The sequence below is a fragment of the Actinomadura montaniterrae genome, from assembly GCF_008923365.1.
Taxonomy (GTDB): domain Bacteria; phylum Actinomycetota; class Actinomycetes; order Streptosporangiales; family Streptosporangiaceae; genus Spirillospora; species Spirillospora montaniterrae.
Map to the genome: position 1 here is coordinate 1 of NZ_WBMR01000056.1, position 48139 is coordinate 48139.

Below are 48139 nucleotides of genomic sequence, written 5' to 3' on the forward strand. Positions count from 1 at the left end.
GGGCGACGCGGTGGCCGCGCGCCGGTCCGCCGCCGACTTCCACGAACGCGTCACGGAACTCGCGGCCAACCAGCTCCTCGACGAGCTGGAGGGCGTCCTGCGCAGCCGCATGCGCTGGCTGCTCGGACAGCACGACGACCTGCTGCGCGTGGCCGAGGAGCACGAGCGGCTGTACGAGGCGGTCGCTCGGCGCGACGTCGCCGGGGTCGAGGAGCTCGCGCTGCGCCACCTGGAGATCGGACGCCGCGGCGACGCCGCCGACCCGCCGGGCTGAACTCCGGGCGTCCCGGGGGAGCCGATGTCAGACGAGGACGTCGCCGTCGCGCGCCACGACCCGGCCGCCCGCGATCACGAGCTTCCGCTCGGGGCAGCGGACCAGCGCGTCGGGGACGTTCTCCGCGTCGACGAGCACCGGGTCGGCGGGGGCGCCGGGGACCAGATCGTGCAGGTCGCGGCCAGCATGTCGCCGGTGCCGAACGGCGACCACAGGTCGCGGATGCCGTCGGTGCCGAGCCCGAGCCCGATGCCGCGGCCGGCCATCTCCCGCCACGGCAGCGGTGCCGTCCCCGGTGGCGCGACCGTCGCCCACGAGATCCCGGCCTCCTCGAACCGCTCCAGCAGCTCGCGTTGGCGCGGGACGGGCAGCTCCCCGAGCGCGAACCCGTGCAAGATCGTCACCCGGCCCTGCAGCCCCGCGCGCACCGTGCGGTCGGCGATCAGCTCGAACTGGAACGCGCCCAGCTCGCCGTGGTCGTGCAGGTGGATGTCCAGCCCGACGCCGCGGCGCTCCGCGATGCCGAACAGGCCGTCGAGCTGCGCGACGGGGTCGCGGTCGATGCCGGCCGGGTCGATGCCGCCGATGCTCGCCGCGCCGGCGGCGGCCGCCTCGTCCAGCAGGTCGAGCACGCCGGGGCGGCGGACCACGCCGTCCTGCGGGAACGCCACGATCTCCACGTCGACGGCGCCGCCGAGCCGGTCCGCGGCCTCGCGCACGACCTCGATGCCGCGCAGCCCGACCCCGAGATCGACGTCCACGTGCGTGCGCCGCCGTCGATGCGTTCACCGTCGGCGTCCGTGCCGGAGGCGGGGCGCACCTCGCGGATCCGGGCGCCGTCGACGACCACGTCCGCGGCCGGACCGCCCCAGGGGCGCACGTTCGTCACGATCGCTACAGCCATACCGATTGGTATACCATTTTCGGCGCGGGGTGAGACCCCGCCGCCGTCACCCCTCCCGCGGCTCGCCGGCGATCCAGTCCCACCCGGCGATCGTGGTGCGCATCAGGCGGGCGGCCGCCGACAGGCGGCTGCCGGCGCCCCAGTACAGGCTGAGCGTGCGGCGGCAGTCGGGGCTGTCGACGGCGATCCAGGCGACGGGGGCCATGGACGCCGAGCGCCGGGCGAGGCCCGGGACGAGGCCGACGCCGAACCCCGCGATGATCAGCTCGGCGATGGAGCCCACCTCGTCCCCCTCGCAGACGATCTTCGGGGTGAGGTCGCGGGCGGCGAACAGCCGGTCGAGGAGCCGGCGCTGCCAGTGCCCCTTGTGCGCGGCGATGAACGGCTGCCCGGCCAGCTCGTCGACGGTCACCGAGGCGCGGCCCGCGAGCGGATGGTCCAGCGGCGTGGCCAGCCACACCTCCTCGTCCAGCAGCCGGACCGATTCCAGCCCGTCGGCGTGGATCGGCTGCGAGGCGGCGCAGAGGTCGACGTCCTGGGCGAGGAGGGCCCGGGACATGTCCGCGGCGGGCATCTGGTGCAGCTCGACCTCGACGTCGGGATGCGCCCGCTTGTACGCGGCGAGCGGCGCGGTGAAGGTCAGGAAGGTCTCCGACGCCAGCCGGACGGTGCCGAAGCCCTCGCCGGCGGCCTCGGCGACCGCCCGCCGGCCCGCGTCGAGCTCGCCGAGCGCGCGCTCGACGTGCCCGCGGAACAGCTTCCCGGTGTCGTTCAGCCGGAGCCGCCCGGCCCGGTCGAACAGCGGTGCGCCGAGCTCCCCCTCCAGCCGCGCGATGGTGCGGCTCAGCGACGGCTGCGCGACGCGCAGCTCCTCGGCAGCGCGGCTGAGGTGCTCCAGGCGCGCGACCACGAGGAACTGCCGGAGCATGTGGAGATCCATGGCCGCCTCGTCATGCTTCGCGAATCATAACGTCATAGCAATATTGATCTTAGACAGGATAACTCTTCAGTCATAGCGTCGCGGTGTCCGCGCATCGAGAGAGTGAGGAGGCGCGCCATGGTCACCGCGGCCGACGAGTCCCGTCCGGCACCGCCCGCCCCGGCCGGGTCCGCGCACCGGACGAGGCCCGCCGCGTGGGTCCTCCGGGCCGTCGTCAGCGCGCACGTCGTCGCGATCTTCGGGCAGCCGGTGTTCGCCGGGGTGCTCCTGAGCGGCGACTACGACGGGCTGCGGCTGCACGAGGCGGGCGCCGACGTCACCACGTCGCTCGGCTACGTCCAGCTGATCGCGGCGATCGCGGTCTGGGTCCGGCTGCGGCGGGCCGGGCCGTTCCTGGCCACGCTGGGCCTGGTGGCGGCCGAGACCGTCCAGTATTTCGCCGGGATGGACGGCGCGCTGTGGCTGCACCTCCCGCTCGGCGTGGCGACCATCGCCGCGCTCGTCGTGCAGTTCGTCGACGTGTGGCGCCACCCCCTCGAACGGCGTCCGAAGCCGATCGCGGCCGGACCGAAGCGGGAGGAGACCGGCGATGAGTGACCACGACGGCGACCAGCCCGGACAGCCCGGACAGCCCGGACACGAGCGGTTCGGCCCTGCCCGCGGCCTGGCCAGGCGGCATGTCCTGAGCATCGGCGGCGCGCTCGGGCTGGTGGCGTTCAGCGGCCTGACGACGGCGCGCGCGCTGGCCCGCCGCCCGCCGCGCACCGGCGCCGAACTGCGCAGCAAGGTGCCGCTGCCGCCTCCGTTCCAGGTCCCGCTGCCGATCCCTCCCGTGCTGAAGCCGGTCAGCACCACCGGGGGCATCGACCGGTACGAGATAACGCAGCGCGAGACGGCCGTGGAGATCCTGCCCGGGATCCGGACGCCGCTGTGGACGTACGAGGGCACCTTCCCCGGGCCGACGATCGAGTCGCGCCGCGGCCGTCCCGTGACGATCCGGCACCGCAACGAGCTGCCCGTGCCGACCGTCGTCCACCTGCACGGCGGACGGACCCCGGCCTCGTCCGACGGCTATCCGACCGACCTCGTCCTGCCCGAGGGCTGGCCGGGCACCGCCCGAGGGCACCACGGCATGCACGGGATGGGCGGCATGCGCGACCCGCGCGCGGTGGAGAGCCGGATTACGCGGGACTACACGTTCCCGCTGGACCAGCGGCCGACCCTGCTCTGGTACCACGACCACCGGATGGACTTCACCGCCCCCGCGATCTGGCGCGGCCTCGCCGGGCTGCACATCGTCCGCGACGACGCCGAGGAGGTGCTCGGCCTCCCCTCGGGGCACCGCGAGCTGCCGCTCATGATCGCCGACCGCGCGTTCGGCGACGACGGCGCACTCGCCTACCCGGCGCTCGACCCCGCACTGCGCGAACGGCCGGGCGTCGAGGAGCCGTACCTCGCGGGCGTCCTCGGCGACGTGGTCCTCGTCAACGGCGCGCCGTGGCCCGTACACGAGGTCGACGCCGCCCGGTACCGGCTGCGCGTCCTGAACGCCTCGAACGCCCGGCACTACGAACTCGAAGCGGTCACCGACGACGGGCGCCGGCTCGACCTCGTCCAGGTGGGCGCCGACCAGGGGCTGCTCGCCGCGCCCGTCGTCCACCGGACGCTGCCGATCGCGCCGGCCGAACGCTACGACCTGGTCGTCGACTTCTCCGGCGTCCCGGTCGGCGGCCGCGTCAGGATCGCGAACCGGCTGGGCTCAGGCCGCACGCGCGACGTCATGGCGTTCCGGGTCGCGCGCAAGGCCCGGGACGGGAGCCGCGTCCCGCGCGTCCTGTCCACCGACGTGCCGTCCTGGCGCCGGTCCGACGCCGTCCGGGTCCGGGACTTCTCGTTCCGCGCCGGGCGCATGGGCGGCGGCCACGGCTGGCTGATCGGCGGGCGGCCGTTCGATCCGGCGCGCACCGACGCCACCGTCCGGCTCGGCGACGTCGAGGTGTGGCGGCTGGTCGCCGACGTCCACCACCCCGTCCACCTGCATCTGGTCGGCTTCCGGGTGCTGTCGCGCGGCGGCGGGCGGCCACTGGCCCGCGACGCCGGCCTCAAGGACACCGTCGCGCTCCGGCCCGGCGAGGCGGTCGAGATCATCACCCGTTTCGACGGCTACCGCGGCCGCTACCTCTTCCACTGCCACAACGCCGAGCACGAGGACATGGGCATGATGGCGAACTTCGAGGTCGTCTGACGCCTTTACCCATCGCCGCGGCGGCGTTTGGCGTCGACGTTGCCGGTCAGCGTGCCGAGGAGGCCGGGCAGTTCCGCGACCGTCGCGGCGGGGAGGCCGGTCACGGTCTCCTCCGCCAGGGCGCACCACATCCGCTTCACTCGCTCGGCCAGCGCCCGGCCGTCCTCGGTGAGCTCGACGACGGTGGCGCGCTGGTCGCCGGGGGCGGGCGCGCGGCGGATGTGGCCGGCGGCTTCGAGCTTGCGGGCCATGAGCGTGACGCTGGGCCGCTCGACGCCGAGCGCCTCGCTGAGCTTGGCCTGGATCATCGGGCCGGTCCGGGCGAGTTCGAGCAGCAGCGCCTCCTGGCCGGGGTGCAGGCCGAGGGGGGCCAGCAGCTCGGCGGTCCGGGCCCGGTGGCGCAGGCTCAGCAGGCGGATCGCCTGGTTGAGGGCGTCGGCTCGGTCGAAGTCCACGGGCGCTCCTTGACAGGTTGGTTAGGCGGATAACTATTATCCGCATAACGTTATTCGCATAACTAATTCTAGCCAGGGAGCCGGCATGACCCCCAAGAGCACGACCGCGAAGAACACGGCCGCGAAGAACACGGCCGCCCACGGCAGCCCGGCCGACGCCCCGCACCCCGGCCGCAGCGGGCCCGCATGGCTGGTCCTCGCCGTGGCGTGCGCCGGCCAGTTCATGGTGATCCTCGACTCGTCCATCGTGAACGTCGCGCTGCCCTCGCTCGACCGGGACCTCGGTTTCCCGCCCGCCGGGCTCGCCTGGGTGGTGAACGGCTACCTGCTCGCCTTCGCCGGGTTCCTGCTGCTCGGCGGGCGCGCCGCCGACCTGTTCGGCCACCGCCGGACGCTGACCGTCGGGCTCGTCCTGTTCTCCGCGTCGAGCCTGGCCGGCGGGCTCGCGACCGTCCCCGCCGTCCTCGTCGCCGCCCGCGTCGCGCAGGGGATGGGCGCCGCCCTGCTGGCCCCCGCGACGCTCGCCGTGATCAACACCGGCTTCGCCGCGGGCCGCGAGCGCGCCCGCGCGTTCGGCGCGTGGTCCGCCGCCGGCGGCGTCGGCGGGACGGCCGGCGCCGTCGCGGGCGGCGCCCTCACCACCGGCCTGTCCTGGCGCTGGGTCTTCCTGATCAACGTGCCGATCGGCGCGGTGCTCGTCGCCGCCGCGCTGACGGCGCTGCCCCGCACCCGCACCGGCCGCCGGGAACCGCTCGACCTCGCCGGCGCCGTCACCGGGACGGCGGGCCTCGCCGCGCTCGTCTACGGGGTCATGCACGGCACCGACCACGGCTGGACGTCCGCGCCCGTCATCGGCCCGGCCGTCGCGGGCCTGCTCCTGCTCGGCGCCTTCGTCCTCGTGGAGGCGCGGTTCGCCGAGCGGCCGATGATGCCTCTGCGGCTGCTGCGCGTCCGGGGGGTCGCCGCAGGCAACGGCATGCTGCTGCTCTTCGGCGGGATCGCCATCGCGATGTGGTACTTCACCTCGCTGTTCCTGCAGAACGTCCTCGGCTACGGCGCGTTCCGGGCCGGGCTCGGGCAGACCCCCGCGGCCGTGACGTTCGTGCTGGTCGCGCGATGGGCCGCCGGACTGCTGCCGCGCCTCGGCGTCCGGCCGCTGATCCTCGCCAGCTCCGCCTGCTTCCTGGCCGGCTTCGGCTGGCTCTCCCAGGCGGACGCCGGCAGCACCTACCTCACCGGCATCCTCGGGCCCACACTCCTCATCGCGGCCGGCATCGGGCTGACCTTCCCCACCCTCATGGCCGCGACCACCGCCGGCGTCCCCGAGGACGACGCGGGCGCCATCGGCGGCCTCGCCCAGACCGCGAGCCAGGTGGGCGGCTCCATCGGCCTGGCCGTGCTCACCACCGCCGGCGCCTACGACCGGGTCTTCCTCATCGCGGCCGGCCTCGCCCTGGCCATCGCCCTGAGCAGCCCGCTCCTCCCGCACCGCGGGCGCGGCTGACCGCCGGACGCGACCGCCCGCCGGACGGTCAGAAGTGGGTGCCGCCGTCGATGCGGACCTCGGTGCCGGTGATGAAGGCGCCGTCCTCCGACGCGAGCATCGCGACGACGCCCGCCACCGCCTCCGGCCCGGCGAACCCCTTCCCGAGCGCGGGGGAGAGCTTCGCGAACAGGCTCAGGTCGGCGTCCTCGGGCAGCCCCGGGCCCTGGCTCTGCCGGCTCTCCCCCGACCCGTCCGTCATCCCCGACGAGATCGAACCGGGCTGGACGGCCGTGAACCGGATCCCCTGCCTGCCGTACTCGGCGGCGAGGGCGTGCGTCATCGACTGGATGCCGCCCTTGCTCGCCGCGTATGCCGCCATATACGGGTGGGCGAACATCGCCGACGTCGAACTGAAGTTGACCACGGCCGGGGCCGCGCCCTCCAGCAGCGCCGGGATCGCCTCGCGGATCATCAGGAAGGTGCCGGTCAGGTTCACCGTGATCACCCTGGTGAAGTCGGCCAGCGACGTCTGGTCGGTGTGCGAGGAGCGCAGGATGCCGGCCGCGTTGACCAGCACGTCGAGGCCGCCGAGGGCCGCGACGGCGGACGCCACGGCGGCGCGCACGGACGCCTCGTCCGCCACGTCCACGATCACCGTGCTCAGGCGATCGGCGAGCGCGCCCGCCTTCGCCGCGGTGTCCTTGAGGCCCGCCTCGCTCACGTCGGCGGCGACCACGTCGCCGCCCTCCGCGAGCATGCGCAGCACCGTGGCCTGACCGATGCCCGAGCCGCCGCCGGTGACGAGTGCCCGGCGTCCGTTGTAGCGGTCCATGTCGTCTCCTCTGCCAGGTGAGAACCCCTTTATGTCCACGGTACGTCAAAGTGGCACATTTTGTCAGTTTGGCTCTGCGTGCCGAACTGTCGTCGCCGGACGTAGGCTGCCTCCATGACCACGAAGCAGGACCGGACGTCCCGCTCGCCCTCGCTGACCGAGCGCCGCAAGGCCGCGACGCAACTCGACATCGCCCGCGCCGCCGCCGAACTGTTCGCCGACAAGGGGCCCGACGGCACGACCGCCGAGGAGATCGCCGGCCGCGCCGGCGTCGCGCTGCGCACCTTCTACCGCTACTTCCGCAACAAGCAGGACGCGGTCGGCCCCCTCCTGTCGTCCGGCGGCGACCGCTGGCGCGCGCTGCTCGCCGAGACCGCCCCCGGCCCCGGCGCCGGCCTGGCCCGGGCGATCGAGTCCGCGGCGGTCGCGTCCCTGTCCCCCCAGGACGACGTCGGCGCCGAGGGCCTGCGCTGGACCCGCGGCCTGCTGCGCGCCGCCGAGAACGACCCCGCCCTGCGGGCCGTCTGGTGCCAGGTCAACCACGACTCCGAGGAGCGGCTCCTCCCCGTCCTGGCCCGCCTGGCCGGACCGGACGCCGACCCCCTCGAACTCCGCCTGGTCGCCGCCGCCGCGACCAGCGCGATCCGCGTCTCGCTGGAGGCCTGGGCCGCGTCGGACGCCGATACCGCCGAGTCCCCGGCCCGGCTGGTGGTGCGCTGCCTGCGCGAACTGACCGCCGGCCTGCCCCTGCTGGCCCGCTAGGAGGTGAGGCGGCGGCGGATGTCGGCGCGCAGCTCGCCCTTGGCCACCTTGCCGCCAGACGAGCGCGGCAGGGAGTCGAGCACGATGAGCCGCTCGGGATGCCATTCGCGGGAGACGCCGCGCTCGGCCAGGTGGCCGGTGAGCGCCTCCAGGTCGAGCGCGGCGCCCGGGCGCAGCTCGGCGTAGACGCACACGCGCTCGCCGAACACCTCGTCCGGCATCGCGACGGCCGCGGCCAGCGCGACCGCGGGATGGGTGCTCACCTCCGCCTCGACGGCGGCGGCGCTGATGTTCTTCCCGCCCCGGATGATCAGGTCGCTCTGCCGGCCGACCACGCGCAGGCGGCCGGCGCCGTCGATCTCGACGATGTCGGCCATCAGCATCCAGCCGTCGGGCGTGAACAGCGCCCGGTCGGCGTCCGGGTCCTCGTAGTAGCCGGGGGAGGTGGCGGGGCCCTTGCAGCCGGGCTGCCCGGGCCGGCCGCTGTCCGTGATGTCGGATCCGTCGGCGGGGTCGAACAGCCGCACCCGCATCTCCGGGACGACGCGTCCGGCGGTGCGCAGCCGCACCTCGCGCGGGTCGTCCAGGGACGTGCGGCTGAGCGCGCCGGTCTCGTTCGAGCCGTAGAACTGCAGCACCGTCGCGCCCGTGGCCTCCTCGAACCGCGCCGCGCGCTCGTAGGGGACGGCCTCTCCGCCGGTGAACATGCAGCGCAGCGACCCGAGGTCGCGCTCCTTCTCCTCCTGCGCGTTCAGCAGCATGATGAACTGCGTCGTCACGCAGTGCAGGACGGTGACCCGGTGCCGCTCGATCAGGTCGAGCGCGGCGTGCGCGTCGAACCGCTCCATCAGCACGGTCGGGATCCCGAGGACCGCCGGCGAGAAGTGCGCCGTCCACAGCCCGAACCCGAACGGCGCGGGGACGGCGCCCATGAACACGTCCTCCGCCGTCAGCCTCCCCGCCCGCCGCGCCAGCTCGGCGAAGTAGAACCAGCGGTTCTGGGTGTGCGACACGCATTTCGGCAGCCCGGTCGTGCCCGAGGTCGAGTTGATGACGGCCAGGTCGTCGGGGCCGAGGGCGCGGCCGGTCAGGTCGCCTTCGCGCGGGTCGTCCGGGAGGCCGAGCCGGTCCACGACCACGTGGCGGGAGAGGCCGGCGCCGTCGGCGCGCAGCTCCGCCACCAGGCCGGCGGACGGCGCGCCGCGATGTTCGCCGAGCGTCACCAGGGTCCGCGCGCCGGTCCGTTCCAGCAGGTGCCGCAGCTCGCGGCGGCCCGCCCGCGCGCCGACGCCGACCAGCACCAGCCCCGCCTTCTCCGCCGCCACCGCGGTCACGTGCCAGGCCGGCCCGTCCGGCAGCAGCGCCGCCACCCGCGCGCCCGGCGCCAGGCCCAGCCCCGCGAGATGCCCGGCCAGCCGCGTCGAATGCTCGTCGTAGCGCGACCACGACAGCGTCCCGTCGGCGGTGACGTAGGCGGCGCCGTCCGGACGCCGCGCCGCGTTCCGCCGGACGTACCCGGCGACGGTCTCCGACCCCCACCAGCCGGCGGCCCGGTACGCCTCGATGGTCTCCCGGTCGAAGGGACTGGTCACGGATGCCTCCTCGGACGTCGGCGAGCTGCTCCGAAAGATGCCACAACGTCCGGAAGGCCTACCGGCCGGGCAGGGCGGTGAACGAGGCGCGGCGCCCGGCGGTCAGCGTCCGGTCGCGCCGTCGATCAGTTCGCGGAGGACGTCCGCGTGGCCCGCGTGGCGGCCGGTCTCCTCGATCATGTGGGCGAGCGCCCAGCGGACGCTGGGGGCGGGACGTCCCCGCCGCGGCCGGGGGACGGGCGCGGCGAGGTCGGCGCACCCGTCGAGCACCTCGTTCGCGCGCCGGACCGCCTCCCGGTAGCGGGCCACGACGTCGGCCACCCCGTCCTCCGGCGCGGCCCGGAACGTCGCCTGCCAGTCGGCGACCTCGTCCCCGAGGAACATCGAGCGCTCGACGAACGTCAGGTGGTTGAGCAGCCCGAGCAGGTTCGTGCCGGACGGCACGGCGGCCGTCCGGACCTGCGGTTCGGGGGCGCCGTCGACCTTCGCGGCGATCGACGTCCGGAGGTAGTCGAGGAACCCGCGCAGGGTCTCGGCCTCACCGCCTCCGGTCCGGGGCGGCGGCGTGTCGCGGCGCTTGGTGCTGGGCACGGCGGGCTCCTTGCTGTGGTGCGGCGGCTGGCCGGTGACCTCGCCAGTCTCACCGGCATGCCCGGATCGGGCACGAAATCTTGCCGTTCCAGCAAGATGAGACTTCGCGATCTCGCGTTAATGCCGTGCAAGGCGGATTATCAACCAGTTCTCAGATCGGCTGCCGGTTGCCTTCAGGAACGGCCGCCACGGTCGTCCCATGCGCAACCCAAAGGCGCGGCGGTTCACCCTCATGCTCCTCGGCCTGACGCTGCCGCTCACGATGCTCCTCGGGGCGGCGGCGTGGAAGCTCAGCGGGCCGGACGCGAGCGAGCCCGGGCGCGCGCCGGTGGCCGCGCCCAGCAATGCCGCCGACCTCGCGCCGGAGCCGAGCCCGTCCCCGACGGCGAGCGCGTCGCCCACGCCCCGTCCGGTCGACCGCGGCGAACTGGCCAAGGCCATCGAGAAGGCCGTCAAGGGCGACGCGCGCGTGTCGGTGTCGGTGAGCGACCTGACGGACGGCACCTCTTACACCTACGGGGCGTCGCGGCGGTTCGTGACGGCGAGCATCGTCAAGGTGGACATCCTCGCGGCCCTGCTGCTGCAGGCGCAGGATCGGGGGCGGGCGCTCACGGCGTCCGAGAAGAGCCTGGCCACCCGCATGATCGAGAACAGCGACAACGCCGCCGCGAACGCGCTGTGGTCCGCCATCGGCGGCGCGGCCGGGCTGGCGAAGGCCGACCGCCGGCTCGGCCTGAAGGAGACGACGGCGACGAGCGTCAGCTGGGGGCTGACCAGCACCAGCGCCCGCGACCAGGTCCGGCTGCTGAACGCTCTCGTCTCCGGCGGCGGGCCGCTCAGCAAGCGCAGCCGCCGGTACATCCTCGGACTGATGAGCCAGGTGGACACCACGCAGGACTGGGGCGTCAGCGCGGGCGCCGCCGCCGGGGACGCCGTCGCGCTGAAGAACGGCTGGCTGCCCCGCTCCACCGACGGGGGCCTGTGGGTCATCAACAGCATCGGCCGGATCAAGGGCGACCACGACTACTCGATCGCGGTCCTCTCCGACCGGAACCCGTCCATGGACGCGGGCGTCGCCCTGGTCGAGACGGTGACGGAGGCCGTCCTGGACGGGCTGTCCTAAGCACCGCCCGGCATCGCCCGCGCGCCGGTGAGGATGATGTCGACGAGCGTCTCGGCGTAGGCGGGGAACGTCCGGCGGAGACGGGCCCGGCTGCTCTCCGGCGTCGACTCCCAGTGCGTGGACATCGCGCCGACGAGCAGGTCCGGGAGCGTCGACGACCGGACGGCCGGCGCCAGCTCGCCGCGGGCGATCGCGCGCCGGGTGATCTCGCGGGCGGCCTCGGTGCGGGGCCGGTTGATCATTTCCTCGTACAGCGCCGCGAGCGCGGGCCGGGCGCGCGAGTCGAGGGAGATCCGCCGGCCGGCCAGGGCGCGGTCGGTGTGCCGGTACCAGTGCACCCATTGCCGCGCGTAGTCCAGGAGGTCGGCGCGGACCGAGCCGCAGTCCCGGGCGGTCGGGAAGTCCAGGTTGTGCAGCGCCGAGACGAGCAGTTCCTCGCCGCCGGACCAGCGCCGGTAGATGGCCGGCTTGCCGACGCCGGCCTCCCTCGCGACCGCGTCGAACGTGAAGCCGCCCCAGCCCGCGCGGGCGTAGACGCGGACCGCCGCCTCGAAGACCCGGGGCTCGATCAGCGGGTCCCGCTTGCGTCCCGCCGTCGAACCGGACGTTCGGGCCTCGGGCATGGCGGGGATCCTTCGCGGCGGTCGGCGGGCGACCCATTCTAGATCCGGCCCTTTACGTACGGGAATCGTACGTAATAGGCTCCGGGCACCGCGAGCGTCGAGAGTGGGTCCCATGCCGCCGGCAGACACCGAGTCGCGCCCGACCGTCCCCGAACTGCTCAGGCGCGGCGCGCGCGAGTTCGGCCGCGAGCGGTACCTGGTGACGCCCACCGACCATCTGACCTACGCCGAAGCCGACCGCCGCTCCGCGCTCGCCGCGCGGTGGCTGCTCCGCCACGGCGTCGGCAAGGGGACGCGCGTCGGCCTGTTCTTCACCAGCGACACCGAATGGGCCGTCTGGTGGCTCGCCGCGAGCCGCGCCGGCGCCGTCGTCGTCCCGCTGAGCACCCTGTACGCCCCGGCCGAGATCGCCAAGGTGCTGCGGCTCGCCGACGTCGCCGTGCTCATCGCCCCCGCCCGCGTCCTCACGATCGACGTCGCCGGGCGGTTCGAGGCCGCGCTTCCCGGCCTGGCGGACCAGCGGGCCGGGGACCTGTGCCTGCCCGCCGCGCCCTACCTGCGCCGCATCGTCCTCACCGGCCCGTCCGACCGCTCCTGGGCCACGGTCTGGGACGCCGCGAGCACCGCCCTCGCCCCCGCCGGACTCCTGGCCGCCGTCGAGGACGAGGTCACCCCCGCCGACCTGGCCATCATGGTCCACACCTCGGGGTCGACCGCCGACCCCAAGGGCGTCCTGCACACGCACGGCACCCTCGTCCGGCAGACCTCCACCTGGCCCGCGGCGATCCGGGCACTGACCGGCGCCTCCGGCGTCCCGCGGATCCTGTGCGCGATGCCGTTCTTCTGGATCGGCGGCGTCCTCGCCACGACGGGCGCGCTCCACGAACCGGTGACGGTGCTCGTCCTGCCGCGTCCGGAGGCCGGCGCGGCGCTCGACCTGATCGAGCGGGAAGGCGGGCACGGCGTCGTCGGCTGGCCGGCGTTCACCCAGCAGCTGCGCGACCACCCGTCCTTCGCCGAGCGCGACCTCGTCGGCGCGCCCATGCTCCGGGACGGCCCGCTCGACCTCGCCATGCACGGCGTCCCGGACGGATACCCCGTCCACCGCAGCATGACCGAGACGGCCGGCGGCTTCGCGTTCACCGACATCGCGATCGTCGACGGCGAGGGCCGGCCCGTCCCCGACGGCGACGTCGGCGAGCTGCTGATCCGCGGCGCCGGGACGATGGCGGGCTACAACAAGCGCGAGCGGTCCGAGGTGTTCGACCAGGACGGCTGGTACCACACCGGTGACCGCGTCTACCGCCGCACAGGCGACCCGCGGCTCTTCTATGTGGGACGCACCAGCGAACTCATCAAGGCGGCCGGGGCGAACGTGTCCCCGCGCGAGGTCGAGTCGGTGATCGAAGCGTTCGACGAGGTCACCCAGTGCGTGGTCATCGGAACCGACCACCCCACGCGCGGCGAGGAGGTCTGCGCGGTCATCGTCCCCGCAGCCCAGGACGTCGACGTCGAGGCCCTCGCCGCGCGGGCACGCCGGCACTTGTCCGCCTACAAGGTCCCGACCCGCTGGGTCATCACGCCGAGCGAGCGGATACCGACGCTTCCGAGCGGAAAGTTCGACCGCAGGAAGCTCCGCACCCTGGTCACGGACGGGATGGAGAGAACATGACGCAGCACGTCGCGGTGGTCATCGGAGCCGGCGGCATGGGGCAGGCCATCGCCCGGCGCGTCGGCCCGTCCGCGCACCTCCTGGTGGCCGACCACAGCCAGGAGGTCCTGGACGCGGCCACCGCGCAGCTCACCGACGAGGGCCACCAGGTCACCGCCCAGCGGGTGGACGTGTCCGCGCGCAAGCCGGTCGCCGCGCTGGCCGAGCAGGCCGCCTCCCTGGGCCCGGTGCAGTCGGTCGTGCACACCGCCGGGCTGTCGCCCGTGCAGGCGCCGGTGCCGGCGATCCTGGCCGTCGACCTGCTCGGCGTCGCGCTCGTCCTGGAGGAGTTCGGCGAGGTCGTCGCGCCCGGCGGCGCCGGCCTCGTGATCGCCAGCATGGCGGGCCACTTCCATCCCGGCCTCCCCCGCGAGCAGGAGCGGCAACTGGCCGCCACCCCGGCCGACGAGCTGCTCTCCCTCCCGATCTGCGACGCGTCCGCCTTCGCCGACAGCGGGACCGCCTACGCCTTCGCCAAGTACGCCAACCGGCTGCGCGTCCAGGCCGCCAGCACCGCCTGGGGCGCCCGCGGCGCCCGGATCAACTCCATCAGCCCCGGCGTCATCGCCACCCCCATGGGCCGCGCCGAACTCGGCAGCGAGCACGGCGACGGCATGAGGATGATGATCGACGCCTCCAACGCCAAGCGGACCGGCACCCCCGCCGACATCGCCGCCGCCGCCGAGTTCCTGCTCGGCCCCGCCGCGTCCTTCATCTCCGGCACCGACCTGCTCGTCGACGGCGGCGCGGTCGCCGCCGTAACGTCCCTGACCCCCTGAACCCGCCGGACCCGGTACGTCGGCTGGAGGTTAGGGGGTGAAGAAGTCGATGAGGGCTCGGGCTATGTCGGTGGGGGCGTTCTCGGTGGGGATGTGGTCCGCGTGCGGGATGCGGACGAGCGTGGTCCGGGGGATCTCCGCGGCGAACTTCTCGGCGTACTCCACCTTCTCGAAGCCGTCGTCCTCGCCCCAGATCAGCAGTTTGGGCGTTGTCGACCGGCGGAGCGCGGGGACGAGGTCGAGGGTGTGGCGGCTGTCAGCCGCGCCCGCCATGGCCAGCCAGGAGCGGCGGACCCGCGGATCGTTCCACGGATCCACGTAGTCGGCGATCAGCTGCTCGGTGGCGGCATCGGCCAGCGCGCCCGCCACGGCCTCCCGGCGGGCGGCGAGCAGCTCGTCGGCGGTGGTCGCCGCGGCGACCTCCGGGTCCCGGAACCGGGCGACGTGGGGCGCCGGCCAGGAGTCGTAGAGGACCGAGTTGACCAGGGCCAGCCGGGGGATCTCCAGCCGCCCGTGGACGAGGAGACGCTGGGCGATGGCGCCGCCGATGTCATGCCCGGCCACGGCGACCGGCCCGGAGAGCCCCAGCGCGGACGCGAACCGGACCACCCAGTCCGCGAGGGCCGGGACCGTGGCCGTTTCCAGGGTGAGCTCGCCGCCCGAGCGCCCCAGCCCGGGAAGATCGACCGCAACGGGCCTTAGGCCTGCCTCCGCGAGGCGGCCCAGCACCGGGAGCCAAACCCGGCTCCAATACGTGCCGTGCAGCAGGAGCACGACCGGGCCGTCCTGCCCGGCGGTCAGGTAGCTGGCCGTTTCGCCGTCGACCTGGATCGCGCTCCTCCGCACGTCCGTTCCAGTGGTTTCGCTCATGGGACCACTGTGACCGGAGCCCGCTTCCCGAGCCGAGAGTCCAAAAAGACACCTGTGGGTATGTTCTTGCCACGAGTCGTCATCGGGTGGTGGCCCTGCTCAACCCGCCGCAGTCACCGTTCGAGCTCGCCTGTGCCGCGGAGGTCTTCGGCACCGTCCGGCAGGACGTGCCGGCCCGCTACACCTTCCGGGTCTGCGCCGAGCACCCCGGCCCGCTGCCGACCACGGCCGGCTACGCGATGCTCGTGGACGCGGGGCTGGCGGCCCTGGAGGAAGCGGACACCGTGATCATTCCCGGCTGGCAGCCGGCCGGCGCCCCGGCGCCGCCGGCCGTCACCGAAGCGCTGCGCGCCGCCCACCGGCGCGGGGCCCGGATCGTCGCGATCTGCACGGGCGCGTTCGTCCTCGCTCAGGCCGGGCTGCTCGACGGCCGGCGCGCCACCACCCACTGGCGCCACACCGGCCTGCTCGCCTCCGGCTTCCCGGAAGTGCAGGTGGACCCGGACGTGCTCTACGTGGACCACGGCGACGTGGCGACCAGCGCGGGCACGGGCGCGGGCATCGACCTGTGCCTGCACCTCGTCCGCTCCGACCACGGCGCGGCGTACGCCGCGCAGATCGCCCGGAACATGGTCCTGCCGCCGCACCGGGAAGGCAGCCAGCTCCAGTACGCGACACTGCCCGAACCAGCCCGGGCGGACGAGTCGCTGGCGCCGCTCCTGGAGTGGGCCGCGTCCCGGCTCGGCACCCGGCTGACCGTCGCCCGGCTCGCCGAGCACGCCGGGCTGTCGAGCCGGACGCTCGCCCGGCGGTTCACCGAGCAGCTCGGCACCAGCCCGGGACAGTGGCTGCTCGGCCGGCGCCTCGACGCGGCCCGGGTCCTGCTGGAACGGACCGACCTTCCGGTGGAGAGCATCGCGACCCGGGTCGGGCTCGCGTCGGCGGTCAACCTGCGGCGCCGCTTCCGCGCGCACCTCGGCACCACGCCCGGCACCTACCGGCGCACCTTCGGCGAACCGCCGCGCGAACCGGCGCGCGAACCGCCGCGCGAACCGCGACCAGCGGGTCGATAGCGCGTCGGCGCGTGGCTCACGCGCCGGCGCGGCAGAGTTCCCGCTCGGCGATGGAGAGGGTCTGCCGCCGCAGCGAGGGCTGCAGAGAATTGGTGTTCATGAGCAGCGTGACCCGGCGGTGGCCGAATTGCATCGCGCTGGAGGTGTACCCGTCGATGTCCCCGAGGGAGCCGTAGGCGGTTCCGCACGGAGCCGAGGCGATCGTCAGGCCGAGGCCGTAACCGATGCCGGGCAAGCCGACGGCGGCGAAGAACGCATCGGCTCCTGGCGTGGGCCGCTTCATCTCGGTGAGCAGGTGGCGGGAGAAGAGGCCGCCGCCGAGCAGCGCCCCGAGGAACCGGTCGACGTCGGCGCCCGTCGACACCATCCCCGCCGCCGCCCCGGCCGCGCCGGCACTCGTCCGGGTGGTCACGTCGATCGCGGGACCGGAACGGGGCGGCAGCGGAGCGGCGAAAACGTAACCGCGCGCCTGCCGGGGCGCGACCGCGGTCGCGGTGGGGAAGGTCGTGCCGGTCAGGCGGAGGGGGCGGATCAGACGCGTCCGCACCTCGTCCTGGATCGGGCGGCCCGTGACCCGGTGAACGATCTCGCCGAGGACGATGTAGTTGGTGCTCGAGTAGCGGAAGCCCGTCCCGGGCGCGAAGTACGGCGCATGCGCCGTGCCCAGGGCGATGAGCTGCGCCGGGGTGTAGGGGGCGCCGGGGTCGAAGCGGGGATCGTCCGAGTAGTCGAAGAGCCCGCTGGCGTGGTCGAGCAGTTCCCGCACGGTGATCTTCCCGGCGTTCGGGACCTGCTCGGGCAGCAGCCCCGCGATCGGCTGGTCGAGGGCGAGCTTGTGCTCCGTGACCAGCTGCAGTACCACCGCGGCCACGAACGTCTTGGTGATGGACGCGATCCTGAACCGGTCGTCGGGCCGCAGCGCCCGGCCCGCCGGGATGTCCGCGAGGCCCGCGGCCGTTCGCCGCGCCGCCCGCCCGTCGCGGCTCGTGACCGCGACCACGCCGGGTACGCCGTCGGCGTCGACGAGGTTCCGGATCTCCGCCCGCAACGGGGCGTCCCGGGACGGCGCGCTCATCGCGCGCGCCGGCGACGTGGAGGCGACCCCGACCAGCGCGGCGGCGACGAGGGCGGCACAACGCTTCAACCACATGCGCGTTCTCCTTCACGACCAGGCATGACCGCCAGAATCGGCGACCGCCCGGCCGGCCGTCTTGGAGGAATGTTCCGCGAGCGCCGCGGTCCCGCCGCATACGCAGACGGACATTTGTACAAGCCACCGGCCTCCCCCTGCGGCGACAGTGGGCGCATGCCCCATACCGGTTCAGGGATTTACTGGGAAGAGCACGGCGACGGCCCACGCACGCTCGTGATGCTGCCGGGGTTCGGCGCGACGGCCGAGCTGATGACCGGCATCGTGCGGCACCTGAGCGGATTCCGCGTCCTGGTCTTCGACCTGCCCGGACATGGCCGCTCCGTGCGCGCGCCGGCGGACGGGAGGCTGCCCGCGCTGGCCGCGACCCTGCACGACGCGATCAACGACGCGATCAACGACGCGGGGGTCGGCGCCTACGATCTGGCCGGCTGCTCGCTCGGCGGTGCGATCGCGCTGCGCCTCGCCCTCGACCACCCGGACGAGGTGCGCGCGCTGGTCGGCATCGTTCCGTGGAACGCCGCGGGGACGACCGCCGAGGACGAGGTGATGGCCGGTTTCGACGCCGTGTACGGCGACGCCGAGGCCCTCGCGCAGGGAGTGGCGGCGATCTCCGTGGACCCGTCGAAGACGTCCCGTCTGGCCGGCAGCATGCTGACCGTCACGGAGCGGATGTGGCACGGCTGGCTCGCCGGAGGCGCCCTGACGAGCCAGGCCGACGAGCTGCCCGGCTTGCGCGTGCCGACCTGCTACATAGTCGGCGGCAAGGACGTCGTCGTCGACCAGGCCAAGCAGCTCGACGACATCCGGCGCATCCCCGGGGGCCGGGCGGTCCTGCTGAGCGATCTCGGCCACCTGTGCGGTCTCGAAAGGCCCGGCATCGTGGCGGACGAGATCACCGCCTTCCTAGACTCCGTTCCGGCGGCCGGGGCATAGGGCGACCCAGCTCGCCCTATGCCCCGGTGTCCGCGAGCGGAGGTCAGCTCGTGGGGCCGGTCCAGCCGACCGGGACGTGGGCGATGCGGACGCGCTGCGGGTGGTCGCCCACGGGCACGGAGACGACCTTCTGCCCGGTGCCGAAGTCGATCGCGGTGACCCGGTCGGCGCCGCTCTCGGAGATGACGCAGTCGCGGCCGTCGCCGCTGACGGTGGCCCAGTAGGGCTTGGACGCGGTGACGAGCGGGCCTTCCTGGAGCGTGGCGCGGTCGACGACGGTGGCGTAGTCGTCCATGGTCCCGGCGACGCACAGCTTGGTGCCGGCGGGGTTCACGGACAGCCCGTGGTGCCGGGAGTCGTTGACGAAGGTGGTGCGGTCGTCGCTGGTCGCGGGGTTCTTCGGCAGCGTCTTGATGCGGGTGATCTTGTCGGTGGCGACGTCGTACTCGATGAACCCGTTGAAGAACGAGACCTGGAAGTACAGCTTGGAGAAGTCGGGGCTGAACACCGCGGGCCGGACGGCGTTGGACAGGTCCTTGCGGCCGAAGGCGTCCAGCCGCGAGCGCATGTCGATGGTCTTGACGACCTTGTAGGTGGAGGCGTCGGCGATGGTGATGTGCCGGTCGCCCTTGGTCCAGTCCAGGGACGGGTCGTCGAGGTTGGTGCTGACGTTCCCGATGGACATGTTCCAGATGTACTTGCCGCCGTTGGTCCAGATGTTCTCGTGCGGGGTGTCGCCGGTGGCGAACGAGCCGAGCTGCTTTCCGGTGGTGATGTCGAGCACGGAGACGGTGCCGGACAGCGACGACGACACCGCGACCTTGGTCCCGTCGGGCGAGACGGCCATGTGGTCGGAGCGGTAGCCGGGGACGGCGAACCGCCACTTGACCTTGTCGGTGGCCAGGTCGATGGAGACGACGTCGCCGAAGCTGGGCCGGGAGGCGACCAGGGCGGTGCCGTCGGGCGTGGAGTACAGATCGTCGACGAGCTGGTCGTGCCCCTCGCCGGGGCCCTGCTGGACGGCCAGGTAGACCGCGAGGTTGACCGGGTTGAGGTAGATCGCGGCGAGCCGCTGGGTCTTGTCGGGGACGACGTTGATGCGGCCGATCTTGGCGAAGGCGCCGCTGGACTCGATGACGTCGGCGGTGCCGTCCCAGTTGTTGCCGACGAACATCACCTCGCGGAGGGCGGGCGCCGCGTGCGCGGTGCCCGCGGTGGCGAGGGCGGGCGCGACGGCCCCGGCGGCCAGGACGGCCGCGGCGGCGATGGTCCGCAGCCGCCGGAACCCGCGGGCGGGGGCGGTCGCGGGGGTGGTCGGGGCAGGGGTGGGTGCAGCGTGCATGTCGTTTCTCCAGGGGGGTGGGATGCCCGGAACGGGCGGGAAACGGTGGAGCCGCTGGGTGGCGCCTTTCGGGCATGACCGGCCGGGTGGTCCGCCCGCCGCGCGCGCCCCTCAGTCTGAATACGGCCGTATTCAGACTTTCGTTACTGGATAGTAGGCAGGGCTGGGCGGGCGGTGCAAGACCCGTGCGGGAGGATTGTGCGCACCACCAGGTAGGGGGTGCAGTGGCGGGCAGGATCACCCCGGCGGAGGGCCGGTACGGCGGCAAGGACGCGGCCGAGCGGCGGGCGGAGCGGCGCGGGCGGTTCCGCGAGGCGGGCCTGGAGTGGTTCGGCGCCGGCCCCGGATTCCGGGCGACCCGGCTCGGCGACCTGTGCAAGGCGGCCGGACTGTCGACCCGCCAGTTCTACGAGGAGTACCGCACGCTGGAAGACCTGCTGGCCGATCTCCACCTGTACGTCAACGAGGTCGCCGAGAAGGCCGTCCTCGACGTGCTGCCCGACGTCCAGGACCTCCCCGCGACGGAGCGGATCACCGCGTACGTGCACGCCTACGTCAGGGGCGCCACCGGCGACATGCGCCATGCCCGCATCGCCTATGTCGAGATCGTCGGCGTCAGCCCCCGGATGGACCGCCAGCGCCTCGAACGCCGCGCGGTCTGGATCGACCTGGTGAGCCGGATGGCGGACGAGGCCGCCGAGCGCGGCGAGCTGCCCCCGGGGAACTACCGCATCGCCGCCGCGGCCCTCATCGGCGCCGTGAACGGCCTCATGCACGACTGGGTCGTCGGGTGGGTCGACGCGACGCTGGAGGAGATCGCCGACGAGCTCCTGCAGTTCGTCCTCGGCCGATACAAGATCACCATGTGAGCCCGTCCCGCAGCGGCTCGCGCCCCGGCCGGCGGAAGGCCCCGCCTCCCGGGTCGCGGGCAGGGCGGGGCCGCCGTGAACGGTGTTTCTCGGCTGCGGTCAGGTTCCGTTGGCCGGCTGGCGGTAGGTGCGGCCGTCGATGGTCGTGGTGAGCGTTCCGGTCGCTTGGAAGATGTTGGTGAGGACGTCGATGGTGAGGTGGAATCCGCCGGGGCCGGTCTTCTTGGTGCCGTGGTCCTGGCCGGTCTGGACGAGGTCGGAGTACCAGTCGAGCTTGTTGAGGGTGGGGCTGGGGTTGGTGGTCGTGACGCTCTCGGTGCCGTTGAGGATGTGCGCGCCGTCGTCGGAGTAGTTCCGGTAGGCGACGGAGACGGTGCTGATCGCGGTCTGGTCGGCGTTGCCGGTGATGGTCACCGCCGCGGAACCGGACCGCTTGCCGACCAGGGTGTAGTGCCCCTGCGGCGGGTACGGGCGCGCCGGGGTGGCGCTGCCCGGCACGTACGGCGTTCCCCACGGGACGGTGTCGGAGGCGACGGCGACGTGCCGGGGCTTGAGCGGCTTGCGGCTCGTGAGGTGGGCGATCATCATCCGCGCGGTGCGTCCGCCGGGTTCGGTCGAGGTCTCGCAGGGCAGCGGGTTGGCGCCGCCGCAGGCGGGCGGGACGGCGAGGGCCTGCCAGTAGACGATGCTGGTCCCGTCGGGCGACCAGCGGGGGTCGGCCCTGCCGTTCCAGTTCGGGTCGTTGATCGCGCCGGGTCCGCCGTCGCCGGCGGCGTTGATCTGCTGCCCCTGGTAGGCGCCGCGGTCGCCGTACCGGTCGATGAGGTAGGGCTGGAAGAAGCGCCGGTCCCCGTTGTTGCGGGTGGACGACACGGCGCTGGTGGTGATCATGTCCGTGACGGGCGGGATCGCGCGCATCGCGGCGAGGAACATCTGCCGGTCCGAGCCGCGGGTGTCCATGGCGACGGTCCATCCGTCGTCGGGTGAGATGGCGATCGGGTCGGTGTACTCGGGGTTGCTGGTGAGGCGGCGGACCTTGCCGGTCCGCAGGTTCGCGGCGAAGACGTCGATGTTGGACGACTCGTCGGGGTAGCCGATGTAGGAGACCTCGTCGCCGGTGCCGGAGAAGCCGCGCAGTTCACCGACCGACACGGTCTGCGGGTTGATCTTCAGCCGGCCGGGGTGGCGCTGTTCGACGGCGACGGGCTGCTTGCTCGGGGCGGGGTCGAACAGGCGGGTCACCTTGACCAGGTCGTAGCGGGGGGCCAGCGGTGTCCCGGTCTTGGGCGCGGGGTCGAACTTCAGCCGCGCGAAGTAGCCGTACTGGTTCAGCCTGCCGTTCGTGACGGTCGCGGAGTTGAACCCCAGGTGCACGTTGTCGGGATGCAGCCGCAGCTCGCGGATGCTGCCGCCCGCGCCGGACCCGTCGGCGGTGACGTTCCAGCGGATCGGATAGATGTGGACGCGGGCCGGAGTACAGGCGGAACTGGTGAGCTGGTACGGGCCGCAGTCGATGATGTTGGTGCCGGCCAGCGCGCGCCTGCCGTCCTTGAACGCCTGCGGATAGTCCATCGCCGAGCCGCGGCCGACCGCGTTGGCGTCGGGGACTCCGCAGGTGACGCACTTCCAGGCGTCGCCGTTCGGGAAGGTGCTCCCGTCCGTCTTGACGATGATGAGCTGCTCGCCGGTGTAGACGGCGGCCGGGTCGGGCGCGGCGGGCGCGCCGGTGAAGCCGACCGTGGCGAGGACGTGGTGCCCGTCGGGCAGGAAGTCTCCCGACTGCATGCTGGTCGCCTTGCCGATGCATCCGGTGCCGTGCGGGTTGACCGCCGGAGTGCACGAGCCCGCCGAGGTGGACGGCGCGACCGGCGGGAGCGGCAGCTCAGCGACCTTGATCGGCTCCGGCTTGGGCGCCGGTGGAACGGCCTGGCCTGGAGCGGCGCCGGCGGCGCGCCCGCCGGGAGCCGCCGTCGCCGGCGCCACCGCGCCGCCGATCGCCATCGCGGCGGCGGCGAGAACGGCCACGAGCGCTCGCGACCAGGTGCCGTGTCGAACGGTTCTTATGGAGTGTCGAACGGTTCTCATGGAGTACGGCCTCCAAGGGGGTGGGCGGTCGCGCGTCGCGCGACCATCGAATTCCATTCGCTTAAAACAAGAACTCCATTCTCACGAGGGATGGGTGCGCCCAGAGCCGCGGCCAGGCCGTGCCCCGGGAAGGCGGGAGGGTCAGCCGGAGGTCATGCCTCCGTGGCGGAAGAGGGCGAGGACGGGTCGGACGGCGCGGCCGGACCGTCGAGCAGGAGGCGCAGGGCGTGCTCCAGCGCCTTGCCGATGTCGAGTCGCGGGTTCAGCAGCCACTGCACCTGCAGCCCGTACAGCACGGCATGGAAGATCATCGCCGCGGTCTCGGGGTCGGGGGCGCCTTCCGGCGGCCCGGCCGGCACCCGCTCGCCCATCATCCGGGCGGTGCGGGCACGCGCCCGCTCGTAGCGGTCGACGAAGTACTCGTGGGCGGGATGATCGGACCGCGAGGCCGCGACCGCCAGTTCCGCCCACAGGCGCATCAGCTCGGGCTCCCGCTGATGGTCGCGGAGAAGGCCGTCGAAGAACGGTGCGGCCGCCTTGGCCTCCGACACCCGTTCCGAACCCCGCTCCCATTCCTCGGCATCGCGCTGCGCGAGCACGGCGGCGAGCAATTCGTCCTTGGTGCGGAAGTGATGCAGCAGCCCGGCGTGGGTGATGCCCGCCCGCTGGGCGATGTCGCGGAGCGAGGACTGCGCGAAGCCCCGCTCAGCGAAGCCGTCACGCGCCGCACGGACGATGTCGGCGCGCCGAGCGGCCGTCTTCGCATACGGTCCGCGCGCCTTGGCTGGACTCATCCGGCACTCCCGCCGCGGTCTCACCGGAAGGCGAGATCCGAATCGGTGATCGTCAGGGTCGCGCGGCCGGCCGTCGCACCGGCCGCAAATCCCGACCAGATGGTAACTATTCGCTCGCGCGAACGTCCAGCCCCCGCCGGGCGCCGGCTCCCGCCTGCGTTCAGCCGATCGTCAGCCGGTAGGAGCCGTGCGCGCAGCCGGTGACCCTCCAGCCGCCTTCGACCCGGCGCGCGCCGATCCCGTCGATGCCGGTCGCGGTCGGGGTGGGGCGTTCGTTGCCCGGCACCCAGACGTCCAGGGTGCAGCCGCCCGCGGACGACCTTCCGGTGAGCTGGAAACCCCGTGGCCGCGAGGACGGTCCACCGGGAAGCGATCGCAGCGAGGTGATGACGCCCGGGGCGGCGTGCGGGAAGGCGCGCGAGAGCTCCTGGACGGCGGCCGCGTCGCGGGGCAGGAAGCGTCCCGTCGCGCAGTCGACGTTGTTGAGTCCGTTACCGGTGGGTCCGGTGCCGTTCTGCGGGTCGCCGCACGCCTGCTTCCAGCCCCAGAACGCGCCGCCGATCGCGGCGTCGTCCTCCTGGCGGGCGTAGCGGTGCAGCCGGTCGGCCACCGAACCGTCGTCGCCCCAGAACCCCCATTCGCCGCTCCAGACCGGCATGTCGCCGGCGGCGCGGCGGGCGAGGACGAAGCCGTGCTCGACGGACGTCATGACGGGAAGGCCGAGCGAGGCGTCCATGGTGATCGACTCGGCGTACAGGTGCGGCGCGAAGACGACGTCGGGGTCGGCGGCGAAGGAGCCGCGCGGGACCGCGTCGAAGCCGGTGCCGGACCAGAAGATGCTCGGTTCGACGAACAGCGGGTGCGGGCGGCTCTCGGCGGCGCGGACCGCGCGCAGGACGCGGTCGTAGAAGCGGCCGAGCAGCAGCGTCGAGGTCAGCGGCGCCTGCTCGCCGAAGCCGGGTTCGTTGAGCGGGTCGAATCCGGCGACCGCGGGATCGGCGCCGAAACGCGCGGCGAGCATGGCCCACACCTTGACCAGGCGGCCCTGGACGCCGTCGCGGTCGTAGTAGAAGTTGGTGAACGCGCGGTCCCCGGCGGGCGAGATGTCGCGCCCGGTGAACTGGCAGCGGGGCGCGCCGTCGGCCTTCGTCGCCCACGCCGGCGCGCCGTCGTAACCGTCCATCCTGGACGTGCCCGGCGGGCAGGACGTCCCGCGCGGGGTGGGCGCGCTGCTCCAGCCGTCCTGGTGCATGTCGATGACCGTGTACAGGCCGTGCTTCTTCGCCCAGGCCACGGCCTGGTCGATCTGCCGCAGGTACCCCTCGTCGTACCGGGCGGGACGCGGTTCGATCCGCGACCACGACACCCCCAGGCGCACGACGTTCAGCCCGAGCGCGGCCATCTGGACGAAGTCGTCCTCGCTCAGCGGCAGCGTCGCCGGGACGCCCGGGCGCGGCGCGTAGAAGTCGACGAGCTGATTGACGTTCACCCCGCGAAGCAGGACCTGCCGTCCCTCCCCGTCGACGATCCGCGGCCGCTTCCCCCGCACGACCCGCAACGCCGACAGCTCCGTCCCGGACGCGGCGGCCACGGCCCTGCGGGGCGCGGGCGGCGGCTCGGGACGCGTGGCGGCCACCGCTCCCGCCGCCCCGGCCACCACGACCGCGGTGACCAGGGCCGTGGCGCGGGCCGTCCGCGCCGCGGGCCACCGGAACGCGCCTCGGGCGGCGAGGAGGGCGAGCAGCCCCGGCACCCAGCCGACGGCGACCCCCAACGACGCGCCCTCGCCGAGACGGACCCACAACGCGGCGGGCGTCTGCAGCGGAGCGCCCGGCCCGTCCACGACCACCAGCCCGGCGACCTGGACGGCCCCGAGGACGACGCCCGCCCACATCGCGGCCAGCCATCCGCCGAGGAAGGCCCCGGCGGCCGTCCGGGACCGGCGCGCGAAGGTCCGCTGCGTGCGGGCCAGCGCGAGGAGCAGGACCAGCAGGCCGAGGAGGAGCCCGGCCGGCCCCCCTTGCGGGGAGGCCGACGGCAGCCCGTGCGGCAGGTCCCGTGACCAGTGCGAGGACACCCACGGCCCGGCCAGCGCGACCACCGCGACACCGATGACCGCGATCGGCCAGTGCGCGCGGTGCGCGGGCTCGCCGTCCGGGCGCTCCCCCACCCGTACGGGAAGCGTCGCCGCGGCGGGGACCAGTCCGTACAGGGCCGCTTTGGGGACGGTGAAGCTCGTCGCCCACAACAGGTCGGCGACATTCAGCTCGGGCACGGTCGCCGCCAGCGCCATGACGGCCTTCGCGACCACGGCGGCCAGCACGAACCCCGCCCACACCGTCGCGAACCGCGCCCGCCGCCCGAGATGCCCGAAAGACTTCGCGGCGAGCGCCGTGCCCGCCAGCAGCAATGGCACGTAGACGGCCAGGGGCGCCACCTGCCATCGCGCGGCCGGCGTCACGCGCCCGGGCATCCCCAGCAGCGCGAAGAACCCGACCGGATCGATCAGCGCGCCGGCGACGAGCAGGACCAGGACCACGCCCACGACCGTCGGCACGAGCCGGCGCGAACCCATGCGATCTCCTTCACCGGGGACCGCCAAAATATATGAACAAGTCTCACATTTTCTAGCCTGTCCAACCGCGGAAGGTCGCGCGGGCCTGGTCGGGCCGGCGCCTACTCGCGCGTCGCGTGCATCTCCTGGAACAGCTCGAACTCGCCCTCGGGGCCGGCGCCGAACCCCTGCCAGTGGAACGAGGCCGGCGTGACGTCGGTGAACGTCCACCGCGAGCGCCTGCCCCCGGCGTCGGTCCCCTCCTGGATCATGCCGCCCGCGCCGTCGGGCCGGCCGACCTGGTGGAAGTACGAGGGAAGCTTCGGCGAGATCCACGTGATCTGCCACCGCCCGGTCGTGACGTCGTACATGCGGACGGTGGTGCCGGGAAACCGGCCGTGGAAGTCCGGGCAGAAGAGCACGTCCTGCACCACCCGGCCGCCCAGCGCCCAGCCGAATCGCCACTCGCCCCCGGCGGTCCGCCACTCCCCGTCCGGGAACCGGTACCGGTTGCTGATCTTCCACGTCCCGACCAGCCGGCCGTAGAGCATCAACGCTTCGGCGTGCTCCGGATCCGGGCCGTCCGCCGACAGCAGGTCCAGCATCGGATCACGAGACGGCACGACCATCAGAACCTCGAACCTCCAGCAACGGAACGCACGGAACCGCCAAAGATAACCCTCCCCTCCGACAACCCGAACGCCTTCCGCCGCACGAGGAAGCAGGACGGCGACGACCTCCAGATCGACCTGGACATCCGCGGCACCCAGGGCATGGGCCGCGTCCTGGACATCATCACGCGCTTCCTGAACCCCTGAGCGTCCCGAAGCCGCATCGCACGTGCCGCTCCAAGCACCGGCGGCGCAGGCGCACGCCTCGCGCTGGTGTTCCCTGAGCGCGGCCGTCCGGGTGCTGCCGTCGCCGGGTCGATGAGAGGTGCGTGAGAGGCGGGTTAAGCGGGGGTGGGCGCGGCGGACGCAGCTTTGAGGCTCGTCTCAGGGACGGTTCACGGCACGCGAATGCGGCCGCCCGAGCGTGGGGGCCATGAGCGAACCGATCCTGTTCCCGCGAGAGCGGCGGTCCCCGCACGGGCCGCGCCGGCGCCTGGTCGAGGTGATCGTGCCGGTCTACAACGAGCAGCACGTGCTGGAGCACAGCGTCCGCCGGCTGCACGACTTCCTGACGACCGGGCTCCCCTACGACTTCGTCATCACGATCGCCGACAACGCCAGCACCGACCGGACCTGGGACGTCGCGAGGCGGCTCGCGGACGCGCTGCCGCCGGTCCGGGCCGTCCACCTGGACCGCAAGGGGCGGGGCCGGGCGCTGCGGCACGTCTGGTCGGCCAGCGTCGCCGACGTGGTCGCCTACATGGACGTGGACCTGTCCACCGACCTCAACGGGTTCCTGCCGCTGGTGATGCCGCTGCTGTCGGGGCACAGCGACCTCGCCATCGGGTCGCGGCTGGCGCGCGGCGCGCGCACGACCCGCGGCCCCAAGCGGGAGATCATCTCGCGCTGCTACAACCTGCTGCTGCGCACCGTGATGCGCGCCCGGTTCTCCGACGCCCAGTGCGGGTTCAAGGCGGCCCGGACGGAGGTCGTCCAGGCGCTGCTGCCCGTCGTCGAGGACGAGGAGTGGTTCTTCGACACCGAGCTGCTGCTGCTCGCCGAGCGGGTCGGCCTGCGGGTACACGAGGTGCCCGTCGACTGGACCGACGACCCCGACAGCCGCGTCGACATCGTGCGGACCGCGCTGGACGACCTGCGCGGCATGGCCCGGGTCCGGCGGCGCATCATGCAGGGCCGCTTCACCGCCGCCGTCCCCTCGCCGCGGGCGCGCGCGTCCTTCGGCATGGCCGCGTAGGGGGCAACGATGACCACCACTATCGTCCCTGGAACGGGAACCGCCACGCCGCCCGCCCACGCCCGGCCCAGGGCGAGCGGCCCCTGGCCGGCACGCGCGGCGCTCGGCGCGATCATGGCGCTGGCCACCGTGCTGTACGGCTGGGGCGTCTGGTCGCAGTCCGGCAACTCCTACTACGCCGCCGCCGTCCTGTCCGGGACCAAGAGCTGGAAGGCGTTCTTCTACGGATCGCTGGACGCCGGCAACTACATCACCGTCGACAAACCGCCGCTGGCCCTGTGGACGCAGGAGCTGGTGGCGCGCGTGATCGGGGTGAACGGATGGAGCCTGGTCGGCCCGTCCGTCGTGATGGGGGTGGCGGCGGTCGCCGTCCTGTACGCGACGGTACGGCGAGCGTTCGGCACGACCGCCGCGCTCATCGCGGCGCTCGTCCTGGCGCTGACGCCGATCACCGTGGCCATCGACCGCGACAACAACCCGGACACGCTGCTGGTCCTGCTGCTCGTGCTCGGCGCCTGGGCCCTCCAGCGGGCCGTGGAGTCGGGGAGGCTGCGCTGGCTCGCGGCGTGCGCGCTGCTCGTCGGGCTGGGCTTCAACACCAAGATGATGCAGGCGTTCCTGGTCCTGCCCGCGTTCGCGCTGGTGTACCTGCTCTGCGCGCCCGGCGGACGGCTGCGGCGCGTCCGGCACCTGGCGGTGGCGGGCGGTGTGCTGGCCGTCGCGTCCGCATGGTGGATGCTGATCGTGGACGCCGTGCCCGCGTCGAGCCGTCCCTACGTCGGGGGCAGCACCGACGGCTCGGTGTGGGACCTCGTCATCGGCTACAACGGCCTCGGACGGATCTTCGGCGAGAACGGCGGAGGCGGCGGGGGCGGCCAGGGCGGCGGCTTCGGCGGCGCCGCCGGCATCGGACGGCTGTTCAACGACACGATGGGCGGCCAGATCTCCTGGCTGCTGCCGTTCGCCGCGATCGCCCTGGTCACCGGGCTGGTGCTGCGCGGACGCCGTCCCCGTACCGACCTCAAGCGGGCGGCGCTGCTGCTGTGGGGCGGCTGGCTGGCGGTCCACTTCGCGGTGTTCAGCCTCAGCGAGGGCACCTTCCACCCGTACTACACGACCGCGATGGCACCCGCGATCGCGGCGCTGGCCGGGGCCGGCTGCGTGACGATGTTCGGCGCGCCGCGCCGGATGTCCTGGACGCTGCCGTTCGCGGTCGCGGTCACCGCCGGCTGGGCGTTCTTCCTGCTGCGCCGGACGCCGTCGTGGCACCCGTGGCTGCCCTGGACGGTCGCGGCGCTCGCGGCGGTGGCGGTCATAGGGCTCGACCTGCGCCGCGCCCCGCGCCGCCTGGCCGTCGCCGCGGCGGAGATCGGGCTGGTCGCGGTGCTCGCCGGTCCCGCGGCGTACGCGGCGTCGGCCGCGTCGAGCGGCGCGGACAACGGCAGCAACCCGACCGCCGGCCCGGCCGCCCAGGGCGGCATGGGCGGCTTCGGCCACGGCGCCCCGACCGGCGGCGGACCGGGCTCCTCCGGGCAGAAGGGCCGCTTCCAGACCCCGCCGTCCGGACAGAGCGGGCAGCCCTCGGGCAGGGGCGGCGAGGTCAGCTCCCAGCTCGTCTCGTACCTGGAGAAGAACCAGGGCGACGCCACCTGGCTGGTCGCCGTCTCCAGCGCGCAGAACGCCTCGTCGATCATCCTTCGGACGGGCCGTCCGGTCATCGCCATGGGCGGCTTCACCGGCAGCGATCCCGCGATGACGGTCGCCAAGCTCCAGCGGTACGTCCAGGAGGGCAAGCTCAAGTACGTGATGCTGGGCGGCGGCGGACCCGGCGGCGGTTCGGCGAACAGCGCCGTCACCGCCTGGATCAAGCAGCACGGCACGGTCGTCAGCGCATCGGAGTACGGCGGGACGTCCGGCTCAGGCACGCTCTACAAACTGAGCAAATGACGCCGCGGCCACCAAGGGACCCGAGCGTCCACCGAACACTGGCGACAGGGCACCTGCACAGCGAACGCCCAGGGCTGCGGCGCGGAACTGATGGATCAAGATGCGGGGAGCGTGAACACCAGCACCAGCACCAGCAGCGGCGGCATCAGCGACGCCAGCGCCGAGCACGCCCGCGCGGCCGACCAGCGCCGCCGCCACGGCAACAGCCACGCGGTCGCGATGGCCGCGAGCACAACGGGCCAACCGAACTCGAGAATGCCGTAGATCAGGTCCAGGTGCCTCATCAACGCCGGCGAGCAGTCGTCGGGGCCGCAGGAATCGGTCGCCATGGCGGAAAGCCCCCCGAGAAACAGGGCCGCTGGGCCGAGCAGCAGCACGAGCACCGTCGCGAGGAGCGGCGCCACCCAGGCCTGAGGATCACGATCACGTCGAGTGGCAGCCGAACCGAGGGCCGCCGGAGAGTGCTGTGTCGCCATAGGAAAAGTGAATCGGCCAGGAGGGCCCCAGGGCATGGGCGCACGTGCTCATCCGGTTCGGGTCATGTACTCAGCCGCGTCCAGCCACTCGCCTGGGGCTTCACCGAAGGGTGCGTGACCGGTGCCGATCTCGGCGGACGCCGCCCCGGGAATGGCGGCGGCGCGCCGACATCCGTGTCGTACCGGCCGCCGCCAACCGCCAGGACCCGGCACTGTTCGCGACGTTCGGGCTGCCGGACGCCCTGCCTCCATTGCACCAGCCGACCATGGACTGACCGCCGGCGGTGGGGCGAAGGTCCGGCTCGGTCAAAGCGGCTTGCTCGCCTTGATGTACTCGGCTCCCAGGACGTTCAGGAGGGCCAGAGCTTCGGCGGCGGGCGATCCCGGGGGCGCGCTGTAGAGCACGAGGTGCTGGTCGCGGTCGGTGAGGGCGAGCGCGTCGCAGTCCACGGTGATCTCCCCGACGACCGGGTGCCGGAAGGTCTTGGTGAGCATCGGCGCGGCTTGCACGTCGTGCCGCTGCCAGAGCCGGTCGAACTCGGGGCTGCCGGCGCGGAGCTCGTCGACGAGCGCGGTCACGGCGGGGTCGGACGGGTACCGGGCGAGGGTGGACCGCAGTCCCATCACGACCTGGTGCCGGAACTCCGCGGCGTCGGAGACCCCGTACAGCGTCGCGTCAGGGCGCGCCGGTCCGAGGAAGGCCCGGCGCGCGAGATTGCGGTCCCCCGGGGCGAGTTCGGCGAAGTCCTCCATGAGCGCGGCGGCGAGGTCGTTCCACGCGAGCACCTCGAACGCGGCGGACATCACGAAGGCGGCCGTCTGCGGCAGCCGCTCGAGCAGCGCCAGGATGCTCGGGCGGACGTCGCGCCGGTGCAGCCCGGTGCGGCTGGGCGCCGTGCCCGCCAGGACGTGCAGGTGATCGGACTCGGCGCCGGTGAGCCGCAGCGCGCCCGCGATCCCCGCGAGGACCTCCCCCGAGGGACGCGGCGCCCTGCCCTGCTCGAGCCGGACGTAGTACTCGGTGGAGATGTGCGCGAGGACCGCCACCTCCTCGCGGCGCAGCCCCGGCGTGCGGCGCCGCGGGCCCGCGGGCAGGCCGACGTCCTGCGGCTGGAGCCGCTCGCGGCGGCTGCGCAGAAACGCGCCCAGTTCCCGTTTGTCCATACTCCAAGTGTGCGCGCTGCACGGCGGTGGATCCTGGTACCACCTGTGCCTGCATCCGGGCTGGCAGGCGGCCTGACACTCGGTGCCATGACCGACGACATCGACATCGCACCCATCGGCCTGCTGTCCGGCAAGGTCGTGTTCATCACCGGCGCCAGCCGCGGCATCGGGGCGGCCGCGGCGCGGCTGTTCGCCGCGGAGGGCGCCGCCGTCGTGCTCGCCGCCCGCGGCACCGACGCCCTCGAGCGCATCGTGAAGGAGATCCGCGCCGGCGGCGGCGTCGCCGACGCCGTCGCTCTCGATCTGGCCGACCCCGCGGGCATCCGCGCCGCGGTCGACCGCGTCGAGGACCTGCACGGGCGGCTCGACGGAGCCTTCAACAACGGCGCGGCGGGCCAGCGGCCCGGCCCGCTCGACACCACCGCCGATGAGGACATCGACGAGCAGTTCGCCGTGAACTTCCGCGCCCACTGGACCGCCATGAAGGCCGAGGCCGCGCTCATGCGCCGGGGCGGTGGCGGGGCGATCGTCAACACCTCCAGCATCGGCAGCCGCCGCGCGAACCCCGCCCTGCCCGCCTACGGCGCGATGAAGCGCGCGCTCAACAGCATCACCGAGACCGCCGCCGCCACCTGGGGGCCGGAGGGGATCCGCGTGAACGGCATCACCCCCGGCGGCACCGCCACGGAGATGATCGAGGAGTGGGAGGCGGTGTCCCCCGGCATCATCGAGGCGAACAACGCGGCGACCCCGCTCGGCCGGATGGCCCGGCCCCGCGAGGTCGCCGAGGCCGCCGCGTGGCTCCTCAGCGACAGGGCCTCGATGGTGACCGGAGCGATCCTGCCCGTCGACGGCGGCGCCGGCGCCTGAACCCCCGGCCCTGACGACGCCCGGCACACCACCACAAATCAGACCTGGGGCCCAGGGTACTCGCCGGCGCGGCCGTCACTTGGGTCTCAGGGGTCACAGAAGACTGGCCCCGGTAACGAGGAAGACCCCGGAGCTTGCCGCTCCGGGGTCTGATTCGTCACTGTGGGGCTACGACTTTCGTCTGTACCCCTGAGTGGGCGAGGAGGGATTTGAACCCTCACATCCTTTCGGACACACGGACCTGAACCGTGCGCGTCTGCCGTTCCGCCACCCGCCCAGGGTGTCGTCCCGTCTCCGGGCGCTTGAAAAGGCTAGCACGGTCGCAGCAGTGGTTAGGTACTCGGATACTTCTCGCGAACCTTCGCACCGATACGATCGTCTACCAGTGGGGAGAGGAGGTGCCCGTGGGCGTCATTCAGCGCTTCGAGCGACGGCTCGAGGGCATGGTCGAAGGGGCCTTCGCCCGTGCCTTCAAGTCGGAGCTGCAGCCGGTCGAGGTGGCCAGTGCTGTGCAGCGCGAGATGGACGATCGGGCCGCGATCGTGGCGCAGGGCCGCACGCTGGTCCCGAACGACTTCGTCGTCGAGATCTCTCAGCAGGACGGGCAGCGGCTGCAGGTGTACGCCGACAGCCTGAGCCAGGAGCTGGCGAATCTGGCGCGCGAGTACGCGAAGGAGCAGGGGTACTCCTTCGTGGGTCCGGTGCGCGTCCGGTTCGAGAACGCGGGGGACCTCGCCACGGGCATGTTCCGCATCCGGTCCGGTGTGATCAGGGGGTCCACCGTGGAGGGCGGGGAGATCCGCCAGCCGGTGAGCGACGTGCCGCAGGGCGGGCGGGGCGGCGCCTTCGCCGGCAACCCGCGGCTCCTGGTGACGACCGCCGTGGAGGGATCCGACACCACGCAGCGCACTTACGAGATCAACACTCCGGTCACCCTGCTGGGCCGCGGCACCGACTGCGACCTGCGTCTCGTCGATCCGGGCGTGTCCCGGCACCATGCCGAGATCCGCGTAGAAGGTCCCGAAATCGTGCTCGTGGATCTAGGGTCGACCAACGGCTCGTTCGTGAACGGGCAGCCGATCCGGCGGGTGACGCTGGTGGACGGCTCCCGGGTCACGATGGGCCGCACTACCCTTGTGTTCCGCCGCGATAGGGAGTAACCCCGACTCCGATGTCCGATTTCACCCTCACGCTGATCAAGCTGGCGTTCCTCGCGGTGCTCTGGCTCTTCGTCATCGCGGCCGTCGGTGTGATCAGGGCCGACCTGTTCGGCTCGAAGGCGGCGACGAAGGCGGCCACCCGGGCGGCCCAGCCTCCCCGTCCTCCGAAGGCGGGCCGGCCGCAGATGGCGGCGGCGCCCCCGCCGCCGTCGCGCCGCGGCGCCCAGGGCGGCGCCCCCAGCAAGCTCGTGGTCGTCCAGGGCGAGCGGGCCGGCACCGTCATCGATCTCACGGGGGTGCCCATCACCATCGGTCGCGCCAATGACGCCACGCTCGTGGTGACCGACGACTACGCTTCGAGCCGGCATGCCCGACTTTATGCGCAGGACGGTCAGTGGATCGTGGAAGATCTCGGCTCGACCAATGGCACATATCTCGGACGCACGAAGGTGACCCGGCCGATGCCGGTGCCCCCCGGCGTACCGGTCCGTATCGGCAAGACCGTGATCGAGCTGCGCAAATGACACTGGGAATCCGCTACGCCGCGCGCTCCGACGTCGGCATGCTGCGCGAGGGCAACGAGGACTCGGCGTACGCGGGGGCGCACCTGCTCGCGGTGGCCGACGGGATGGGCGGGCACGTCGGCGGCGAGATCGCCAGTGCCGCCGCGATCGACGCGCTGCGCGGGCTGGACAAGGACCTGCCCGCGAACGAGCTGCTGGCCGCGCTCGAGCACACGGTGAAGACGGCCAACGACAACCTGCACCGCATCGTGGAGTCCGACCCGGCCCTGCAGGGCATGGGAACGACGCTGACGGCGATGCTGTGGGCGGGCAACCAGGTCGCGCTGGTCCACATCGGGGACTCGCGCGCCTACCTGCTGCGGGACGGCAGCCTCTTCCAGATCACGCACGACCACACGCTGGTGCAGTCGCTGGTGGACGAGGGCCGGATCAGCCCGGACGAGGCGGCGACGCACCCGCAGCGGTCGCTGCTGCTGCGCGCGCTGGACGGCCGCGGCGAGGTCGACCCGGACCTGTCGCTGCGGGAGACGAAGGTCGGCGACCGCTACCTGCTGTGCTCGGACGGCCTGTCCGGCGTGGTGACGGCCGAGACGATCTTCCAGGTGCTGACCGACGTGGACGAGCCGGAGCAGGCGGTCCGGCAGCTGATCGACCTGGCGAACCGGGGCGGCGGTCCGGACAACATCACCTGCGTCGTCGCGGACGTGGTGGACCTGGAGCGGCATCCGCCGACGGGCGGTCCGGGGCACGCGGTGGGCGCGGCGGCGAACGCGGCGCCGCCGGAGCCGCCGGGCGGCGGGACGGGCCCGAACGTCACGGTGGCGGACACCCCGGCGGGGCGGGCGGCGCAGCTGCGGGACACGATGCCGCAGCCGCCGGTCGCGGTGGACGAGATGCCGCCGCCGGCGCCGATGCCGATGAACGAGCCGATGGCGGGGCCGCCCGGCGCGATGCCGCAGGGCATGCAGGAGCCGATGGCGGCGCCGCAGCGGCGGCGCGGCGGGGGCGCGCGCCGGTGGACGTGGCTGATCGTGGTGGCGGGCGTCGTCGTGGTGGCCGTGGTGGCGGGCGGTTTCGTGCTGATCCAGAACGTCCGGAACGGCTACTACATCGGTTCCGAGGGCGGCAAGGTCGTCCTGTACCGGGGGACGACGCAGAAGGTCCCGCTGATCAGCCTGTCCCGGAAGGCCGACAAGCAGCCGAACCCGCCGATCCTGGTCGCGGACCTCCCGCTGGACCTGCAGGCGCAGGTGAAGGGCACCTACACGGTGTCGGGGCCGTCCGCGCTGGACGATCTGAAGAACCGGGTGTGCAAGTACGTCCTGACCGAGGAGTCCGGCAAGGTCGTCGTCGTCAAGGGGCAGGGCCAGCGCAACTGCCAGGAGAAGAAGATCACCAACAGCGACATCCCGCTGAGCGAGCTGCCGACGTCGGACGCGACCGCGGTGACGAAGGGCGGCCTCGCGTTCATCGGGCAGCAGGCGGCCGAGGCGAAGCTGCGCGAGCTCGGCGCCCGCCGCGACGCGTGCAAGGGGAGCAACCCCACCATCAAGGACTGCCCCTCCGACGGGGGTAGCCATAGATGAACTCGCTCGGGGAGCAGATCAGGGCGGTCCTGCCCTACCAGCGGCGCAACGCGGCGTCGTTCGCGCTGCTGGCGTTCGCGATGGTGCTGACGCTGTCGGCGTTCGCGGAGGTCGGGCTGGCCCGTGACGGGCACATCCCCGCGGGGCTGTTCACCATCGGCGGCGGCCTGGTGGTGCTCGCGCTCGCCGCCTACTTCGTGCAGGCGAAGTTCCTGCCGTACGCCGACCCGCTGCTGCTGCCGCTCGCGGTGGCGCTGAACGGGCTCGGGCTGGCGATGATCTACCGGCTCGACCTGGACACCAGCGACACCAAGAAGGCCGCGCAGCTGGCCGGCAAGAAGCTGATCAAGGACGCGGCGGACGCGCCGGGCCAGCTGCTGTGGACGTTCGTCGGGATCGGGCTGTTCGTGGCCGCGGTCCTGATCATGCGGGACACCACCAAGACCGACGCGCCGCTGTCGTTCACGCCGAAGACCGCGCAGCGCTACACGTACCTGACCGGCCTGATCGCGATCATCCTGCTGCTGCTGCCGATCGTGCCGGGCATCGGCGCGGAGATCAACGGCGCGCGGGTGTGGATCCACGTCGGGCCGCTGTCGGTGCAGCCGGGCGAGTTCGCCAAGCTGCTGCTGGTGGTGTTCTTCGCCGGGTACCTGGTGAACAAGCGGCAGGCGATGTCGCTGATCGGCAAGAAGATCGGCCCGTTCAGCCTGCCGCGCGCCCGCGACCTCGGCCCGATCGTCGTGATCTGGTTCTTCTGCCTGGGCGTGCTGTTCATGCAGAAGGACCTCGGCACGGCGCTGCTGTTCTTCGGCCTGTTCGTGTCGATGCTGTACATCGCGACGCAGCGGGTGTCGTGGGTGGCGATCGGCGTCGGGCTGCTGGCGGTGGGCGTGCTCGTCGCGACGCAGCTGCCGTTCATGGCGCACGTCAACCAGCGCATCGACATCTGGCAGAACCCGAAGCCGTACTTCGACGGCGGCTGCCTGCTGGACAGCGGCAGGGTCGTCCCGGTCAACCCGGACACGACGATCTACAAGAAGGAGAAGGCCGCGGGCAGCGGCTACCCGGGCTTCACGGCCTGCGCGAAGCTCGGCGGCGAGTACTCCGACAGCCGGCAGCTGATGATGGGGCTGTTCGCGCTCGGCGAGGGCGGGGTGCTCGGCACGGGGCTCGGGCAGGGCCAGCCGTGGCAGACGCCGCTGTCGTTCAGCGACTTCATCTTCGACTCGATGGGCGAGGAGCTCGGGCTGACCGGGCTCATGGCGCTGCTGCTCGTCTACGCCTTAATCGTGCAGCGCGGCATGAAGACCGCCGTGGCCGCGCGGGACCCGTACCTGAAGCTGTTCGCGGGCGGCGTCTCGTTCGTGCTGGGCCTGCAGGTCTTCGTGATCGTCGGCGGGGTGACCAAGCTGATCCCGCTGACCGGTCTGACCACGCCGTTCCTGTCGCAGGGCGGTTCGTCGCTGATGGCGAACTGGATCCTGATCGCGATCCTGGTGCGGATGAGCCACGACGCGCGCAAGCCCGCCCCGCAGGCCATCCAGGACGAGGGCATGACCCAGATCGTGAGCACGAGGTGATCTCCGCTCCATGAACATGGACAAGCCGATCCGGTGGGTGGCCGTCTTCGGGATGTTGCTGTTCTTCGGGCTGATGGCGCAGGTGAACTACGTCCAGGGCAGCGAGGCGGAGAGCCTGCGCACCGACCCGCACAACGCGCGGCAGTACCAGGACGTGTTCAACTCGCCGCGCGGGCAGATCTCCGCGGGCGGCGAGGTGCTGGTCACGTCCACGCCGACGGGCAAGGACAACCCGAAGTACGGCCGGACGTACAAGGACGGGCCGGTGTTCGCGCCCGTCACCGGGTACTTCAACGGGAACGCCACGCAGGTCGAGCGGGCCTACAACTCGCTGCTCGGCGGCAAGGACAAGCGGATCGCCAGCCAGCACTGGTTCGACACGTTCATCGGCAAGAAGCCGGAGGGCGCGAACGTCGAGCTGACGATCAACCCGCAGGCGCAGCGGACCGCGTACGAGCAGCTGAAGGCCAAGACGGCGGCGGGCCGGCGCGGCGGCGCCGTGGTGATCGACGCGAAGACGGGCGCGGTGCAGGTGGCGGCGTCGTGGCCGTCCTTCGACCCGAACGAGGTGGCGCCGCAGACCGGCGACAAGGGCGTCAAGCGGCTGGAGCAGCTGAACAAGGGCAGCGGCGTGATCCGGCCGCTGAACGACAACGCGCTGAGCCAGACGTTCCCGCCCGGGTCGACGTTCAAGACGGTGACGGCGACGGCCGCGATGAACCAGCTCGGGATGAACGACCAGACGACGCTGGACACCTCCCCGCTGCGGCTGCCGGAGTCGGGCACGAACCTGCCGAACGACAGCGACACCGGCGCCTGCGGCGGCCAGGCGCCGATGAAGGACGCGTTCGCCCAGTCCTGCAACACCTCGTTCGGGCGGCTGGCGCTGCAGCTCGGCATCGAGCGGCTGAACAAGGGCGCCGCCGAGTACGGGTTCGGCAAGTCGGTGACGATCGAGCCGAAGATGCCCGCCGCGGAGAGCGACGTGCCGGTGAACTACACCGACGCCGACGGCAAGGAGCAGCACACCGGCCGGGACGCGACGGCGCGGTCCGGTATCGGCCAGGAGAACGTGCGGGCGACCCCGCTGCAGATGGCGATGGTCGCGTCGGCGATCGTGAACCACGGCAAGCTGATGAACCCCTACGTCGTGAACACGGTGCGGGCGAAGGACCAGAGCGAGCTGTACACCGCCTCCCCGAAGGAGTACGGCCAGCCGCTGTCGAGCGACCAGGCGTCCCAGTTCGAGGAGATGATGCGCGCGGTCGTCCAGGGAGGCACCGCGAAGAACCTGCAGGGCATGAACGTCGCCGGTAAGACCGGTACGGCGGAGCAGGGCCCCGGCATCCCGAACGCCCGCTGGTTCGTCGGGTTCGCCCCGGCCGACAACCCGCGCTACGGGTTCGCGGTGATGACCGAGGGCGACGGCTTCGGCGCGACCGGCGCGGGCCCGATCGCCGCGGCGATCATGCGCCAGGTGTTGAAGAAGTGAGCGCGGGCCTCGTCCTGAAAGACCGGTACCGGCTGCTGGAGCGGCTGGCCGTCGGCGGGATGGGCGAGGTCTGGCGGGCCCGGGACGAGTCGCTGGGCCGTCCGGTCGCGGTGAAGCTGCTGCGGCTGGAGCTCGGCGGGGACGTGTCGGCGCGGGCCCGGTTCGAGTCGGAGGCGCGGTTCGCGGCGGGCCTGCAGCACACGGGGATCGCGCAGGCGTTCGACTACGGCGAGCAGAACGGCCGCACGTTCCTGGTGATGGAGCTGGTGCCGGGCGAGCCGCTCGACGAGATCCTCGTCCGCGACGGCGGGCTGCCGGTGGAGGCCGTGCTGGACCTGCTGGTCCAGGCGGGCCGGGCCCTGGCGGTGGCGCACGAGGCGGGGATCGTGCACCGGGACGTCAAGCCGGCGAACCTGATGGTGTCGCCGGACGGCACCCTGAAGATCACCGACTTCGGGATCGCCCGGCGGCTGGCGGCGGCGTCGCAGACCGCGACCGGGATGGTCATGGGGACGGCGCACTACATCTCGCCGGAGCAGGCGTCGGCGAGCGGGATCACGACGGCCGCGGACCTGTACTCGCTGGGCGTGGTGGCCTACGAGTGCCTCGCCGGGGAGCCGCCGTTCGACGGGCGGACGCCGGTGGAGGTGGCGCTCAAGCACGTGCGGGACGCGCCGCCGGAGCTGCCGGCGCGGGTGCCGGCGCCGGCCCGGGCGCTGATCATGGAGATGCTGGCGAAGGACCCGGCGGACCGTCCGGACGGGGCGACGGCGGTCGCGGACCGGGCCCTCGCGATCCGCCGGTCGCTGAGCACGGGCCGCCGGTCGCGGGACGGCCGGGCCGCCGCGGAGCGCCCGGCGGTCGTCGATCCGCTGGCGGCGCCGCGCACGGGGCCCGCCCCGGACCGGACCACGCGATCATCCGCTTTGTCGGGATTTGACGCAGACGGTGCGGAGGATAACCTCACCACCGGGACAGTGACCGCGCAACGGCGCACGGTACTGGCGTTCACCTCGGTCGCCGCCGTGCTGCTGGTGGTGGGAGCCATCGTCGCCGGCTCGCTGTGGAAGGGCGCGTCGGGTGCGGCCCGCGACCGGCGGGACGCGCCGCGGGCCCCCGTGATGAGCCCGGTCGGCGGTGACAGCGTCGACGTTCCGGCCACTGATCCCGGCAGACCATCCGCGGACCGGACACAGACCCCCACACCGGCTGTCACCCGGCCGCACCGGACACATAGGATCCGTCCGTCAACGCCACGGAGCCGCCACGCGTCTCCTTCGCACAAGCCGACCACGAAACCGTCCCGGGCGACTCCCACCGCCCCTGAGCCAACACCGACACCGACGGCGAACACCACGACTCCGTCAACTCCGAGCCCGGATCCCTCGCCCACGCAGAGCGGGGAGCTAAGTTCGGACCACAAGGTGTAGACGTACGAGGGAAAGTGCACATATGAGTCAACCTCGGCTGCTCGGCGGCCGCTACGAGCTCGACACGGTGATCGGGCGCGGCGGCATGGCCGAGGTCTACCGTGCCCGTGACCTGCGTCTGGATCGCGTGGTCGCGGTCAAGACCCTGCGCTCCGACCTGGCGCGCGACCCCACGTTCCAGGCCCGGTTCCGGCGCGAGGCCCAGTCGGCCGCGTCGCTGAACCATCCCTCCGTCATCGCCGTGTACGACACCGGCGAGGACATGATCGGCGACACCCCGATCCCCTACATCGTGATGGAGTACGTCGACGGGAGCACGCTGCGCGACCTGCTGCGGGAGAACCGCGCGCTGCTGCCGGAGAAGGCGCTGGAGATCACCGACGGGATCCTGCGGGCGCTGGACTACAGCCACCGCGGCGGGATCGTGCACCGCGACATCAAGCCGGCGAACGTGATGCTCACCCGGCAGCACGAGGTCAAGGTCATGGACTTCGGCATCGCCCGGGCCATGGCGGACTCGGCCGCCACGATGACGCAGACCGCCCAGGTGATCGGCACGGCCCAGTACCTGTCGCCGGAGCAGGCGCAGGCCAAGCGGGTCGACGCCCGCAGCGACATCTACTCGACCGGCTGCGTGCTGTACGAGCTGCTCACCGGCCGCCCGCCGTTCACGGGCGACTCGCCGGTCGCGATCGCCTACCAGCACGTCCGGGAGGAGCCGGTCCCGCCGTCGCAGGTCGACGCGAACATCCCGCAGTGGGCGGACGCGATCGTTCTCAAGGCGATGGCGAAGGACCCGGACCACCGCTACCAGAACGCGACGGAGTTCCGGCAGGAGATCCAGCGGGTCCTGCAGGGCCAGCCGGTGGCGTCGACGGCGGCGTCCACCATGCTCATGGGCGGGCAGCCGCAGGGCACGCAGGTCATGGGCGGCTACCCGGGCGGCGGCGCGCACACGCAGGTGCAGCGGCCGGCGGACGACTACACCCTGCCGCCCGTCCACTACGACGAGGATCTCGAGCACCGCGGCGGCGCCGGCAAGAAGGCGGCGCTGTGGATCGCGCTCGCGGTGGTCTTCATCGGCGGCGCCGCGCTGATCGGCTGGATGATGAGCGGCGGCGGAGGCGGCGACGACAAGATCGCCATTCCGACGTCGATCGTCGGCCAGGACGCGAAGACCGCGTCGGCGCAGCTCACCAAGCTCGGCTTCAAGGTCGGCACGCCGCAGACCGACTACAGCGACGACGTCGACAAGGGCTCGGTGATCACTTCGACGCCGAAGCCGGGGTCCAGCCTGGACAAGGGCGCGTCGGTCGTCCTGCTGATCTCCAAGGGCTCGAAGCCGGTGCCGAAGGTCGCGGTCCCGGACGTGACCGGCAAGCCGTACTCGGTCGCGAAGAACATGCTGGAGGAGAAGGGCTTCAAGGTCGAGAAGTCGGTGCAGACGAGCGACAGCGTCCCGCGGCTCAGCGTGATCAGCACCGACCCGACGGCGGGCACGCAGGTGAAGCCGCGCTCGACGGTGACCGTCGTGATCTCCAACGGGCCGAGCAACCTGAAGGTGCCGGCGCTGTTCAACAGCAGCAAGCGGGCCGCCTGCGCGAAGCTGGAGAGCCTCGGCCTGAAGTGCAAGGTGCAGGAGGGCACGCCGCCGCCGGACAAGCAGGTCGCGACCGGTTTCGTCTACGACCAGTCGCCCGGCCAGGACGCCACGGTGGCGCCCGGCGACACGGTGATCATCTACGTGGCGCAGCAGCCGTCGCCGACCCCGAACCCGACGGGCTCCCCGACGACCGGGATCCCCCAGTTCCCCGGCTTCGGCAACGGCGACTGACCAAGACACCGAACGTTGGAGGGCCCGCCCCCGCAAGGGGCGGGCCCTCCAACGTTCAAGCGGCCCAGGGGGCAAGCGAAGCAAGCCCCACGAGCCCACAAGATCAGCAGACAGCCGCCCGCAACCCGCACCAGACCAGCAAGCCCAGCGAGCGAACGCACCACCGCAGAGCAGCAGATGATCGTCCGTAACCCAAGGATGCGGCGACCGCCAGGTTGCGATCGCGTGCGAAGCCAAGTTCGAGCTTGCGAGAACTTGATCGCGCAGCGAGGCCCCCAGGGCCGAGCCGGAGCGATGCAGCGATCGCCCGCAGGGCCCGCCGAAGGAAGGCGCCCCAGCGCCTGACGCCAAGGGCCCTGCAAATAGATACGAGGGCTTCCGCCACTCGGGGGCAATGGCGGAAGCCCTCGATAGGTCTTCGTGTGGGGCGTCTCAGACGTTACGGGTTTCAACCGAATTTTTCTCACGAATCCGGCGGGCGCCTGGCCGGGCGGCGAAAGCGCAGGTCAGCCGGGTTTCGTGGTGCTGGTGGGGGTGGGGGTTCCGTCGACGACGCCGTGGTCGATCTGGACCTTGGGTTCGATCCAGGGGAACACGCCCCACCAGAGGACGGCGGCGAGGGCGGCGACGATGGCGAGGGCGATGCCGGTCTTGGCGGGCCAGGTGCCGGGGAGGTGGCGCCAGATCCAGGCGTACACGGTCTCTCCTACCTTCCGGCGGCGGTGGACGGGGCGCCGGCCTTGACGCGGGGCACGGCCGACGCGAGCTCCCCGAAGATGATCATCCGTTTGGCGGCGGAGTACTTCGGGTGGCAGGTGGTGAGGGTGATCGTCCGGCCGGTGGGCCTGCGGCCGGGGTGGAAGGGGACGGGTGCGGTGACGTCGACCTCGGTGGGCTTGACGATGCGGCGGTCGGTGACCTTGTAGACGTACTGGTCGTCGCGGGTGTCGATGAGGATCTCGTCGCCGCGGTCGAGTTCGCCGAGCTTGTTGAAGGGGGCGGAGTAGGTCGTCCGGTGGCCGGAGACGACGAAGTTGCCGACCTGCCCGGGCAGGGCGGTGCCGGGGTAGTGGCCGGGGCCTTTGCGCAGGTCGGGGATGCTGACGCCCTCGATGATCACGTAGTGGTACTTCTTCCCGAACTTGGGGATGCGGATCATGGCGAGGCCGCCGCCGAGCTTCACCTTCTCGGTGGTGACCTTGGGTGCCTGCCAGGACTTCATGAGCTGCTTGCCGAGCCGGTCCTGCTGGGCGCTGGTGTACTGGCCGGTGCCCCACAGCTCGTAGGTGACGAACAGCATCACGATGACGCCCGCGGTGATGCACAGCTCGCCGAGCCCCCGGATCACCAACCGCACCGCGCGTCCCCCTTCCCGGGCGTTAAGACCCGTCTAGTGTGCCCGAGCCGCCGCGCGAGCGCGTTATCTGACCGGTGGGGCGAGGCCGGAGGCGAGCCCCACCGGGAAGCTCGCGAAGCGAGGTCGCGCTCGCCCAAGCACGGTCAAGGGGCGAGCCGCAAGGCGAGCCCCTTGGGCCGGGATTGCAGCTAATGAGCGTGCTTCATGGTCACGTTGGCGGTGTAGGCGGGAAGCTTGGCGCGGGCGAGGGTGTGCACGGAGTAGCCGAGGCCGTAGGCGCGGACGTACTTGCGGTAGATCGCGATGTCGCGGGACGCGGCGAGGGCGGCGCGGAGGCGGGCGGGGTCGCCGGCGGCGGTGATCCGGAACGGCGGCGAGTACACGACGCCCTGGAGGATGAGGGTGTTGCCGACGCACCGGACGGCGCTGGTGGCGATCACCCGCTGGTCCATGATCTGCATGGCGCGGGCGCCGCCGGCCCAGAGCGCGTTCACGACGGCCTGGACGTCGCTCTGGTGGACGACGAGGTCGTCGGGGCGGACGCCGGAGGGGAGGCCGCCGGCCGGCTGCGGCGCGTCGTCCAGGGACACCCGGACGGCGGGGCCGGTGTAGGGGGTGAAGCCGGCGGCGGGGGCGAGCCGGTCGGCGTCGCCCTGGGCCTGCTTGACGCGGGCGTCGGTGCGCCCGGCGGCGCGGGAGAGGGCGTCGACGTCGCGGCGGAGCCGCCGGTAGTCGTCGCGTTCGCGGCGGTTGGCGCGCTGCTCGTCGCCGATGAGGTCGGTGACGCGGGTGCGGCCCTCGTCGCGCAGGCTGGTGCCGCGGGCCGTGCTCGCGCTCGCCGCGAACAGGGTCCCCGCGAGGAGCGTCAGAGCTGGGATGATGCTTCCCCACGCCGAACGCCGTACCCTCATCATCCAGAACTGCTCATCAGACAGTGCTCACCAGCGACTACGCTAACCGACAAACCACCCATGCGCGGTCCGGCGCTCCGGCCGCCGGGCGCTCGAGGAGAACGATCCCACCGTGGCCAAGTCCAAAGTGCGCAAGAAGGCCGTTTACACGCCCCCGCAGAAGTCGAAGGCGCCGGAGGTCAGCCCGCGCTGGCTGGTCCCGACGATGGTCGCGCTGTGGCTGATCGGACTGGCCTGGATCGCGGTCTTCTACGTGACGGCCAGCACCGGCACGAACGTGCCGTTCATGTCCGACCTGCACAACTGGAACCTGGGGATCGGCTTCGTGGCGATCATCCTGGGCGTGGTGCTGTCGACCCGCTGGCGCTGATCCGGACGGGATACCCGCTTTCGCGGCGCACCAATCCACGAAAGTTATCCACAGGCTGGGGATCCCTGGCCCCGACTTTCCCCAGGTTTTCCACAGGCCGGGTACCGAACGGCCTTCGAAGGCCGGGAGCCGTCCACGGAAGAGCCGCCCGCACCCCCGAGGGGCACGGGCGGCTTCCGCGCGCCCGGGAGACCGTCCCGCGGCCTCAGGTCAGCGCGAGCGTCTTTGCCGTCACCAGGGCCGCCAGCGCCACGAGCGTGACGACCGGCATCCCGAGGTGGAACAGCCGCCGCTGCGCCGCCGGCGCGTACGCGTACGCCAGCGCGATCAGCGCGCCGACGACGAGCCCGCCGACGTGCCCCTCCCAGGAGATCCCCTTCACCGAGAAGGTGATCACCAGGTTGATCACCAGCAGGAACACGATCGGGCCGGCGGGCGCGCCCAGCCGGCGGCCGATCACGAAGTACGCCCCGAACAGGCCGAAGATGGCCCCGGACGCCCCCACCGCCGCGCCGCTGGGGTCGACCAGGTACAGCAGCACCGAGCCGCCGAGCCCCGACAGCAGGTACAGCGCCAGGTAGCGCCACCGGCCGAGGACCTGCTCCAGCGCCGGTCCCACCGCGTACAGCGCCCACATGTTGAACAGGATGTGGGTGAAGCCCAGCGACCCCCCGCGCTCGTGCAGGAACATCGTCGTGACCAGCCGGTACCACTGCCCCCCGGCGACCCCGATGACCTCCCCGTCCGGCTGCACCCACCGGCCCAGCATCATGAAGTCGGTGACGACCCGCGTCGACGCCAGCTCGGCCAGGTACACCGCGATGCACAGGCCGATCAGCGAGTACGTGACGACCGGCATCGCCGACACCGGACCGCGCGCGCCCAGCGCCGTTCGCGGGGCGGCACCGCGCGCGCCGCGGTTGCCGTCGGCGACGCACTCGACGCACTGGTGCCCGACCGCCGCGTCCCGCATGCACTCCGGGCAGATGTAGCGGTCGCACCGCGTGCAGCGGACATAGCTCTCCCGCCCCGGGTGCCGGTAGCAGGTCGGCACCGAGGTCTCGGGCGCGGGACTTTGTTCTGTGCTCATCCGGTCTCCGTCGGGCCGTCGCCGGAGGTCAGCCGGCGCTGGGTCTCACCCAGGGAAACGACTAACGCCGCTCGATCGTCACCGATTCGATGACGACGTCGTTCTGCGGGCGGTCCTGCCGGCCGGTCGGCACCTTGCTGATCGCGTCGACGACGTCGGTGCCCTCGATGACCTTGCCGAAGATGGTGTGCCGGCCGGTCAGGTGCTGCACCTGCCCGATGTTGTCGGTGGTGATGAAGAACTGCGAGCCGTTGGTGCCGGGCCCGGCGTTCGCCATCGCCAGCAGGTACGGCTTGTTGAACTTCAGGTCCGGGTGGAACTCGTCCTTGAACTTGTAGCCGGGGCCGCCGGTGCCGGTGCCCAGCGGGTCCCCGCCCTGGATCATGAAGCCGGGGATGACGCGGTGGAAGATCGTCCCGTTGTACAGCGGCGCCTCGGACTTCGCCCCGGTGCTCGGGTCGGTCCAGACGCGCTTGCCCTCCGCCAGCTCGGTGAAGTTCGCCACCGTCTCCGGCGCCTGCTCCGGGTACAGCTGGATCACGATCTTGCCGAGCGACGTGGTGAGCGTCGCGAAGGTCTCGTTGGCCACGCTGGCCGCCTCCTCGTGAAGTGGATCTGTGTGCGTTCCCTCGGGTCCCGGCCAGGCCCGGACCCGTCACGGTGCGTGATCGGTCGATCGTGCGCGACGGGTTTACCTCCCGGCACTCGGGAAGGCTGCCTGACAGGACCTCGCAAACAGGGAGGTTAGCGTGTCCCTAATGATTAGTATCCGCCGGAAGCCGCAGGACGAGATGCTCACGCGGCTCAGCCGCGTCCAGGAAGCGGCCCGCCAGGGCGCCGGACGCGCCCAGGAGGGCGCGTCCGCCATGGCGGAGCGGATGATGCCGGCCGCCCAGGACCAGCTGATGGTCGTGCGCGGCTGGAGCGCGCCGCGGCTGCGGATGGCCGCGCGGTACGTGGAGACCGGGCTCGCCCCGCGGGTGAGCGCGTTCCTCGGCGACGTCGCCCAGCGGGTGGAGCCGCCGAAGGCCAAGCCGCGGCGCGGCGCCATGATGGCGATGATGGGCATGGTGGCGGCCGCCGGGATGGCCGGCATCGTGCTGACCAAGCGCGACGCCATGCGCGACATGGCCGGAGGTTCCGGGGAGCACGGGGAGGCCGTGTCGGCCGACTCGATGACCGTCTCCGGTTCCGACGTCGACGGGCAGGTGCACTCGCCGCACTGACCGTCCGCGCCGTCCGCGCGAACGCGGGGCCCGTGCCGCTCGCCGGCCGGGCCCCGCGTCCTGCGGTGCCCGCGTTCCCGCCTGCGCCGCGTCTCGCGGGCTCGCGTTCCCGCCTGCGCCGCGTCCTCGCGGGCTCGCGTTCCGCCGGTTGCTACCAACCGGTACGGTGAACGCCATGTCGCCGAATCCGCGCTCCATGGCGCAGCGTCTGGCCGGCCGGGCCAGGGACCGGGCCCGCCGCGGGCTGCACACGGCGGTGCACGCCGGCTGGCAGTGGATCCAGCGGCACGGCGAGATCACCCCGCACACGCCGGGCCGGCGCCGCTTCGCCTACCTCGGCGAGGGCGCCTGCATCGGCTTCCCGGTCGGCGCGATCTACGGCGAGCCGTGGATCTCGATCGGCGACCACACGCTCGTCGGCACGCACGTGACGATCTCGGCGGGCTTCGTCCCGGGCCTGGACCTCGGCCCGGACGTCATCGTGAAGATCGGCTCGAGCTGCTCGCTCGGCCGCGGCACGCACATCGTCGGGCACCAGTCCATCGAGATCGGCAACGACGTCTTCACGGGCCCGAACGTCTACATCACCGACCAGAACCACACCTACGGCGACGTCGCGATGCCGATCGGCCGGCAGTGGCCGGAGAACAACCCGGTGGTCATCGGCGACGGCTGCTGGATCGGCACCGGCGCGATCATCCTGCCGGGCACCCGGCTCGGCCGGAACGTCGCCGTCGCGGGCGGCGCGGTCGTCCGCGGCGAGTTCCCCGACCACGCGGTCATCGGCGGCGTCCCGGCCAAGGTGCTGCGCAGCTACGACGCGGAGAACGGCTGGCAGCCGCCGCTGCGCAACAGCCCGCTGATGTCGCTGGACGAGCTCGCCGCCCTCTCCGTGGACGGCCTGGAAGGCCTCCAGCTCCTCCAGGACAAGCTCCGCGAAGAAGCCGGCTGACACCGGGCCTGCACAGGGCTAAGACCGGCCTGCACAGGGCGCCCGCACTGGGTCTGCGCACGGAGAAGCCCCCGTCCTTGGCGGACGGGGGCTTCTGCGTGTTCGGGTCGGTCAGTTGTAGCGGGCGGCGCGGCGGTCTCCGCCGTCGCGGCGCTTGCCGCCCCCGCCGTAGGAGCGGCGGTTGCCGTGCGGGCCGCTCGCGGACCGGGGGCCGCCGCCGCGGCGCTCGCCGCCCGCGTAGGAGCCGCGGTGCTCGCCGTAGCCGCCGCCCTCGCGACGCGGCTCGTACGAGCCCTCGCCGCGGCCCTCGG

The 48139-nt window shown here is 72.6% G+C and carries 45 protein-coding genes, 1 tRNA gene and 1 pseudogene; 24 read left to right on the forward strand and 23 right to left on the reverse strand.

All coding sequences use genetic code 11. From position 1 onward, the window contains the following. Nucleotides 1–274: FCD domain-containing protein (locus F9B16_RS20200; protein ID WP_151541660.1), on the forward strand; the 274-nt coding region annotated here is incomplete at its 5' end. Between the two features lie 74 nt (nucleotides 275–348). Here F9B16_RS20200 and F9B16_RS20205 read toward each other — a convergent pair. Together F9B16_RS20205 and F9B16_RS20210 are read right to left on the reverse strand one after the other, a co-directional pair. After that, a complete protein-coding gene (locus tag F9B16_RS20205) occupies nucleotides 349–1035 on the reverse strand; it encodes an amidohydrolase family protein (protein ID WP_225991794.1) in 687 nt (228 codons plus the stop codon). A 189-nt stretch (nucleotides 1036–1224) separates the two neighbouring features. Continuing rightward, complete coding sequence (locus F9B16_RS20210; RefSeq protein ID WP_151541661.1) at nucleotides 1225–2118, reverse strand: LysR substrate-binding domain-containing protein; 894 nt, start codon at nucleotides 2116–2118, stop codon at nucleotides 1225–1227. Nucleotides 2119–2235: 117 nt separating this feature from the next. Here F9B16_RS20210 and F9B16_RS50985 point away from each other — a divergent pair, with 117 nt between their 5' ends. Both F9B16_RS50985 and F9B16_RS20220 read left to right on the forward strand, forming a co-directional pair. Continuing rightward, the gene (locus tag F9B16_RS50985) at nucleotides 2236–2715 is read left to right on the forward strand and encodes a hypothetical protein (RefSeq protein ID WP_192808886.1); all 480 of its coding nucleotides are present in this window, start codon (nucleotides 2236–2238) and stop codon (nucleotides 2713–2715) included. Then, a complete protein-coding gene (locus tag F9B16_RS20220; RefSeq protein WP_151541662.1) occupies nucleotides 2708–4363 on the forward strand; it encodes a multicopper oxidase family protein in 1656 nt (551 codons plus the stop codon). The genes F9B16_RS50985 and F9B16_RS20220 overlap by 8 nt, the downstream gene beginning before the upstream one ends. A 5-nt stretch (nucleotides 4364–4368) precedes the next feature. Here F9B16_RS20220 and F9B16_RS20225 read toward each other — a convergent pair whose 3' ends face one another. Beyond that, a complete protein-coding gene (locus F9B16_RS20225; RefSeq protein ID WP_151541663.1) occupies nucleotides 4369–4818 on the reverse strand; it encodes a MarR family winged helix-turn-helix transcriptional regulator in 450 nt (149 codons plus the stop codon). Nucleotides 4819–4903: 85 nt separating this feature from the next. On the opposite strand from F9B16_RS20225, the gene F9B16_RS20230 reads away from it, so the two are divergent. Further along, the gene (locus tag F9B16_RS20230; protein WP_151541664.1) at nucleotides 4904–6322 is read left to right on the forward strand and encodes an MFS transporter; all 1419 of its coding nucleotides are present in this window, start codon (nucleotides 4904–4906) and stop codon (nucleotides 6320–6322) included. A gap of 28 nt (nucleotides 6323–6350) precedes the next feature. Here the strand turns inward: F9B16_RS20230 and F9B16_RS20235 are convergent, their stop codons facing one another. Then, complete coding sequence (locus F9B16_RS20235) at nucleotides 6351–7136, reverse strand: SDR family NAD(P)-dependent oxidoreductase (RefSeq protein ID WP_151541665.1); 786 nt, start codon at nucleotides 7134–7136, stop codon at nucleotides 6351–6353. 114 nt (nucleotides 7137–7250) lie between these two features. Here F9B16_RS20235 and F9B16_RS20240 point away from each other — a divergent pair, with 114 nt between their 5' ends. Further along, nucleotides 7251–7898, forward strand: coding sequence for a TetR family transcriptional regulator (locus F9B16_RS20240; protein WP_151541666.1), 648 nt, complete (start codon nucleotides 7251–7253; stop codon nucleotides 7896–7898). On the opposite strand, the gene F9B16_RS20245 is transcribed toward F9B16_RS20240, so the two are convergent. Then, nucleotides 7895–9490 carry a class I adenylate-forming enzyme family protein gene (locus tag F9B16_RS20245; protein ID WP_151541667.1) on the reverse strand — a complete coding sequence of 532 codons (1596 nt, stop codon included), beginning with the start codon at nucleotides 9488–9490 and terminating at the stop codon, nucleotides 7895–7897. The two genes, F9B16_RS20240 and F9B16_RS20245, sit on opposite strands and share 4 nt — an antisense overlap. A gap of 102 nt (nucleotides 9491–9592) precedes the next feature. Further along, the gene (locus tag F9B16_RS20250; protein ID WP_151541668.1) at nucleotides 9593–10081 is read right to left on the reverse strand and encodes a DinB family protein; all 489 of its coding nucleotides are present in this window, start codon (nucleotides 10079–10081) and stop codon (nucleotides 9593–9595) included. A gap of 199 nt (nucleotides 10082–10280) precedes the next feature. Between F9B16_RS20250 and F9B16_RS20255 the strand changes: the two genes are divergently transcribed. Then, entirely contained in the window at nucleotides 10281–11204 is a 924-nt protein-coding gene (locus tag F9B16_RS20255; RefSeq protein WP_225991795.1) for a serine hydrolase, read from the forward strand. Here the strand turns inward: F9B16_RS20255 and F9B16_RS20260 are convergent. After that, complete coding sequence (locus F9B16_RS20260; protein ID WP_192808888.1) at nucleotides 11201–11827, reverse strand: TetR/AcrR family transcriptional regulator; 627 nt, start codon at nucleotides 11825–11827, stop codon at nucleotides 11201–11203. The two genes, F9B16_RS20255 and F9B16_RS20260, sit on opposite strands and share 4 nt — an antisense overlap. 112 nt (nucleotides 11828–11939) lie before the next feature. Here F9B16_RS20260 and F9B16_RS20265 point away from each other — a divergent pair, with 112 nt between their 5' ends. Beyond that, a complete protein-coding gene (locus F9B16_RS20265) occupies nucleotides 11940–13499 on the forward strand; it encodes a class I adenylate-forming enzyme family protein (protein WP_151541670.1) in 1560 nt (519 codons plus the stop codon). Beyond that, on the forward strand, nucleotides 13496–14317 hold the full coding sequence (locus F9B16_RS20270; RefSeq protein ID WP_151541671.1) for an SDR family oxidoreductase: 822 nt from the start codon (nucleotides 13496–13498) through the stop codon (nucleotides 14315–14317). The genes F9B16_RS20265 and F9B16_RS20270 overlap by 4 nt, the downstream gene beginning before the upstream one ends. A 30-nt stretch (nucleotides 14318–14347) precedes the next feature. Here F9B16_RS20270 and F9B16_RS20275 read toward each other — a convergent pair whose 3' ends face one another. Then, entirely contained in the window at nucleotides 14348–15187 is an 840-nt protein-coding gene (locus tag F9B16_RS20275) for an alpha/beta fold hydrolase (protein WP_151541672.1), read from the reverse strand. 86 nt (nucleotides 15188–15273) lie between these two features. Here F9B16_RS20275 and F9B16_RS20280 point away from each other — a divergent pair, with 86 nt between their 5' ends. After that, nucleotides 15274–16260 carry a GlxA family transcriptional regulator gene (locus tag F9B16_RS20280; protein WP_151541673.1) on the forward strand — a complete coding sequence of 329 codons (987 nt, stop codon included), beginning with the start codon at nucleotides 15274–15276 and terminating at the stop codon, nucleotides 16258–16260. A gap of 16 nt (nucleotides 16261–16276) precedes the next feature. Here the strand turns inward: F9B16_RS20280 and F9B16_RS20285 are convergent, their stop codons facing one another. Further along, the gene (locus F9B16_RS20285) at nucleotides 16277–17410 is read right to left on the reverse strand and encodes a serine hydrolase domain-containing protein (protein WP_151541674.1); all 1134 of its coding nucleotides are present in this window, start codon (nucleotides 17408–17410) and stop codon (nucleotides 16277–16279) included. A 156-nt stretch (nucleotides 17411–17566) separates the two neighbouring features. Between F9B16_RS20285 and F9B16_RS20290 the strand changes: the two genes are divergently transcribed. Further along, complete coding sequence (locus tag F9B16_RS20290) at nucleotides 17567–18346, forward strand: alpha/beta fold hydrolase (protein ID WP_151541675.1); 780 nt, start codon at nucleotides 17567–17569, stop codon at nucleotides 18344–18346. Nucleotides 18347–18389: 43 nt separating this feature from the next. On the opposite strand, the gene F9B16_RS20295 is transcribed toward F9B16_RS20290, so the two are convergent. Next, complete coding sequence (locus tag F9B16_RS20295; RefSeq protein WP_225991796.1) at nucleotides 18390–19688, reverse strand: YncE family protein; 1299 nt, start codon at nucleotides 19686–19688, stop codon at nucleotides 18390–18392. 224 nt (nucleotides 19689–19912) lie between these two features. On the opposite strand from F9B16_RS20295, the gene F9B16_RS20300 reads away from it, so the two are divergent. Then, entirely contained in the window at nucleotides 19913–20557 is a 645-nt protein-coding gene (locus F9B16_RS20300; RefSeq protein WP_151541676.1) for a TetR/AcrR family transcriptional regulator, read from the forward strand. A 99-nt stretch (nucleotides 20558–20656) separates the two neighbouring features. Here F9B16_RS20300 and F9B16_RS20305 read toward each other — a convergent pair whose 3' ends face one another. From F9B16_RS20305 to F9B16_RS20320, 4 genes are all read right to left on the reverse strand, one after another. Further along, nucleotides 20657–22582, reverse strand: a complete 1926-nt coding sequence (locus F9B16_RS20305) for a TolB family protein (RefSeq protein ID WP_225991797.1) — start codon at nucleotides 22580–22582, stop codon at nucleotides 20657–20659. A gap of 212 nt (nucleotides 22583–22794) precedes the next feature. Further along, nucleotides 22795–23436, reverse strand: a complete 642-nt coding sequence (locus F9B16_RS20310; protein WP_151541678.1) for a TetR/AcrR family transcriptional regulator — start codon at nucleotides 23434–23436, stop codon at nucleotides 22795–22797. A 160-nt stretch (nucleotides 23437–23596) separates the two neighbouring features. Then, on the reverse strand, nucleotides 23597–26011 hold the full coding sequence (locus F9B16_RS20315; protein ID WP_151541679.1) for a glycoside hydrolase family 5 protein: 2415 nt from the start codon (nucleotides 26009–26011) through the stop codon (nucleotides 23597–23599). A 101-nt stretch (nucleotides 26012–26112) separates the two neighbouring features. Next, a complete protein-coding gene (locus F9B16_RS20320) occupies nucleotides 26113–26613 on the reverse strand; it encodes a hypothetical protein (RefSeq protein WP_151541680.1) in 501 nt (166 codons plus the stop codon). A gap of 421 nt (nucleotides 26614–27034) precedes the next feature. Here F9B16_RS20320 and F9B16_RS20325 point away from each other — a divergent pair, with 421 nt between their 5' ends. Further along, a complete protein-coding gene (locus F9B16_RS20325; RefSeq protein ID WP_151541681.1) occupies nucleotides 27035–27856 on the forward strand; it encodes a dolichyl-phosphate beta-glucosyltransferase in 822 nt (273 codons plus the stop codon). A gap of 9 nt (nucleotides 27857–27865) precedes the next feature. Then, a complete protein-coding gene (locus F9B16_RS20330; protein WP_151541682.1) occupies nucleotides 27866–29803 on the forward strand; it encodes a glycosyltransferase family 39 protein in 1938 nt (645 codons plus the stop codon). A 95-nt stretch (nucleotides 29804–29898) separates the two neighbouring features. Here F9B16_RS20330 and F9B16_RS20335 read toward each other — a convergent pair whose 3' ends face one another. Together F9B16_RS20335 and F9B16_RS20340 are read right to left on the reverse strand one after the other, a co-directional pair. Then, nucleotides 29899–30207 (reverse strand): hypothetical protein, encoded by a 309-nt coding sequence (locus F9B16_RS20335; protein ID WP_225991798.1) that lies wholly within the window; start codon nucleotides 30205–30207, stop codon nucleotides 29899–29901. A gap of 378 nt (nucleotides 30208–30585) precedes the next feature. Then, complete coding sequence (locus tag F9B16_RS20340) at nucleotides 30586–31443, reverse strand: helix-turn-helix transcriptional regulator (RefSeq protein ID WP_151541684.1); 858 nt, start codon at nucleotides 31441–31443, stop codon at nucleotides 30586–30588. Nucleotides 31444–31530: 87 nt separating this feature from the next. On the opposite strand from F9B16_RS20340, the gene F9B16_RS20345 reads away from it, so the two are divergent. After that, a complete protein-coding gene (locus F9B16_RS20345; protein WP_151541685.1) occupies nucleotides 31531–32313 on the forward strand; it encodes an SDR family NAD(P)-dependent oxidoreductase in 783 nt (260 codons plus the stop codon). Between the two features lie 194 nt (nucleotides 32314–32507). Here F9B16_RS20345 and F9B16_RS20350 read toward each other — a convergent pair. Further along, a tRNA-Leu gene (locus F9B16_RS20350) sits at nucleotides 32508–32590 on the reverse strand. A 127-nt stretch (nucleotides 32591–32717) separates the two neighbouring features. Here F9B16_RS20350 and F9B16_RS20355 point away from each other — a divergent pair. The 7 genes from F9B16_RS20355 to pknB are packed head-to-tail and all read left to right on the forward strand — an operon-like array spanning nucleotide 32718 to nucleotide 41922. Further along, nucleotides 32718–33473, forward strand: a complete 756-nt coding sequence (locus F9B16_RS20355; RefSeq protein WP_151541686.1) for an FhaA domain-containing protein — start codon at nucleotides 32718–32720, stop codon at nucleotides 33471–33473. Nucleotides 33474–33484: 11 nt separating this feature from the next. Beyond that, complete coding sequence (locus tag F9B16_RS20360; protein ID WP_151541687.1) at nucleotides 33485–33997, forward strand: FHA domain-containing protein FhaB/FipA; 513 nt, start codon at nucleotides 33485–33487, stop codon at nucleotides 33995–33997. Beyond that, nucleotides 33994–35583, forward strand: a complete 1590-nt coding sequence (locus tag F9B16_RS20365; protein ID WP_151541688.1) for a Stp1/IreP family PP2C-type Ser/Thr phosphatase — start codon at nucleotides 33994–33996, stop codon at nucleotides 35581–35583. Before F9B16_RS20360 ends, F9B16_RS20365 begins: the two co-directional genes overlap by 4 nt. After that, nucleotides 35580–37166 carry an FtsW/RodA/SpoVE family cell cycle protein gene (locus F9B16_RS20370; RefSeq protein ID WP_151541689.1) on the forward strand — a complete coding sequence of 529 codons (1587 nt, stop codon included), beginning with the start codon at nucleotides 35580–35582 and terminating at the stop codon, nucleotides 37164–37166. The genes F9B16_RS20365 and F9B16_RS20370 overlap by 4 nt, the downstream gene beginning before the upstream one ends. 10 nt (nucleotides 37167–37176) lie before the next feature. Further along, complete coding sequence (locus tag F9B16_RS20375; RefSeq protein WP_151541690.1) at nucleotides 37177–38658, forward strand: peptidoglycan D,D-transpeptidase FtsI family protein; 1482 nt, start codon at nucleotides 37177–37179, stop codon at nucleotides 38656–38658. Next, nucleotides 38655–40088, forward strand: coding sequence for a serine/threonine-protein kinase (locus F9B16_RS20380; RefSeq protein WP_151541691.1), 1434 nt, complete (start codon nucleotides 38655–38657; stop codon nucleotides 40086–40088). Before F9B16_RS20375 ends, F9B16_RS20380 begins: the two co-directional genes overlap by 4 nt. Before the next feature lie 22 nt (nucleotides 40089–40110). Further along, nucleotides 40111–41922 carry a Stk1 family PASTA domain-containing Ser/Thr kinase gene (gene pknB / locus F9B16_RS20385; RefSeq protein ID WP_151541692.1) on the forward strand — a complete coding sequence of 604 codons (1812 nt, stop codon included), beginning with the start codon at nucleotides 40111–40113 and terminating at the stop codon, nucleotides 41920–41922. A gap of 506 nt (nucleotides 41923–42428) precedes the next feature. On the opposite strand, the gene F9B16_RS20390 is transcribed toward pknB, so the two are convergent. The 3 genes from F9B16_RS20390 to F9B16_RS20400 form a co-directional block, all read right to left on the reverse strand. Next, the gene (locus F9B16_RS20390; protein ID WP_151541693.1) at nucleotides 42429–42620 is read right to left on the reverse strand and encodes a hypothetical protein; all 192 of its coding nucleotides are present in this window, start codon (nucleotides 42618–42620) and stop codon (nucleotides 42429–42431) included. Between the two features lie 8 nt (nucleotides 42621–42628). Beyond that, the gene (locus tag F9B16_RS20395) at nucleotides 42629–43279 is read right to left on the reverse strand and encodes a class E sortase (RefSeq protein ID WP_225991799.1); all 651 of its coding nucleotides are present in this window, start codon (nucleotides 43277–43279) and stop codon (nucleotides 42629–42631) included. A gap of 188 nt (nucleotides 43280–43467) precedes the next feature. Next, the gene (locus F9B16_RS20400; protein ID WP_151541694.1) at nucleotides 43468–44193 is read right to left on the reverse strand and encodes a DUF881 domain-containing protein; all 726 of its coding nucleotides are present in this window, start codon (nucleotides 44191–44193) and stop codon (nucleotides 43468–43470) included. Between the two features lie 109 nt (nucleotides 44194–44302). Between F9B16_RS20400 and F9B16_RS20405 the strand changes: the two genes are divergently transcribed. Further along, nucleotides 44303–44560, forward strand: coding sequence for a cell division protein CrgA (locus F9B16_RS20405; RefSeq protein ID WP_151541695.1), 258 nt, complete (start codon nucleotides 44303–44305; stop codon nucleotides 44558–44560). A gap of 205 nt (nucleotides 44561–44765) precedes the next feature. Here the strand turns inward: F9B16_RS20405 and F9B16_RS20410 are convergent, their stop codons facing one another. Together F9B16_RS20410 and F9B16_RS20415 are read right to left on the reverse strand one after the other, a co-directional pair. After that, nucleotides 44766–45650, reverse strand: coding sequence for a rhomboid family intramembrane serine protease (locus F9B16_RS20410; RefSeq protein ID WP_151541696.1), 885 nt, complete (start codon nucleotides 45648–45650; stop codon nucleotides 44766–44768). A gap of 61 nt (nucleotides 45651–45711) precedes the next feature. Further along, on the reverse strand, nucleotides 45712–46239 hold the full coding sequence (locus F9B16_RS20415; protein ID WP_151541697.1) for a peptidylprolyl isomerase: 528 nt from the start codon (nucleotides 46237–46239) through the stop codon (nucleotides 45712–45714). A 169-nt stretch (nucleotides 46240–46408) separates the two neighbouring features. Here F9B16_RS20415 and F9B16_RS20420 point away from each other — a divergent pair, with 169 nt between their 5' ends. After that, a complete protein-coding gene (locus F9B16_RS20420) occupies nucleotides 46409–46876 on the forward strand; it encodes a hypothetical protein (protein WP_151541698.1) in 468 nt (155 codons plus the stop codon). A gap of 175 nt (nucleotides 46877–47051) precedes the next feature. After that, on the forward strand, nucleotides 47052–47828 hold the full coding sequence (locus F9B16_RS20425) for an acyltransferase (protein WP_151541699.1): 777 nt from the start codon (nucleotides 47052–47054) through the stop codon (nucleotides 47826–47828). Between the two features lie 111 nt (nucleotides 47829–47939). On the opposite strand, the pseudogene F9B16_RS50990 reads toward F9B16_RS20425, so the two are convergent. Then, a pseudogene (locus tag F9B16_RS50990) lies at nucleotides 47940–48139 on the reverse strand (DEAD/DEAH box helicase); the annotation flags it as partial.

What these genes read in the sequence shown, in the direction of transcription:
- F9B16_RS20255 (WP_225991795.1), top strand. Translation starts at nt 10,281, where the DNA reads ATGCGCAACCCAAAGGCGCGGCGGTTCACCCTCATGCTCCTCGGCCTG.
- F9B16_RS20345 (WP_151541685.1), top strand. Translation starts at nt 31,531, where the DNA reads ATGACCGACGACATCGACATCGCACCCATCGGCCTGCTGTCCGGCAAG.
- F9B16_RS20290 (WP_151541675.1), top strand. Translation starts at nt 17,567, where the DNA reads ATGCCCCATACCGGTTCAGGGATTTACTGGGAAGAGCACGGCGACGGC.
- pknB (WP_151541692.1), top strand. Translation starts at nt 40,111, where the DNA reads ATGAGTCAACCTCGGCTGCTCGGCGGCCGCTACGAGCTCGACACGGTG.
- F9B16_RS20210 (WP_151541661.1), bottom strand. Translation starts at nt 2,118, where the DNA reads ATGGATCTCCACATGCTCCGGCAGTTCCTCGTGGTCGCGCGCCTGGAG.
- F9B16_RS20240 (WP_151541666.1), top strand. Translation starts at nt 7,251, where the DNA reads ATGACCACGAAGCAGGACCGGACGTCCCGCTCGCCCTCGCTGACCGAG.
- F9B16_RS20310 (WP_151541678.1), bottom strand. Translation starts at nt 23,436, where the DNA reads ATGAGTCCAGCCAAGGCGCGCGGACCGTATGCGAAGACGGCCGCTCGG.
- F9B16_RS20315 (WP_151541679.1), bottom strand. Translation starts at nt 26,011, where the DNA reads ATGGGTTCGCGCCGGCTCGTGCCGACGGTCGTGGGCGTGGTCCTGGTC.
- F9B16_RS20285 (WP_151541674.1), bottom strand. Translation starts at nt 17,410, where the DNA reads ATGTGGTTGAAGCGTTGTGCCGCCCTCGTCGCCGCCGCGCTGGTCGGG.
- F9B16_RS50985 (WP_192808886.1), top strand. Translation starts at nt 2,236, where the DNA reads ATGGTCACCGCGGCCGACGAGTCCCGTCCGGCACCGCCCGCCCCGGCC.
- F9B16_RS20420 (WP_151541698.1), top strand. Translation starts at nt 46,409, where the DNA reads ATGATTAGTATCCGCCGGAAGCCGCAGGACGAGATGCTCACGCGGCTC.
- F9B16_RS20265 (WP_151541670.1), top strand. Translation starts at nt 11,940, where the DNA reads ATGCCGCCGGCAGACACCGAGTCGCGCCCGACCGTCCCCGAACTGCTC.
- F9B16_RS20295 (WP_225991796.1), bottom strand. Translation starts at nt 19,688, where the DNA reads ATGCACGCTGCACCCACCCCTGCCCCGACCACCCCCGCGACCGCCCCC.
- F9B16_RS20275 (WP_151541672.1), bottom strand. Translation starts at nt 15,187, where the DNA reads ATGAGCGAAACCACTGGAACGGACGTGCGGAGGAGCGCGATCCAGGTC.
- F9B16_RS20325 (WP_151541681.1), top strand. Translation starts at nt 27,035, where the DNA reads ATGAGCGAACCGATCCTGTTCCCGCGAGAGCGGCGGTCCCCGCACGGG.
- F9B16_RS20410 (WP_151541696.1), bottom strand. Translation starts at nt 45,650, where the DNA reads ATGAGCACAGAACAAAGTCCCGCGCCCGAGACCTCGGTGCCGACCTGC.
- F9B16_RS20425 (WP_151541699.1), top strand. Translation starts at nt 47,052, where the DNA reads ATGTCGCCGAATCCGCGCTCCATGGCGCAGCGTCTGGCCGGCCGGGCC.
- F9B16_RS20330 (WP_151541682.1), top strand. Translation starts at nt 27,866, where the DNA reads ATGACCACCACTATCGTCCCTGGAACGGGAACCGCCACGCCGCCCGCC.
- F9B16_RS20270 (WP_151541671.1), top strand. Translation starts at nt 13,496, where the DNA reads ATGACGCAGCACGTCGCGGTGGTCATCGGAGCCGGCGGCATGGGGCAG.
- F9B16_RS20360 (WP_151541687.1), top strand. Translation starts at nt 33,485, where the DNA reads ATGTCCGATTTCACCCTCACGCTGATCAAGCTGGCGTTCCTCGCGGTG.
- F9B16_RS20235 (WP_151541665.1), bottom strand. Translation starts at nt 7,136, where the DNA reads ATGGACCGCTACAACGGACGCCGGGCACTCGTCACCGGCGGCGGCTCG.
- F9B16_RS20370 (WP_151541689.1), top strand. Translation starts at nt 35,580, where the DNA reads ATGAACTCGCTCGGGGAGCAGATCAGGGCGGTCCTGCCCTACCAGCGG.
- F9B16_RS20375 (WP_151541690.1), top strand. Translation starts at nt 37,177, where the DNA reads ATGAACATGGACAAGCCGATCCGGTGGGTGGCCGTCTTCGGGATGTTG.
- F9B16_RS20260 (WP_192808888.1), bottom strand. Translation starts at nt 11,827, where the DNA reads ATGCCCGAGGCCCGAACGTCCGGTTCGACGGCGGGACGCAAGCGGGAC.
- F9B16_RS20220 (WP_151541662.1), top strand. Translation starts at nt 2,708, where the DNA reads ATGAGTGACCACGACGGCGACCAGCCCGGACAGCCCGGACAGCCCGGA.
- F9B16_RS20365 (WP_151541688.1), top strand. Translation starts at nt 33,994, where the DNA reads ATGACACTGGGAATCCGCTACGCCGCGCGCTCCGACGTCGGCATGCTG.
- F9B16_RS20400 (WP_151541694.1), bottom strand. Translation starts at nt 44,193, where the DNA reads ATGATGAGGGTACGGCGTTCGGCGTGGGGAAGCATCATCCCAGCTCTG.
- F9B16_RS20230 (WP_151541664.1), top strand. Translation starts at nt 4,904, where the DNA reads ATGACCCCCAAGAGCACGACCGCGAAGAACACGGCCGCGAAGAACACG.
- F9B16_RS20340 (WP_151541684.1), bottom strand. Translation starts at nt 31,443, where the DNA reads ATGGACAAACGGGAACTGGGCGCGTTTCTGCGCAGCCGCCGCGAGCGG.